29 protein-coding genes are annotated in these 46,803 nt (G+C 33.3%); 13 read left to right on the forward strand and 16 right to left on the reverse strand.

The window, feature by feature from the left end:
• Positions 1-3,014: Ig-like domain-containing protein (locus QZN45_RS07080; RefSeq protein WP_296812105.1), on the forward strand; the 3,014-nt coding region annotated here is incomplete at its 5' end.
• A gap of 543 nt (positions 3,015-3,557) precedes the next feature.
• Here QZN45_RS07080 and QZN45_RS07085 read toward each other — a convergent pair.
• The 5 genes from QZN45_RS07085 to hmdC all read right to left on the reverse strand — a co-directional run bounded on the left by QZN45_RS07085 (position 3,558) and on the right by hmdC (position 9,342).
• A complete protein-coding gene (locus QZN45_RS07085) occupies positions 3,558-3,959 on the reverse strand; it encodes a hydrogenase iron-sulfur subunit (protein WP_296802054.1) in 402 nt (133 codons plus the stop codon).
• Positions 3,960-3,970: 11 nt separating this feature from the next.
• Entirely contained in the window at positions 3,971-5,116 is a 1,146-nt protein-coding gene (locus tag QZN45_RS07090; RefSeq protein ID WP_296812174.1) for a Coenzyme F420 hydrogenase/dehydrogenase, beta subunit C-terminal domain, read from the reverse strand.
• Positions 5,117-5,118: 2 nt separating this feature from the next.
• Positions 5,119-6,153: a molybdopterin-dependent oxidoreductase gene (locus QZN45_RS07095; protein ID WP_296812107.1), complete on the reverse strand. Its 1,035-nt coding sequence runs from the start codon at positions 6,151-6,153 to the stop codon at positions 5,119-5,121.
• Positions 6,154-6,168: 15 nt separating this feature from the next.
• Entirely contained in the window at positions 6,169-6,531 is a 363-nt protein-coding gene (locus tag QZN45_RS07100) for a hypothetical protein (RefSeq protein WP_296812109.1), read from the reverse strand.
• 1,314 nt (positions 6,532-7,845) lie between these two features.
• Positions 7,846-9,342 carry a 5,10-methenyltetrahydromethanopterin hydrogenase cofactor biosynthesis protein HmdC gene (gene hmdC / locus QZN45_RS07105; RefSeq protein ID WP_296812112.1) on the reverse strand — a complete coding sequence of 499 codons (1,497 nt, stop codon included), beginning with the start codon at positions 9,340-9,342 and terminating at the stop codon, positions 7,846-7,848.
• A gap of 436 nt (positions 9,343-9,778) precedes the next feature.
• On the opposite strand from hmdC, the gene hmd reads away from it, so the two are divergent.
• The 7 genes from hmd to QZN45_RS07140 all read left to right on the forward strand — a co-directional run bounded on the left by hmd (position 9,779) and on the right by QZN45_RS07140 (position 15,126).
• The gene (gene hmd, locus QZN45_RS07110; protein WP_292607778.1) at positions 9,779-10,792 is read left to right on the forward strand and encodes a 5,10-methenyltetrahydromethanopterin hydrogenase; all 1,014 of its coding nucleotides are present in this window, start codon (positions 9,779-9,781) and stop codon (positions 10,790-10,792) included.
• A 133-nt stretch (positions 10,793-10,925) separates the two neighbouring features.
• On the forward strand, positions 10,926-11,924 hold the full coding sequence (hmdB, locus tag QZN45_RS07115; RefSeq protein WP_296812115.1) for a 5,10-methenyltetrahydromethanopterin hydrogenase cofactor biosynthesis protein HmdB: 999 nt from the start codon (positions 10,926-10,928) through the stop codon (positions 11,922-11,924).
• Positions 11,925-11,948: 24 nt separating this feature from the next.
• Positions 11,949-12,431 (forward strand): DUF3236 domain-containing protein, encoded by a 483-nt coding sequence (locus QZN45_RS07120; protein ID WP_296812118.1) that lies wholly within the window; start codon positions 11,949-11,951, stop codon positions 12,429-12,431.
• A gap of 3 nt (positions 12,432-12,434) precedes the next feature.
• Positions 12,435-13,220 carry an SAM-dependent methyltransferase HcgC family protein gene (locus QZN45_RS07125; RefSeq protein WP_296812121.1) on the forward strand — a complete coding sequence of 262 codons (786 nt, stop codon included), beginning with the start codon at positions 12,435-12,437 and terminating at the stop codon, positions 13,218-13,220.
• On the forward strand, positions 13,221-13,919 hold the full coding sequence (locus QZN45_RS07130) for a Nif3-like dinuclear metal center hexameric protein (RefSeq protein ID WP_296812123.1): 699 nt from the start codon (positions 13,221-13,223) through the stop codon (positions 13,917-13,919).
• Positions 13,916-14,566: a hypothetical protein gene (locus QZN45_RS07135; protein ID WP_296812126.1), complete on the forward strand. Its 651-nt coding sequence runs from the start codon at positions 13,916-13,918 to the stop codon at positions 14,564-14,566. Before QZN45_RS07130 ends, QZN45_RS07135 begins: the two co-directional genes overlap by 4 nt.
• On the forward strand, positions 14,563-15,126 hold the full coding sequence (locus tag QZN45_RS07140) for a FeGP cofactor biosynthesis protein HcgF family protein (protein WP_296812129.1): 564 nt from the start codon (positions 14,563-14,565) through the stop codon (positions 15,124-15,126). The genes QZN45_RS07135 and QZN45_RS07140 overlap by 4 nt, the downstream gene beginning before the upstream one ends.
• A gap of 30 nt (positions 15,127-15,156) precedes the next feature.
• On the opposite strand, the gene QZN45_RS07145 is transcribed toward QZN45_RS07140, so the two are convergent.
• The 4 genes from QZN45_RS07145 to QZN45_RS07160 all read right to left on the reverse strand — a co-directional run bounded on the left by QZN45_RS07145 (position 15,157) and on the right by QZN45_RS07160 (position 17,971).
• Positions 15,157-16,542, reverse strand: coding sequence for an MFS transporter (locus tag QZN45_RS07145; protein WP_296812132.1), 1,386 nt, complete (start codon positions 16,540-16,542; stop codon positions 15,157-15,159).
• Positions 16,539-17,000, reverse strand: a complete 462-nt coding sequence (locus QZN45_RS07150; protein WP_296812136.1) for a MarR family winged helix-turn-helix transcriptional regulator — start codon at positions 16,998-17,000, stop codon at positions 16,539-16,541. Before QZN45_RS07150 ends, QZN45_RS07145 begins: the two co-directional genes overlap by 4 nt.
• Before the next feature lie 167 nt (positions 17,001-17,167).
• Entirely contained in the window at positions 17,168-17,617 is a 450-nt protein-coding gene (locus QZN45_RS07155) for a hypothetical protein (protein WP_296812138.1), read from the reverse strand.
• Between the two features lie 99 nt (positions 17,618-17,716).
• Positions 17,717-17,971: a hypothetical protein gene (locus tag QZN45_RS07160; protein ID WP_296812140.1), complete on the reverse strand. Its 255-nt coding sequence runs from the start codon at positions 17,969-17,971 to the stop codon at positions 17,717-17,719.
• A 1,056-nt stretch (positions 17,972-19,027) separates the two neighbouring features.
• Between QZN45_RS07160 and QZN45_RS07165 the strand changes: the two genes are divergently transcribed.
• Entirely contained in the window at positions 19,028-19,195 is a 168-nt protein-coding gene (locus QZN45_RS07165) for a hypothetical protein (RefSeq protein ID WP_296812143.1), read from the forward strand.
• A gap of 222 nt (positions 19,196-19,417) precedes the next feature.
• Here QZN45_RS07165 and QZN45_RS07170 read toward each other — a convergent pair whose 3' ends face one another.
• Complete coding sequence (locus QZN45_RS07170) at positions 19,418-19,615, reverse strand: hypothetical protein (RefSeq protein ID WP_296812146.1); 198 nt, start codon at positions 19,613-19,615, stop codon at positions 19,418-19,420.
• Positions 19,616-19,662: 47 nt separating this feature from the next.
• On the opposite strand from QZN45_RS07170, the gene QZN45_RS07175 reads away from it, so the two are divergent.
• The gene (locus QZN45_RS07175; protein ID WP_296812148.1) at positions 19,663-23,226 is read left to right on the forward strand and encodes a C1 family peptidase; all 3,564 of its coding nucleotides are present in this window, start codon (positions 19,663-19,665) and stop codon (positions 23,224-23,226) included.
• A gap of 98 nt (positions 23,227-23,324) precedes the next feature.
• On the opposite strand, the gene QZN45_RS07180 is transcribed toward QZN45_RS07175, so the two are convergent.
• The 6 genes from QZN45_RS07180 to QZN45_RS07205 all read right to left on the reverse strand — a co-directional run bounded on the left by QZN45_RS07180 (position 23,325) and on the right by QZN45_RS07205 (position 43,006).
• Positions 23,325-24,050 (reverse strand): type II CAAX prenyl endopeptidase Rce1 family protein, encoded by a 726-nt coding sequence (locus QZN45_RS07180; RefSeq protein WP_292607716.1) that lies wholly within the window; start codon positions 24,048-24,050, stop codon positions 23,325-23,327.
• A gap of 43 nt (positions 24,051-24,093) precedes the next feature.
• Positions 24,094-27,294, reverse strand: a complete 3,201-nt coding sequence (locus QZN45_RS07185; protein ID WP_296812152.1) for a C1 family peptidase — start codon at positions 27,292-27,294, stop codon at positions 24,094-24,096.
• A gap of 396 nt (positions 27,295-27,690) precedes the next feature.
• A complete protein-coding gene (locus QZN45_RS07190) occupies positions 27,691-28,176 on the reverse strand; it encodes a hypothetical protein (protein ID WP_296812156.1) in 486 nt (161 codons plus the stop codon).
• Positions 28,101-28,322 carry a hypothetical protein gene (locus tag QZN45_RS07195; RefSeq protein WP_296812159.1) on the reverse strand — a complete coding sequence of 74 codons (222 nt, stop codon included), beginning with the start codon at positions 28,320-28,322 and terminating at the stop codon, positions 28,101-28,103. The genes QZN45_RS07190 and QZN45_RS07195 overlap by 76 nt, the downstream gene beginning before the upstream one ends.
• Positions 28,323-28,451: 129 nt before the next feature.
• Positions 28,452-30,182 (reverse strand): MATE family efflux transporter, encoded by a 1,731-nt coding sequence (locus QZN45_RS07200; protein ID WP_292882770.1) that lies wholly within the window; start codon positions 30,180-30,182, stop codon positions 28,452-28,454.
• 2 nt (positions 30,183-30,184) lie between these two features.
• Positions 30,185-43,006 (reverse strand): non-ribosomal peptide synthetase, encoded by a 12,822-nt coding sequence (locus tag QZN45_RS07205; RefSeq protein ID WP_296812165.1) that lies wholly within the window; start codon positions 43,004-43,006, stop codon positions 30,185-30,187.
• 923 nt (positions 43,007-43,929) lie between these two features.
• Here QZN45_RS07205 and QZN45_RS07210 point away from each other — a divergent pair.
• The 3 genes from QZN45_RS07210 (at position 43,930) to QZN45_RS07220 (ending at position 46,375) form a co-directional block, all read left to right on the forward strand.
• Positions 43,930-44,331: a hypothetical protein gene (locus tag QZN45_RS07210; RefSeq protein WP_292883071.1), complete on the forward strand. Its 402-nt coding sequence runs from the start codon at positions 43,930-43,932 to the stop codon at positions 44,329-44,331.
• Positions 44,332-44,679: 348 nt separating this feature from the next.
• A complete protein-coding gene (locus QZN45_RS07215) occupies positions 44,680-44,946 on the forward strand; it encodes a hypothetical protein (protein WP_292882476.1) in 267 nt (88 codons plus the stop codon).
• A gap of 241 nt (positions 44,947-45,187) precedes the next feature.
• Positions 45,188-46,375, forward strand: a complete 1,188-nt coding sequence (locus QZN45_RS07220) for an ATP-binding protein (RefSeq protein ID WP_296812170.1) — start codon at positions 45,188-45,190, stop codon at positions 46,373-46,375.
• Positions 46,376-46,803: the final 428 nt, after the last annotated feature.

Genomic DNA, 46,803 nt, shown 5'->3' on the forward strand with positions numbered 1-46,803 from the left:
ACCTCGGAGATGACAAATACAACAAAAATACAACCACAAAAACATTCACAATTGACCCAATACCACTCAAAAACACAACAATCGACGCAAACATAACAATCAACGGAGAGGACTTTACAATAACAGTTAATGTTGATCCGAATGCTACAGGATTCGTACAATACAACCTCATCGGCGAAGAAAACTACATATTGTATATGGATATAGTTGACGGACAATCAATTATAGAAGACGCATTAACTCCGGGCAACTATACAATCGAAATAACATACCTTGGAGATGCCAACTACAACACAAACGCAACCTCATTAAACTTCACTATCGAAGAAATCCCGCTCAAGAACACAACAATCGACGCAAACATAGCAATCAACGAAGAAGACATAACAATAACTGTCAACATAGACAAAAACGCAACAGGATACGTTCAATTTAATGTGACTGGCGCTGAAAACTATGTTGTATACATGGATGTAGTTGACGGACAATCAATTTTTGAAGATGATTTAACTCCAGGCAACTACACAGTCGAAATAACATACCTTGGAGACGACAGCTACAACACAAACGCAACCACCGAAACATTCACCATAGTTGGACACGTTAAAAATGACACAGAAATCTCATCAACAGCAGAAGTTGAAAACAGCACAGTAACAATCACAACAAACGTCGATTCCAATGCTACCGGATACATTACACTCGAAATTTTAGGCCAAACATTCCTTGTACCTGTAGATAACGGAAGAGCTATTTTCACATATGATTTCAACATAGGAACATACAGTGCAAACATAGCTTACTTGGGTGATTACAACTTCAACAACGCAACAACAACCACCACATTCACAGTCACCAACCAATCCGTTGAATTGGAAAACACTACCGTTGATGTAGATGTTGAAGCAGTTGAAAATAACGTGACAATAACCGCTACTGTCAACAGTTCCGCAAGCGGCCTTGTCGAATTCAACATTGGTGGCAAAGCAGTATACATCGCAGTGAATAACGGTGAAGCCATATACAATGTTGTCTTACCTGCTGGCGACTATAACGTTGAAGTAACATACATGGGCGATTCCAGATACAATGCAAACAGAACTTCAAGAGCTTTCACAGTAACCGATCACATTAAAAAGAACACTACATTGACTCTTGACATAAGATTTGATGAATATAATGTTACTGTTATAGCTGAAGTTGATTCCAACGCTACAGGATTTGTCGAATTCAAATTAAACGGCAATGCCATCATATCAAAAGTAGATGAAGGAAAAGCAATCATGGACACCCTATTGTTCCCAGGCGAATACACAGTCTATGCAACCTACCTTGGAGACCATGACTTCAACGCAAACACAAGCGAAAGCACATTCACAGTTGAAGAAATCCCACTCAAAAACACAACAATCGACACAAACATAACAATCAACGAAGAGGACATAACAATTACCGTGAACGTGAATCCGAATGCTACAGGATTCGTACAATACAACATAACCGGCGAAGAAAACCACATATTATTTATGAATGTGACTGACGGACAATCAATAATCACAGACGTATTAACCCCTGGTGACTACACAGTCGAAATAACATACCTAGGAGATGTCAACTACAACAAAAACGCAACCACCGAAACATTCACTATAGTAGGACACATCAAAAAGGATACTGCAATCTCATCAACAGCAACAGTCAAAAACGGTACAGTAACAATCACAACAAATGTCGATTCCAATGCTACCGGATACGTTACACTTGAAATTTTAGGCCAAACATTCATCGTGCCTGTAGATAACGGAAGAGCTGTTTTCACATATGACTTCAACATAGGAACATACAGTGCAAACATAGCTTACCTGGGTGATTACAACTTCAACAACGCAACAACAACCACCACATTCACAGTCACCAATCAATCCAGTGAATTGAAAAACACTACTGTTAATGTAGAAGTTGAAACATTCGGAACTGACGTGATAATAACCGCTACTGTTGACAGCCTTGCAAGCGGCCTTGTCGAATTCAACATTGACGGCAAAGCAGTATACCTAGCTGTAAATAACGGAAAAGCAGCATACAATGTTATTTTGCCTACTGGAAACTATAATGTTACTGTAACTTATCTTGGCGATTCCAGATTCAATTCCAACTCAACTTCAAAAGAGTTCACAGTCACAGGTCCTACCAAGAAAAACACAACAATGTCTGCTGAAGTGAGTGTAAAAGATTTAAATGTTGTTGTCAGCGTAACTCTTGACAATGATGCTGCTGGATTTGTAGAGTTTATAATGAATGAAGAAATAGTCTATTTACCTGTCCAAGACGGAAAAGTGGTTTTAAATACCACTTTCAAACCGGGAGAATATATTATTCTTGCCAATTATCTTGGAGATGATGACTTTAACCAAAACAGCACCATAGTTGAATTAACTGTCAATAAAGTTGAAACACAAATCATAGCTTCAAAAGTCAGTACCGTCTATGGAACCAGCAAAAACATAGTCATTACCTTAACTGACGTTAACGGTAATCTGTTGATTGGTAAAAATGTAACTGTTAAGTTCAACAATAAGGAATATACCAAAATAGTTGATTCCAACGGAAAAGTATCTGTTGCAATTGGAAAAACATTAGTTCCTAAAACATACACAGCATCAATTACATTTGCAGGCGATGACGTATATCTTACATCAAATAAGACCGCAAAAGTGGTTGTATCCAAGGCAACTCCAACAATAACCGCTAAAGCAAAAACCTACAAGGTAAGTGTCAAAATCAAAAAATATTCAGTAACTTTGAAAGGCATCAATAGCAAAGCATTGGCAAATGTCAAACTAAGCATAAAAGTTAACGGTAAAACATTTTCTGCAAAAACCAACAGTAAAGGTACAGCAACCTTTAAGATTACCGGATTAACTAAAAAAGCTAAGTATATTGGACTAGTTACCTACGCAGGCAACAAATACTACAAGAATTTAAGTAAAAAAGTTCAAATAACTGTTAAATAAGTGAATTTAATTTCACTTATTTTTTCTATTTTTTCAAACCCCAAAATTTTCATGTCTATTAACCGGAATATCACCATCACATGCTGAAAAAATATGGATATAAAAAAAGCATTTCAGAAAATTAAAAGAACAATTAATTAAAACAATAATTACACATGCAAGTATTAGTTTAATTATTAAAAAAAGTAATATAAATTGAAATAGCTATCAAAGATATGGAGAAAATAACTTCAATAGCTATGTAGACAGTGAAAGAAACCTATATTATTCATATAAATTTCGTTTTTTTGTTAATTAATTCTATATCGATGGAGAAATATAATAACTAAAAATTGTTATGCCTTCAATTAATAGTTATCGGCTAATGATGAATTTTATCAACATAGAAATAATTAATTCGAAAAATAATCAAATATTCTCTATTCGACTATCTTTCTAACATTAGTAACGCATTACCAATCTTAGAAAGGCAATTAGAAGAGAAGAATAGTTATTATAAAAATAACTATTCTCTAATGGCTAGATATTAGCTATACTCGATGATTATAATTCTAATGGACCAAGTTTGCTTAAAGTATCATGAAACTCTTCCATTGTTTTTTGGAATTTTTCACCTTCAGATGCTGAAATCCATTCATGGCGGAATCTTTCTTTTTCAATTCCGAATTCCTCCAAAATGTCTTCAACTATTTTTGATCTTCTGGACCATTTGTAGTTACCAGCATCATAGTGGCAATCCCCAATATGACATCCTCCTACAAATACTCCGTCTGCACCTTCCTGGAATGCTTTGAAAATCATTGAAGGGTTAATTCTTCCAGAGCACATTACACGAATAATTCTGATGTTTGGTGAGTATTGCATACGTGCAGTTCCTGCTGTATCAGCACCACCATAACAACACCAGTTACATAATAAACCTACGATTTTTAAATCATCTGCCATCAAACCACCTCTCATAATTCTGTTTTTTCTGGACTGTATAACGGAGGTTTAATATCATCAGAAACTCCAGCTACATAACCAGTTCTATTAAAGTATTTTTTCTGCAATTTGTCAAAGATTAATGAAACAGGAATGTCCATCGGACATACGTCGTCACATTGTCCGCAATCCACACAACTGAAACTCATGTGTGACAATCTTACTCCCTGGAATGCAATTGGAGTTGGCGGAATGTTCTCTTCATCCTTGAAGTATGGTTTGTTCAATTCGCAGTTTTCATAACACCAGCAGATTGGACAAACATCACGACATGCATAACAGCTGATACAGCGGCTCCATTCATCCATTTCGCTCACTGTAGGATAAGTTGCATCCTGAACCTTATTGGCCATCTTAATCATGATGCCTTCAACTTTTTCCCTTCCGTCAATAGCTGGCTGAGCAGGATTTTTAGTTTCAAGAATTCCTGCTTTTTTAGCACCGTCAATCATTTCTTGTCCTTTTTCATCATTGATTTCAATGAATGTCCATCCGTCTTCTGCTCCCCAGTTTCCACAAGCGATGTTTGCTTTTCTTGGGATTTTAACATCACATCTTTGACAGTTGGTACGACGTCCATATCCTTCATTTTCAAGGTCGTGGATTTTTACAGCTTCTTCGGAACCGTCTGCAAGTTCGATTATGAATTGTCCTTTATCGATTTCTTCGCTTACAACGTCGTCAGGGTCTGCTTCATAAAACAAGTCAATCATTTTTCTACCTGCGACAGGAGGAACAGTTCCACCGCAGTTTAAACCGATGACATAAATATTGTCTTTATTGATTTTATGCCTTGTAATGAGCTCTTCGATAGCTCTCATATCACAAGGTTTTGCTGTTACTGCAACTTTTTTATCAAACAGGTACTTTTGAACAAGGTCACCAATCATTGTAGGAGCGCAGTGATAAGAACCAGCGGTCTTCATTAAATCTTCTGAATTAGTTACAAAGGTTGGTATTCCGTCATAGACGTCATCACAAGGACTTATCGCTAAAACTCCATCAACTATTTCTTCATCAAGCAAATATTTTAGAATGCTTGTTACAGCTCCCCCACATTCACCAGCCTTGTGAATATCATCATTTTGGGATTTTGCTAAAACATAACTCATATAAATCACTATCCATTTAATTTTTCGATTATCTCAATTTCACTTAAAGCGTCTGATTCGACTGCAGCAGTGAAAATTTGGGTTTCTCCCATAGCATTTACAAATGATCCGTCTTTTTCAAGCCATGTTTTAGTTGGAATGACAATGTCTGAAATTTCAGTTGTCTTGTTTGAACATGGAGCGAAGCTGATAATCTTTGATATTTTTGAAAAATCATATTCCAACTCATCAGCAATGTCGTCGTTGAATACCAATAGGACTTTAGTATTGTCCAATAATTCCAACATTTCATCTAATGATTTAGGTTCAATGATGCCTAAAGTACCTTTAGAATTTGATTTGCTGAATACTGGCAAGCATTTACAGTTTAATGCTTCAATTTTATCCAAATCATCCTGTGAATCGACATAATTAAATACGATTACTGAATCGTCATCAATATTTCCTTTGTTTTTTTCCAAAAATTCTTCAACAGTGGAATTTGATGTCTCATCGGCAATATTGAATGTGACTGACTCTTCAGCTTTTCCCAATGCGTAGATTTCTGCACCGTTTTGTTTTGCATGGACGATTCTTCTTCCAATCAACGGATTTTCATATAACAAATCACCGATTACAAAGACTTTGCTTGCACCTGCAACTTCATCATATGAAGCAACATCAACGAAATCCTTCAAATTATCGGCATAAAAAGCAAGATTAAAATTTTTGGATTCACCAAATTCCTTTATAGCCTCAATTTCTCCCATATCATTATTACCAGAACAGATTATGGTTACATTGGAACTGTCAGCAGAGCCCAATTCCTTAGATACTTCTTCGATTGCTTTTTCAATATCTGTTTCTGATTTTGATACGATTGCCTTATCAAATTTGTTTTGATAGCATTCAATTGAGTTTCTTCCATTCAAACAATTTTTTCCAGCGTTTACCGGATGCCTTTTATAGGGGAAGGTTCCCACAATTTCTCCATTGTTTATAATAACATTAAGTCCACATCCAACACTACATGAAGGACATAATGTGTGCTTAATCTCCAACATATATACATCTCCAAATTAGTTATAGAGAGCATTGAAATGGTTTTCACTGCCTAAATCCGGATATTCTTTCTTCGATATAATATGAATAGATTCACGTGTTATAGAAATCATATCCATTAGAACATTACATGCATGATAAAAGATTACCTGAGAACATTCATCCTGAATGAATTCCTCAAATAAATCCAATTTTAAAATCCCCTCAACTTTAAAATTCAAGTTGAAATTTTCACATGACTTTAGGACTATGTTGAAATTTATCCTGTCCTGATCAGCATTGGTATATTCGACATACCAATCGATATCCAAATTTAAATCTGAATTTCTGGGATTTATGTCATCTCTAATCAATCCAATTTTCTGCATATAAATTTCCATAATACTCTCCAACCTAGTTAATAACAATTATAAAATTAGAAATCTAATAATATAATCTAAATTTTCATAGTAGTAATAAACATATAAATGTTATTAAAGTATTAACTTTAATATTTGAAGTTTAATTTAAAAAATAAGCATTTAAAATGGTTTAATTTACTGCAAACAAAATCAGATAATTGCAAATTAAATTCTTTAAGATCATATTAATTTTTTATAGATAAGTATTACATTTTTAAAAAAATATAAAACCCAATAAATAATGTTTAAATTAAAAATAGAGAAATTTAATCTCATAGAAATACAAAAACCAACTAATTATCTACTTTCAAGATAAAATATCACATTAAAACATGAATTTAGAAATATAAAAATTTTAAAAATCAAATCATATAGTAATACTTTTTTAAAAATTATTACTACTTCAAAACATAAAAAATTACTAAAAAGTAATAAAGATATCCTCAGATGCCATCACATCAATTCACTTTAAAAAGACTCCAGCGCCTGAATAATTGTTTATGATTATTTCTTATATATACTTAAGGATTGCGATCAAAAAATATTCATACATATCGATTAAATACATCTCAAAGCATTACAAAAAAAGTTAAAGATAGAGTAGTAAATAGCCTCCTACAGCTATTTACCGAGGTGTATGATAAGTTTCAAAATTGAGCTTTATCACATAATTATCATGACCATGATAATCTAATCTATAATCACTAGTAATACCATATATAAAGTTTACTAAAGTAATACTTTAGGATTTACCTTAAATAGATTAAATTTTAAATAAATATAAAAAACAATGAATTTAAATAATAATTATAACTAATAAAAACAAATAATCAGATAAAAATAAAATTAAACTATTTTAAATGGCTACTTATAATTTAAACGAATATAGCATAAACAACTAAAATCCAAATAATTAAAAAAAATAAATTAAATAAAATCCAATAAATTTAAAATTAAACAATTAAAAGCCCAAAATCAATAAAAATAAACTTATATAACCACATAATTTAAAAATAAAATGATTAATAACAGATTTCGGATATAAATAATAACAGTATGTCAAATATATTCAATGTTAATCTGCTTTAAAAAGTAAAATAAACCAAATAAATTGGCCATTAAGATTGAACTTGAAATAACACTCCAGTTTATTAAAAATAAGCTCAATAGATATAACATGAATAAAACAAACAAAAAGTTAAGTTAGTAATACTTTTTTTAGAAATAATACTATTGAAATTAATAAAAAATAAAAAATAATTATTACAAAATAGAAGAAAATGCCAAAATGAGCTAAACAATAGTTAAAGCGTTTGGCACTTTTTTGAGAACGTTTTCCTTAACTGGAATCATTGTTGATGATGCTATTGAAAAGTCTGCATCTTTAGCTGCAACCTTATCGTCTTTTTCGGGAATGACAGTTGCATTCAATGCGTCCTGCAGATTATCAACTGTGTTTTTCAATACCCATTCGTCAACATCGGAAATTATAATTTCATCAACATGCCTATCCAGTTCACTGGCAATCACCCAGGATATGAATCTTCCGCCGTGAAGCGCAATAGTATTTCCTTCAGCCAGATTAACAATATCTTCCAGAGTATGCTTTAGTTCAATATTCTGATACATCCTTGAATTGACCAATGTTGCCCAATGTGCATCGCCAACATGGTATGAACCTATTTTTCTTGGATATACATAATCAGGACCTGCGATTTTAACGGCTGTGGCTAATGACAGCAAATCATGCTTTTGGACCGGAAGACCTCTGTTTGGAAATTCCTCATTGATTATTTGGATAATCCTTGGAAGTCCGAATTTGCCTCTTCTGGCAGTTCCTGGTTCATATCCGCACATGTATCCGTGATGATTTTTTGGAAAACCGGTAATTACCATATTTAAACCGGAACGCAATCCTGCACGAACCTCATGTTCATAAGCTCCATTGGTGGCCACAACCTTTCCTGGAGACAATATCCTTGCAGCTGCAATTGTTTTTGCAAAGCTTTCTGTAGTGTTTTCACACCTGTTGAACGGACCTCCTTCAACCACAATGACATCCGCACCGATTTCAATGGATTTTTCAAATCCTGTTATGACCTCATCATAACCATCACCAACAAACATTATGGATTCCAAACCTCTGCCATATTTTTTGGCCAGCTGTGCAATGTCTTCAGCTTCCCTTAAAGGGGCTGCATGACCATCTCCAGTCTGTTCTGAAGTAACGTTTACTGCAACAGATGATGATAACTTAATCCATTCCTCCTTATCATCCTTCTGTTCCATTTCCTTATCAATCAAACGTTCGTGAATCCTTTCTCTAGGACATTCGGTGAATGCGGGACCCTTATTATAACATTCACCGCCACAGCCACTGATATTTTTCGGAAGCCTCATTGCACCATTTTCTCCAAAATGATCCAAATCAAGAGGAACGTCAACGATTTCATGGACCTTTTGCATCACTTCCAGACCAGTCATTCCGAATTTTTCTCCGATATCAGAAAATGCATATGCACAGATATGAATTGGAGCACCTATCATATCTGATAAGCGACAGTTGCCAAGCAAATCCATTATCTCCAAATCGGATGCACATGTTCCGGCAACAACTTCAGTCAGGTCACAGCCTAATGGAAATCTTTTGAATTGCATCCCCAATTTCATTGCCTCATCCAGGGAAAGTTCAGAAATTGCATCAACAACTGATGTCACATCCTTGTCCATTTTTGAAATTTGAATTGCAGCTTCATCATCAAAAACCGCTTTTCTTATTAAGTCATACATGAAATTTTACTCCAAAATTGCTTTATCTAATAATATTTTCAGTGAAATCCTTAATAAATATCTTTCGATTTAGGCATGCCTAAAATAGATTTAAAATTGTTCATATAATAAAATAAAAAGTATTACAAAAGTATATAATAATAAAGAAATAGTAATACCAGTATTACTAGAAATAAATATATATTAAAAAAATAATACTAAAAAAAGAGTAATAACAAGTTTTAAATAGTACTATTATTTAAATATAACTTATTACTGCATGGAATAAAACTACCATAATTTATATTACTTAATGAGTCTCACTCATTGAATCCATGCAGTAAAACTTTTAGAATAGTTCAAGCTATTATAAAAGTTCAATAAATAAGGAGACAAAAAAATGATTCTTTCTAAATTAAAAGAAAGATTCGAAAACGATAAAAAAGGAGACAAAAAAATGAAAGTAGCAATTTTAGGTGCAGGATGTTACAGAACACACGCTGCAAGTGGAATTACCAACTTCTCAAGAGCTTGTGAAGTTGCAGAAGCAACCGGAAAAGAAAACATTTCAATGACTCACTCAACCATCGAAATGGGTGCAGAATTATTAGAATTAGCAGGTGTAGACGAAGTAGTCGTATCCGACCCTGTATTTGATGGAGATTTCGTTGTAGTAGATGATTTTGATTACGCAGAAGTAATTGCAGCACACAAAGCAGGAAACCCAGAAGATGTAATGCCTGCAATCAGAGCAAAAGTTAACGAATTAGCAGAAACTGTACCAAAACCAGCAAAAGGAGCTATTCACTTTACTCACCCAGAAGATTTAGGAATGAAATGTATTAACGATGACTCTGAAGCTGTAGCTGACGCTGACTGGGTAATGACCTGGTTACCAGAAGGCGGTATGCAACCTGACATCATCAAAAACTTCGCAGATGACATCAAAGAAGGTGCAATTGTAACTCACGCATGTACCATCCCAACCACTGGATTAAACAAAATCTTCGAAGACTTAGGAACCAACGTAAACGTAGCTTCCTACCACCCAGGTGCTGTACCTGAAATGAAAGGACAAGTATACATTGCTGAAGGTTTCGCTGACCAAGCTTCCATTGATACCTTAATGGAATTAGGTCAAAAAGCAAGAGGATCTGCATTCACATTACCAGCAAACATGGTTGGTCCTGTATGTGACATGTGTTCCGCAGTAACTGCTATTACTTACGCAGGTATTTTAGCTTACAGAGACACTGTTACTCAAATTTTAGGTGCTCCTGCCGGATTTGCACAAATGATGGCTAACGAAGCTTTAACCCAAGTAACCGCATTAATGCAAGATGAAGGTATCGACAAAATGGACGATGCTTTAAACCCAGCTGCATTATTAGGTACTGCTGACTCAATGAACTTCGGTTCCTTAGCAGAAATCGTACCTACCGTGCTCGATTACTTAGGTAAAGACAAATAAACACAAATAAGTTATAATTGTTGATTTTTATCAACAATTCCTTAACTTATTTTTTAATTGCTGTGAAAAATAGCCATTAAAAAATAAGTTAATGATTATTAAAGATAAAAAAAAATTAAAATTGGGTGTTAAATTGATTGATGAAATCTTAAATAAAGCAAAACAAGGACAAGAATTAAGCGATGAGGAATTTTTAGAATTGTTGAATATCGAGAATGATAAGGATTTGGAAAAGTTGTTCAAGATAGCTTGCGATATAAGAGACAATCAATCAAAAGTAATCAAATTAACATCCACCGTCCATCTTACCAACAAATGCCAAATCCAACCTAGATGCGAATATTGTGGATTTGCAGAAGAGACTTCCGAAAAAGGATACTACAATGCATTTTATAAATCCAATGATGAAATACTGAAAGCTGTAAAATCCATTCAACAGGCACACATTCCCCGCGTAAGCTGTTCTGGAGGATACGGATACAAAGGAAAGCAGGCAGTTAATGCATGCAGAATCGTAAAAGGACAATCAGATTTGGAGATTCTTGTAAATGTCGGTGGGGATTTGACCGAAAAGTCCGTACAGGAATTGGCTGAACTTGGTGCAGATACAATCTGCTGCAACCTGGAAACAATTAACGAAGATGTATTCTATCAAAGAAAACCTGGAGATTCACTGGATCAAAGAATACTAACCTGCAAAAGAGTAAGCGAAGCAGGTGTGGGATTGTCTTCAGGACTGCTTTTGGGTCTTGGCGAAAGTAAAGAAGATAGGATAAAACACCTACGTTACTTATCCAACTTCAAAACCTTGGAAGAAATTCCAATAATGGGATTCAATCCATATGAAGGCACACCAATGGAAAATCATCCTGCATTCCCATTGAAAGAGCAGCTGAAAATGGTTGCGATTACCAGAATAATGTATCCTGAAATCACAATTACAATGCCGACACCGACCGTCGGTCCTGAAAATGTGGAATTTTCACTCAAGGCAGGTGCAAATAACCTGGCAACCGTAATAGCCGACAATTACCCTCACGAAGTTAAAGGGGTAGGCTCTCCGGAATATGGAAATTATAATGAAGTCGTCAATGTCATTGAAAAACTGGATTTAATACCTCAAACTATTTAATCACTTTTTTTAAAATATGATAATATGGCATTTGAAAAGATGATAAGAAATGCATTTGAAGAGTCAAGAGATGACCGCAGATTTGGAGACACTCTTGAAGAAATCGCAGAAATTCAGGATTACATAAAAAATGCAGAAAGAATATTCATTCCCAATAAAAACGGAATAAAGGTTGAAGTTTTAAACAGAGTTTTAAGCGAGTACGGGCTGCCTCAAGCTGAAATGCTTCAGATTGACACAAATACTGCAGACACCAGCAGAATCCCTGCCCTGGCAAAGGCATATATGGCACTAGACCAAAGCGATGCCGATTTGATAATAGCCAGAGGCCGCCTGGGAATTCCAGGTTCAGGGTCACTGCTTATTTTTATAGACAACAAGGGAAGGATATTGACTGCCGGAACCTCCCCATCACACGTGATTCATAAAAAAACAATTGAAGAAGCAGTTTATGAAGAGGCATCTGAAGCTCTTGAAAAAATCGGATTTAAAAAAATTGAAGGTTAAAATATGGATATCGATACTGGAATCACATCTGAAGTGCTTACAATCAAATCTGAAACCAAATTAATTGATATCTTTAATGAAATCATTTCAAAAAAGTCAGAAGCTGTTTTCAGCTATATTGAAAGTTTGAATCTTTCCGTAGATACAAAAATAATTGTTATAGGGACATATTTTACAGGCGTAGGAATTGTTAAAAAATTAAGTGAAAAATATGAAAACATATTATTGATTGATATCTATCCCCATTTGGAAGGCTTGCTTTATACAGATGTGGGAGGAAAGCTCAAAAACAATGTTGATTTTTCTTCAAATCTTGATTTGATCTATTCAGGAGATGTTGTAATTGACACAACAGGTTTTGGCGGCATCAATGTTGAGCAGTCATCAAAATTTGATGTTGACGTATTCATAATAGAAGATCCAATAGCTGAAGACAATGATCCACTCTTGAAAGATAAGAACAACATCGATGAAAGGCTGAATGCAGTTAAATCCCCAAATAAGGCAATAATAAAAACCGAAGGCATCAATACGAAAACATCCGGAACAATGACACTGACAATCGGCCTTTTAACCAGGGTTTTGAAAATATGCCTTGAAAAGGAAGGCACACTCTACAGCGCATGTGAAATGGGCTTTTTTGAAGAGGTCATCTTTAAAGAAAAAAATATAGACAAGTTCATTGAACTCGTTAATGTAAATGCCCTTAAAGTATCCACAATAAGTCCATTCAATTGTGACGATGTCATCAGCGAAGAGATGGATAAAATTACCTCAAGAGTGATTTAAATGAAGCTCAGTGAAATAATTGACTTTCTGGATGAAAGGATACCCAGGTCATTGGCCTTGAAAGGTGATGAAATAGGATTCAAAAAAGATTACGATTTATCACAGGATATTGAATCAGTAAGGATTTACATGGATTTGCTGCCAGAAGATGACGTTAACAGTGAAAATACTCTGATAATAACCCATCATCCTCCGCTGTTCATTCCAGAAACACCGACCTATACAATACATTCAAATTGGGACATAATGGACGGTGGAGCAAATGAAGCATTGGCAAAAGCACTGGATTTAGAGGTTATTGATTATTTCGATGACAATACAAAAATCGGAAGAGTCTGCAAGGCAAATGAAAAATTTACAGAACTGAAAAGCAATATTCTAATGAAATTCAAAAACGCAAGAATCGTAAACGACACGGATGATGAAAGGACAATAAGAAATGTTGGAATCATATCCGGTTTTGGCTTAAAAAACCCCGATTATATAAAATTAGCCAAAGCAAAAAATTTAGATGTTTTGATTTCCGGAGACATGACTCAGGAAACTGCAATTCTTGCCAAAAATTTAAAAATTACATTGATTGACTTAACCCATCATGAAAGTGAAGTTCCAGGACTCTATGCCCTTGAAAACATCATGAAAGAACTTGACATCAATACAGAAGTTATCGACAAAAACCCTATAGAAGTGATAAAATGACAAATGACGAAATTAAAAAGATGGAAGACAGACAAGTCCCACACGGCAGAATCGATTTGATTGGATGCGGAAGATTAGGTTTAAGAATTGGAATAAACCTAATGCAGGTTCACAGAGGAGGACCAAAGACAATAGGTGCATTCGACGGTCAAAAAATAGATGGTGGAGATGTGATTTTCACACTCCTTGGAGCCAAAACAGGTCAAAACAAGCCGGATTTCATTAAACAGTTATGTACCCATAAAAAGGAATTCAGAGAAGTTTTAAGCCATCCCGAATATATTACAGACAAAAATCTCGATTTGATTGAAGGGGATGTTGTAATCATCGTCATTGCCGGAGGAAATACAATACCTACTGCAGCCAAAATAATAAAGCATGCCCACGAAAGGGGCGCAAAAACAATTGGAACTGCAGGAATATTCGGATATGGAAATGAAAATATCGAAATCAAGGACATTTCAGAATATGACGGCAACAATCCTGCAATTGAAGAGTTAAGAAAAGAGGGAATAACAAAAAATCATTTGGTTTTAACAACAAACAAGTTAATCAGAGACAGGGAACCTGTAACTCCATATACTTTAGATGAAGTTGCAAAAATCATTACAATGAACGCATTAAAGCTATTGGATGACAGAATATGATTAAGATAGCAACAACGGAATGCTTTACACAAGGCAAAATCGGAAGGGAACTGCATGCATTGGCTCAAAGTTATGAAGGAAACTTTGGAGTAGAGTACATTGAAAACCCAAAAAAATATGGTGATTTCGATTATAATGACATTAGCGTAACCTGCAGCCTATTTATTCCAACAATTGAAGCGGTAAAAAAGGTATTGAATGTTGAAAATCCTCCAAAACCCAAAAAATTAATCAAAGGCATTAAAGTCTATGATGAAGCCGGAGATAAAGCCATGAGTAAAATCATGGCAAATGCTGTAAAAGAATTAAGCGATTGTGACATAGCAATTGGAACAACAGCAGGCATCGGGCGTGGTGGAATATCAGTAATAACAGACACCTACGAAATTACAACAACCACTGATGTTTATGCAGATTTATGTGAAAAGGACAGCGAAAAATTATTCCAACGCAGCGAAAACGGAATTGAAAAAGCATTGGAGATAGTGCTATTGCTTCTAAATGATGATTTAGATAATATTGAATCTTTTGAAAACATAGAAATAACCGCAATTGGATGAATTAATGTATGAAAGATTAAATCTTTCACACTACCTGTCCAAATTAAAGGAATCCTTTGAGCGTATTCCAACCAGGGAAGCAAAAATTGCAACAATGCATACAACCGTACAAATCATGCAGACAATCTGAGAGCACTGAACTATCAAATCGGCATGTTCACTGGAAAGCTTTAAGCTACCCATTATCCAGGCAAATACCAATGTCAAAAGGCCCAGGCTCATAGTTTGTCCTATGGTCCTCATTGCAGATTGAGCTGCAGAGGCGTTAGGTGTTTCCTTTGGCGGAACAGAACTCATAATCGCATTAGTATTGGGAGTAGTGAAGAGTCCCATTCCCACACCCTGCAGAATCATTGCCACAACTATCAGATAGATTGGAGTGTTTGCATCCAAAAACAGCAATATCAAAAGTGTCACTGTTGCAATTGACATTCCAAATGCAGCTAATTTTTGCGGATGAATTTTATCAGACAGTTTTCCCGCATTAGGGGCGATTAAAGCCATTATTATTGGTGTGATTATCAGCATAATCCCTGTCAGCTGGGCATCCCAGTTTCTGACATACTGAAAATGATAATTCAGAATTGTGGTTATTGCCGCAATTGCAAGATAACTGCATAATGCCGCAATATTTGATGATGTGAACTTCATGTTTTTGAATAATCTCATATTGAATGCCGGACTTTCCACGTTAAGCTCATAATATGCAAATATTATCAAAAGACACAGTCCGATGATGACGCAGACCCATCCGACCGTATTCATCAGATTTGTAAAGCCATAGATGAACAATAGAATGCCGATACCATATATCAAATATCCGATAGAGTCTATTTTATCTTTTTCGTATGTTTTCCATTCCCCCGGAATTTTCAAAAGCATTAAAATCAGACAGAGTACTAAAAATGGTATTACAAAATAAAACATTGCTCTCCAGCCGAGATTATATACTAAAAATCCGCACAATACAGGTGAAAGAGATCCCGCCAAATATATTCCGGTGACGGTAAAGCCCAATGCCTTTCCTCTGTTTTGGGGATTAATAGCCTGGACAACCATGGCCATGGCAGATACATTCAAAAAGGCCATTCCAATGCCCTGAACAACTCTAAATAATAGAAAAATTTCTGTTGTAAATGAAAGGCATGCCCCAAGGGATGCGAAAATGAAAATCAAAACCCCTATAATCAGTGATTTTTTCACGCCGTATTTTCCTGAAATCTGTCCTGCAGGAAGCGTAAATACCGCAACCACCAGCAAAGCTATTGTGGGAATCCAGTTTTGAACGACATTGTTCATTGCGAACTCATCGGCGATTGAAGGAACACCCAAAACTATTCCCGCAGATAGGAAAACTGCAAAAAATGAAGTGATAAACGAAACGAATACCACATATGATTCGCTGGTTATTTTCATGGCAAATCATCCTTATTTTCGTTGATTAATCTTTGGCCATTAACTGCAATCTGAATTAATTTCTCCCTAAACTCAACATCGTTTTCGTTCAAACCCACTTCAGCTTCCCATTCCTTTGATATTTGTCTTATCATTGGCACAAGCTCAGATCCCTTTTCTGTTGTATTCAACATGTATTTGCGCCTGTTTTTCGGGTTGACTTCGCGTTTGACATATCTTTCATCTTCAAATTTCTTCAGAATATAAGCAATGTTTGCCTTGCTTTGACCGGACATTTTCACCAGGTCATCCTGTGAGCAATTGGGATTGTCGTATATGAACATGATATACCTTACATCATGGTTTAAATTCATTCCTTTCAGTTTGAGACTCATGTACTTTTGTTGATTTAGTGAAATATTATGTATCCATCCGATGATTGGAGCGCTGTCTTTCATTTCATGAAAAAATTCTTCCATTTTCTCACCTGATAATAATTATGAATTTTCAAATATATAATTGTTTAATATTGAACAGTTAAATTTTTAACAAAAAGTGATGAAAACATGAATACGACATATTTCATTAAAAAAGTTCCAAAACTAGAAAAAAAGAATTTTAAAAAAAATAAAAAAATGGTAAAACTCTATGCTATTACCTGACTGATAATATCTTCACTAACAGCAGAAATTTTAACTATTTTACCATCTTGCAAGTATTCAAACTTATATTTGTCCTTTCCATCATCCTTTTCTTTAATAATGAATCCATCTTTACCGGAGATAGTTTTCTTTTCACCACCAGGATTTATTGAATCAATTTTTTGATTGTTTTTTACGCCTACATGGACATTTAATTTATCGCCAGCAGAATTCTTATATTCAGAAGTAACTTCCTTATCAACAGCAGTACCGTCCATATGTTCTGTATCAGCACCTTCAGTTGCATCGGTTTCCTGTTCAATAAGAGAGTAACCGTCCGGAATGTTAAATTTGATACCTTCTAAAGTTAAATCTTCAGATGCACTAATAGCAGCCACTGTAGAAACAACTACCACCAAGAATAACGCAAGAACCAATATTTTCTTCATATCCAAAATTTTCACCCCCTCCCAAAATAATATATTAATAAAATAAGCTTTGAAATGATTTTAAACTCCCCTAATAATGGGAAGTCAAAATAATTTCTTAATAGTTTAAATTTTGAAGTCGTATTTACCTCTTTGAACTCTTTCAAAGTAAGTCAAAGCGATTGTAACAGGAATGACAATGTATTTAAGGGCAATGAACCAAGGCATTCCGTTCATCATATTGAATATCAATACAATAACACCTGAAATAAGAGCTATTAAGATTGCAAAGTTAGCAACCTTATAGTTTACCCTAACTTTGAAAAAGTAGACCGTAAGCCAATCTTGAAGAAATTCCAAAACGGGCAAACATTTTATCATTATTCATAATATACTGAACTCCTTCCATTGATATTAATATATATCATTTACCTTTTATATTAATTTTATGAAAATTTTACCCATTTTGAATATGCTAATTGCAAATATTATGAACAAAATTTTAACTAATGAAAAGAGAAGCAGATGCTGTTGCACCTACCGAATATATTAATGAACTCCAGCTTGAATCGCCGATACTAAAACTGGAAAAATCTATCATCAAGAATAACATATGATACAAATACGTTTTTTGTTTTCATATAAGCATACTTTTTAAATTGTTATTTTTCGCAATCAAATCTTAGAACATGTTTTAAAAAGGATTAATATGGTGAAATTTTTCCTAAAATTGTCATTATTGTAAAAATAGGTTAAAGTGGAAATTCAATGTCTACAACATGTTTTCACATGTTGGAACAATTAGACATCGAATAATTTCATTTATCAAAATTTTAGAATTTAAGTACCCAGAAATGTGGATTTTAAACTCTAATGAATAATATGAATCAAATTATATATAAACTTTATTGTTTTTTGATTTATAAACCATAGGAAGTGTCAATTAGACCTAACAAACCCAAACATAACTCAATAGAGCTATCGCTAAACAATGATTCTAATAGTGATGATTCCTACAGTTTAAAGGAGAAATCCATTATGGCATGGGATTAATTATATATGATCCATATGATGAAGAATGCTAAATGCCATGTGACGATGGCATATATGAGCATCCATATCCAAAATTTCTTTTGAATACTCATAAGGATTCCTCCATTTTGATAAATGAAATTTGCCAATAAGGGAGTTCATTAAAACAGAAGTTTTAAATCCATTCACTGGCAATATTATTTTGTTCTGAATAATATCACCTCCTTTGGATCAAGGGTTTGATTAATTATAATATTTAATTTAATAGTATTTAATATTTTTATTCATTTAATTAAGACCTAAAAATTGTTTTAAACATGAAATATAGCTTTAGATTCGTAAAAGTTATTTTTAACTTATAACTAACAATAGTCGTATGGCCATAAGATGAAAAAAATTAGAACAATGCCAAAGCTTATTCAAGATGATGGAATAATAAAAATAGAAGCTGAAAGCGGTGAAAACACAAAGGTCATCGCAATAGATGTCGATGATGGCATGAGTGTCGTGACACGCTTTGAAAAAAAGAGAAAAAAGACTGTTGCTTGGGAAGCACTATTTCTTTATCATTAGTCTAGCGTAAATATAAGTCCTAATATCAGCAATATTATTGCCGAGTTTATCACTATTAGCATTTCATCCGACAGGACTTTGTCAACTATTTGTTCTTCTATACTTATATCATCCAGCAATCCGGATATATTCATTTTTTGTTCAAGAGACTCCAGATATGCCTTACTATTTGATTAAAGTCCATATGGTTTGGATTGATGATATATGCAGCATCATGTAAACTCAAGTCCCACCTACAATTAAAATACAACCTATAACAGTAGTACCTAATGATGAACCAAAACTATAGTCCTTATTTAACTCCTGAAGCAGAATTTTGATTTTCACCTTTATACCCATTAAAGAAAAATCTGTATTTAAAGATAATACCAATCCGATTCCAACATAGCGGATTAAAACCCAAACTATTAATTCATTCAATAACAAAACATTTAAATAAATAAAATTTAACGATTGGAGGAATAAATTTGAAACTATATAAAATAACTATTATTATATTGTTCGTGTTTATTTTTTCAATAGGTGCCGTTTCAAGCCAGGATGCAAATCAAACTGCAGATTTGGATATTGGAACAGATGTAGAACTGGAATCCGGGAATCCCGATTTAGTTTCAGCTCCAACAGGCACATTTATTGATTTGAACACAAGCATATCACAAAGCAGCGAGAAGATAGATATCTCTCAGGATTATGCTTATGACAGCGAAAAAGACAAAAATCTCTCAAGTATTGAAATAACTAATAAAAATTTATCAATTAATGGTAACAACCATATCATAGACAGTAATGGCCTAACAAGAATCTTCACAATCGATTCTTCAAATGTTGTAATGAACAATCTGATTATTAAAAATGCAAATCTGTCAGCCATTTTCATTCAAAATTCAACATTAAGAACATACAATGTTACCTTTGAAAACAATATTGCTAAAGGTGGCGGTGCAATTTGCGGAGTATCATCCATTTACAACAGCAGTGGCGATAGGTTTATCAATAACTACGCCAAGGTCGGCTCTTCAATTTACCTGGAAGATAGGAGTGAATTATATCTTAACGATGGAACTTTTAAAAATGATGATTACTTCGAATGGAGTTTAATATATTTGAATTCATGTACAGTTGATATACAGAACACTTCTTTTTATAATTTAACATCAAATTATTGTCCTGCAGTGTATATTGAAGAGTGTGAAGGTAGAATTAAAAATTCCAAATTTGTTAATTTGCACGCGAATAAGACCGCAGGTGCTGTAGCTTTAAAAAAGATTTTCAAAGAATTTTCCATTGAGGATTGTGAATTTATAAATGCCACCAGCGAAAAGAATGGGGGTGCAATTTATTCCGACGTAAATGGAGATGGAGACTTGCCACGGGGAAACCTGAATATTGTCAATTCCCGTTTTGAAGATTGCTCTTCTGAATTTGGTGGTGCCGTTCTTCATTTAGGAGGACTTTTAAATATAAACAATACAAATTTCACTTCAAATATTGCTGATTATGATGGAGGAGCTGTTTATACTTCAAACTCTTATGTTAGTATCTATAATTCCAGTTTTATTTCAAATAAAGCTTTAACAGATGGATTTTCCAATGGTGGAGCAATATTTAATGATAAAGGATCATTAGAATTAATTGGCTGTACTCTTGAAAATAATGTGGCAAGCAATGCATCTTCAATTTACAGCTATGAATCAGAATTAACCCTGAATGAATGCTACTTTAACAACCCTACTGTAAACAGTACCAGCATCTGCATGGTATTTGGCAGAGGATATTCACAAAATGGAACCGAGTTAAACAATGATGCCCTATCCTTAAACAACACCTATTTTGAAACAAATGTAAAGAGCTCTCAAAAACCGTTTGTTATTATCAACAATACAATCCATTATGATGAACTGCCGGAAAGGTTTGATTTAAGGGATTACAATTGGGTATCCCCAGTTAAAAAACAAGGGAATATGGGTGCATGTTGGGCATTCGGTAATGTTGCCGCATTAGAATCATCATTGATGAGATACCTGAATATCACCTATGACTTTTCCGAGAACAATATGCAAAATTCAATGTTGAAATATTCAAAATATGGCGTTTCCACCATTACGGAAGGAGGAGACTTATATACTGCAGTGGGATATCTGATTAGTTGGCTTGGAATATCACCTACAGAATACGATAGCTATGATGAACTGGGTAAAATTTCACCAATTATATCTTCATCCAATGATGTTCACATATTCGATGCGGTTTTTGTCCCTGCAAGAAATAATGTAACAGACAATTATTTAATCAAAAAGGCAATTATTGACTATGGCGCTTTAGCCGTTTCATGCTTTGCAGTTGAGGATGGAATTTATTTCAATACAAACACTTCTGCACAGTACATAAATGAATCCTCAACCGAAAATCATAAAGTCTGTGTGGTCGGTTGGGATGACAATTACTCCAAGGACAATTTTGCAATCACACCACCAGGTGACGGCGCATGGATTATCAAAAACAGTTGGGGCAGCGAATGGGGAGACAAAGGCTACTTCTACATATCCTATTTTGATGGAAGTTTTGCATCCAAAAAAGAACTTACAGGATATGTTATTAAGAATGACGTCAATTATGACATGGTTTATCAGCACGATATCGGTGGGGATTTAGTGTTGCTAGATGCAAAATATTATATGAACAAGTATATTGCAGAAGAAGATGCCCTAATTGCTGCTGTTGGAACTTATTTCGACAGCACTAACTTAAACTATGAATTCTCAGTTTTCGTCAATGATGTTGAAGTATATAATCATAAGGGTGCAAGTGAATTCAGGGGATATTCCACAATACCATTAAACAAATACATAAAAATCAAAAAAGGAGATGCCTTTAAAGTCATATTCAAAAATAAGGCTCCTGCATTAACTGACGGCAGGACACCTATTGACAAGAACATGACATTCCAAAGTGATGATGGAAAAACATGGGAGGATTTATCCGACACCCATCGCGTAGCAGTTTTAAAAGTTTACACAATTCCTGATTTGAATATCGCTGATGATCTGGTCAAATATTATGGTGATGATACCCCATATACTGCTAATGTCCAGCCTGGCGATAAGGTGACCTTTGAGATTAACGGCATTACTGCAACAGTAATAGCGGATGAAAACGGAACTGCAAAGCTTGGCATTGATTTGAAACCGGACACATACTATATAAAAGTGAATTACAATGGAACCAAGTATCCGTTCAATGTTATAATCAAGAGCACAATCGCATCCCAGGATGTAACCAGAGGATATAACAGCAACTATGACCATCAAATCCAATTGTTTGATAAAAAAGGCAATGCTTTAAACAATACTGCAGTCAGTGTGACTGTCAATGATAAGACTAGCAAATATACAACTGACAACAACGGTTTTATCACCATTGAATTTACTAAATTAACTACCAATCAGAAAATTAGCATCGTTAATCCGTCCACTAGTGAAACAGGTGCCAATACCATAAAAGTAGTTTCAAGATTCAGCGGAAATTCAAACATCAACATGTACTACTTCGACGGTTCAAGTTATAAGTTCAAGGTTTATGGTGACGATGGCAAATTGGTTGGAGCAAACAAAGTTGTTAGCGTTAAACTTAACAAGAAGACATATAAAGTTAAAACAAATAACAAAGGTGTTGCATCATTAAAAATACCAAATACCGTTAAACCAGGTACTTACACAATAACTGCGACTTATGCTGGCCAAACTGTTAAAAATACTGTAAAAGTAAAACAGGTACTTACAACAACTAAAAAGACTGTTAAAAATTCAGCCAAAAAATTAGTGCTTAAAGCAATGCTGAAAAACAAGCTTAAAGGCAAAGTTATTAAATTCAAATTCAATGGAAAAACCTATAAAGCAAAAACAAACAAAAAGGGAATCGCCCAGATAACCATTAAGAAGAATGTCATTAACAAACTCAAAAAAGGAAAAACATATGCCTTTAAGGTAACTTATGTTAAAAACACCATAAAATCAACAGTAAAAATCAAATAATAAGGAAATAATCATTTTCCTTATTTTAATTTTTTTATATCGCCATTTACCAGATTCATATAAAAGAATAGTAGATGCTGTTGCACCTACCGAATATATTAATGAACTCCAGCCTGAATTGCGGATACTATAAAACCGGAAAAATCTATCATTAAATGAACAATATATGATACAAATACATTTTTTGTTTTCATATAAGCGTATAAATTAAATATTGAACCTAGTCCTTGAATTAATAGTATTTGAAAAATTCTTCCAGAATATGCAGTGTAATGAGCCATTCCAAAAACAAACAATGAACCAACAATACCGATAAATAGACTAATGTCACGATTTCCAGTTGATTTATAGATTGCATACATTATAAGCAATAGCAGGAATATTTTTAAGAACTCCTCACCCATAAGCTGTAGAAAAATTGTTACAATAAATGTAGGGCTTAGTTGTTCGGCTATTGGAAGAATTCCATTACCAGCAAGAGGATAATGCATTAATGCTAAAATTGGAGTAGCTATTAGCATAACATATAAAATATAGCCAAGAAAAGACAATATGATTGTTTTAATGTCTTTTAACCTTATCCTTTTAAAGAACAATCCATAATTTCTTTTACAGATGTACAATGCAGGAATTATTGTTACCAAAAATATCATTACAGATTTGAGTGCTTGATGCGAACTAAACAAAGAAATTGTAATTATGACCAAAATAACTGATATTAATACAATAGACCAATCAGCTGTGGATAGCTTCGGCACGTCATTGTAGAAAGGAAAATCAATCCCATCATCTAAAAATTTAAATTTGTCTTTTAAAGAGAACATGATAATTCACCCCCATAAATAAAAAAATAGATGAATAATTCATCTATCGAACTTTAACTGTTGTTTTAATATTGTCTTTAAAGTAACTCACCTTAACTATGTATGTTTTACCCTTTTTAAGCTTTTTAATAACATTTTTATTCAATGCTTTTTGTGCAATGCCTTTTGCATTGGTTTTTACTTTATATGTCTTGCCGTTGAATTTGAATGTTATTATTTTGCCTTTGACCAATTTGCCATTTATTTTAAGTGTTGCTTTTAATGTGAATTTTTTAGCAGTCTTTTTAACAGTGACTTTGCTTGCCTTAATCACATGTTTTACAGTGATTGTGTTCTTGTAGGTTTTGCCATTGTATGTAGTTGTCATGGAATAAGTTTTTGGAAGCTTTTTTATCTTTATTTTAGCAATTCCATTTTTGTCAGTCCTGACTGCAGTTGATTGACCGTTAATTTTGAATTTAACACTGGCACCCACGACAATATGGCCGTCAGCTGTTGTAACTTTGACTGAAAAGTATTTGCCACCACCATAGTCGACTGTAATGTTTTTGTTGCCGACGATAGCTGTGTCATCTTTTAAGGTATATGCTTTAATACAGGCAATCTCTCCATATTCCTGATACAAATCTTTCCAGGATCCATCATCAATATTAGTTAATGAAACGCCCACCCCATAGTGCATCCTTACTGGAATAGATACACCCAATGCCAAGGATGTTACATAAATACTAAATTTATCACCTTTTTTAATTGGAATGTACTTGTTCAATTTAATGGTGTGGTATCCCCGATAAGGTGAAACACCATTTTGAGTATAAACCACAGCACCATTCACTGCAATTTTAACTGTATAATCCATGCCACTCTGATTAAAGTAGGTTCCAACAGCAGCTATCAAATCATCTTCGGCACTGACAAAATTATTCACATTGGTTATAGGAGTGCCATATAATTCACTGGTTTCATCATACATCATAAATTCATCAATACCTGTAAAATCATATTGATAATTCTTATTGTATGGCAAAGTATTTTCAAACACATATGCGACCGCCTGATCTGTTAGTTTGTCATCGGCGCATAATGTTCCATCATAATATGAAATATACATGTATCCTCCATCACCATATTGGGCTCCCCAACTGTTTTTGATAATCCATGCCCCATCACCTTCAGGTGTGGTGGCGAAGTTTTCTTTTGAATAATTATCATCCCATCCAACAATAGCAACTGCATGATTTGGAGTACCATTCAAATTATAAAAAGCACCTGTAGTATCGTTATAACCTTCTGGACTTTGATCAGCACCAAAAAGTACAGCCAATGCACCATATTTAAGAATAGCTTTTTTAAGAGCAGGATTTCCTGGAATTGATACGTTTCCACAATCAATTAAAACAAAATCCTGAAGGTGTATTGTTTGATTTGTGTGGATTGAAGGAGATAATTTTCCAACTTCATCATATATGTCATAAACCTGCGGAAATGCTCCAATCCAAGATAAAAGATAACCTGCCGCAATCATTTCATTCGCACTTTCGACATTACCGGATCCGTATCTGCTGAAAATAAGCATGGAATCCTGCATATTATTTTCTGAAATATCATATGATATCCCAGTATTTTTCAATAAAGCAGATTCAAATGCTGCTATTCCACCAAATGCCCAACAAGAACCCATACTTCCTTGATCCCTAACTGGTGTAAGCCATCCGATTTCCCTCAAATCAAATCTGGTAGGAAGAATACTAAGGTCGATGCTGTTTGTGGTTAAATTTAATTTCATTCCCTCACCAAGAATCACACTTGGATAATATGTGTTATTCAAATCATCTTTAGAAATTGTATCGTTCCCATATATTCGACCTATTGTTGAACCAACATCATCAAAATAAGTATAAACAGGATTATTGTTGTTGTTAAAGGTTATATTGTCCAGATGATATTCGGCATCATAAATTAATATTGCGCTGGCCATTGAAGCGCTATTATTATTGAATTCTGAATCCGTAAGATTTAAAAGGCCGAAATCAAAATATAGTGCGCCTCCGGATGTTTGATAATTAGGCTGTGACACCACTTTATTTGAATTGAATTTACAATTGGTTATTTCTGCAATTACATCTGAAAGATATGCTGCCCCTCCGGCATAAACTGCAAAACAGTTGGTGAAGCTTGAATCTTTAAGGGTTGAATTACCGGTTAGCTGAACAAAAGCCCCGCCAAAACCTGAGGAAATATTATTGAAAGTTGAATTTCGAATAGTTATTTCAATTGGTTCTGTAATTGGTTCGGTACCCTCTCCTTTGACATCGACAAATACTGCCCCCGCATTTTTAGTTGAAGTAGTATTTGCAAATAAACAATTTTCAATAATTGCCTGTTTAGGTGCCCGAATTCCTACAGCACCAACAGATTCATTTGCTTTTAAATTATAAAATTTAGTATTATTGATGGTCACATAGCATACCTGAGCAAATACTGCCGGAGAATATTTTGAAAAAACATTATCGAAAATACAATTATCAATAGATAATACAGTGATATCCATCTCGTTAGTAGAAATTGAGCCCCAATGACTGAAATATTTTGATGTAAAATTACTGTATTCAACATTTAAAGTACCGGTTTCCAAATAAAGTGCACTGCCCCTATCTGAATAACCATCAATAAAGTTACAATTAGAAATATTAACAATGGCATTTTCCACAATAGTCATTGCTCCTCCAAAGAGTTTTGCAGTATTGTTAATGAATGTAACATTATTTAAAGTTAATGACCCTTTTTCAGCAATTATTGCACCACCATACCCATCAGAATAACCATTAACAAACTTAAGATTGTTTATTGTGATATTTTTTCCTAAAACGACGAACATTGACACCTGACCATTTCCATCAAGTATGTGGTTATTTCCATTTATTACAAAATTATCTTTAACAATACCAATTGGCTTTCTAATATCAGCATTATTGAATTTATAGTCTTTTTCTATTTCCAATACTTCCCCAGATGCAGAAATATCCTTAGCTAAATCTGTAAACGTATTGTTAGTTTCACTTTCACCATATTTGTTATATTCTGTACTTTGCAAGACTGCTGACCTATCATTAAGAGCAGCATCCCCCATTTCTATTGTATTATCTGTACTTATTGTTTCATTGCTAATTTCTTCTGTTGCTGAGACCGCACCTATTGAAACTATCAAAAAAAGCAATAAAAACCCTATTGCCGTGAATTTCATAGATTACCCCCAATTAATCAAAATTTAACCCATAAATAAAAAAAAATATGAATATTATTTTTACATGTTAACGAATATTGAATATTTTTTAAACAACAGGTTAAAAAAAAGTTTATTCCCATACATATATAAAAATATCGATTTAATCCCAAAGAAGAGATTTTGTTCTATTACATACGAATATATCTTTAATCTGATTTTAAATCATTTTTAACAGAATAACTGAAATTTTAGATAATTTTATCCAAAAAATAATTAGAGATCTCACAAAAAAGCAATTGTCACAAAATTCTTAAATTAAAAAAAAGAGTTTAAGGAAGTTGAACTGCCTCAATGTAGAGGTGGTTCAAATCTTTAAATGCAAAATCATTGTATTTTTTCTATTATCGGCAATTCTCATGGCAGCTCTTGAATATAACCCCACTTTTTATCCAGCATTCTTAATGTATCCTTATAGAATCCCCTGCATTCAATCAGTTGACAATTGACCTTTTGTGCAAATTCATCCTCAATATAAAAATACATCCTGGCAGATTTGTTGCCTGTTCTTTTGACATAGAAACTGCAGTATATGTTTCCAAATCTGTTTGCAGCCTCAAATATCATCTCAGCATTTTCAAATATGTCCTTAACATTTTCAATGAATTCGGCCACATCCTTTTCATGGAAGTATTGGAAGACACCTGCAACTATCAATAATGTTGAAAGAGTGGTGTCTAATTCATTGTACCAATCAAGTTTGAATAAATCTCCTTTAATGAACTTTTCAATTAATCCAGGCTCGAAATATTTTTCTCTAAGTTCAATCACTTCATGTAGGTCAACTTCAAAAAATAGTGCATTTTTTCCATCAATTCTATAATATGATGTTTCAAGCCCCACGCCCAAATTGACAATATTGCATTTGTCATGCAGTTTATGAATTCCTTTGTCATTCTGTCCAGATTATAACTTCGGGCAACATTTGCAATAATCGGGTATTGCGTTGAGTTTTCATCAATTTTCTTATCTTTAATCAAATCCTCCATTTCCAATGCTTTTGATCAAAAAAAATACTCAGGAAAATTTTTTTTAAGACACTTATTCTTGCCGTTAGTGGAATGAATAATGTGTCCTCTACACCCTCAAACTCAGACATTATTTCGCCTAAAACAAATTTAGTCTCGGCTGTTGATTATAATTACAGTGCTGTTTAACCCCAATACCCTCGAATAATCAATTTTATCAGCAATCTTATTCAACACACTGATATTGTCAAATTCAAGATTATCATTTTCAACTATCGGATTAAAATCAATGCCTGTATCCTTAATGGAAATTAAAATATTTTCATCATTATTTTTAACGATGACATCAATTGCATCAACAGATTCATTGATATTGATGATATTGACAAGCATTTCCTCAATAGCCATACTGACCAATACTGCGGATTTGTTTTCAGCCAAATAATCCTTAACTTGCCTAGATAACTCTACAGCCTGTTTGATATCGCCTTCGATTGTATATGCAAATACCTTTTTATCATCATTGTGTTTGTTTATGAAAAATCCTGAGTATTCGCCATCAGTCTTTTTGTTGAGATATCTTGAATATATGAAAATGTATAATATTGTAAGGATTTCGGCAATAGTGAATGAAATCCAAATTCCATTTGCGCCCATTAAAAATGACAATAAAAATGCGAATATCACCGGAAAGACACAGCCTTCAAGTATGGATATGGTATTTGACAATTTATCTTTTTGAATGGCCTGAGCGTAAAAGGTATACAGGAACGTGATTGCAATTCCCACATAACTCAATGAGAAAATCCTGATTGCATTCAATACAATAGGAATATCTGAAGGATTGTTGACCTGATATAACATCAATAAAGATTGAGGACAGATAATGAAGAACACAGACAGTATTAAACTTGAAGCCAAAACAATCTTTAAGGATTTTTTCGTAATATATTCAACACTTTTATAGTCCTCCTCCTGATAATAGACAGATACGATTGGAGACATTGTCTGTGCAGTACCAATCAGGAATATGTAAAGAATAAACAGGCTATTGCAGCAGATATTGAATGCAACCAAACCATACTGGCCGATGTATAAGGTAATCAGAGTGTTGATTATAAAAATCTTTATTGTGAAATATAATTGTGTTGATGCACCGGAAAATCCGGATTTACAGATTTCAGCAGTAGTGCTCAAAAATGTCTTGACTTTAACGAAAACGAAATTTAATGTCCTTTTTGGATTGAAGAAGTAAGTTAACATGTAGATAGAGCCTAAAATATAACCTACAATTGTTGCACCGGCCGCACCGGAAAGTCCCCAGCCAAACACACCGATAAATATAATATCGAATATGATATTGGCCACATTAGCTACAATCAATGACCTCAAAGGCAAATCTGCAATCCCATCTGCACGAACAAAGTATGATAAGCACATTATAAAGCATAAGAATGGAATTTCAAGTATATAAATACTATAATATTGGAAAACAATCGGTTGTATTTGAGCAGAAGGACATAAAATTCCTATAATCGGACCTGAAAAGAGCGTTCCCAAAAGCGAGAACAATACTCCAATCAACACTAAGGACATTATCGAAACGGAAAATATCCTATTGCTTTTTTCATTATCAAATTCTGCCTTTGCAACTGAGCACATTACACTGCCCCCCAATCCAATCATCCAATAAATTAAATTAACGAACGTACTTAACGGCTCTACCGGTTGGATAGCGGATAATGCAACAGCACCAATCAAATTACTTACAATGATTGAATCAACAAGCAAACAAATATTGCCCGTCATTGAAGTTAATAAGGTAGGAATGAAGAATTCCTTGAATTTACCACTTAATAATTTATAATTGCGTTCATACATTGTTACTCACCTAAAAAGAAATTCATATCATCCAAATATTTAACAAAATTATAAATGTACTCCCTAGAAATCATTGGCCAATTAATGCCCAGACGATACAGCACCTGAGTGGTATAATGGTTTTCAACTGGAATCCATTCTTTTTTAACTTTACCTGATCCAATTGAAGTAATTAAACCAGAAACTCCATCCTGTTTGGATTTGTCCGCCAATGCATCTTTCAAGACCTGTTCATATTCTTCATCTTCACAAGGTTCAATATTCAATCCCAAAGGCTTTATGATATCAACTACATCCGCAAAAGTAATCTCATGAGAATTATACGGATGGAAAACAACACAGTTTCTTGGTGTCTTGGCCAGTGCAACAATTGATTTGGCAGTAATATCAATCTGACTGAATTCTATGCTGTCGGACAACATTTCATAAGGCACTTTTCCCATAGTTACGAAAGCCTTTAAACGATTGATGAATCCGTTTGATTCAAAGTTAATCTGGAATTCGCTGTCCGAACTTCTAGCCATCAAGTTGCCAACCCTCATTATTTTAACGTCAAGGTCATCTTCTACAGCCGCCTCAAGAACTGCCCTTTCAGCTAAAAACTTGCTGCCGATATACTGATTGTCCACTCCCTGACCTATGTACAAATTCCTTTCATTATAATCAACGTCCAATGGTGGGAAATTATCAATACTTTCTCCTGCAACGCTGCATGTTGAAACCTGAACATATTTTGCATCTTTCATTTTGGCAAATCTCAATCCGTTGATTACTCCTCCCAGATTGATATCTTCTATGTCAGTTCCAGATGAGAAGTGCTTTACATTAGCTGCACAGTTGATAACTGTGTCAATATTTAAATTCAGAATATTTTCAAAATACTTGAAGTCGGTGATATCACCTTCAATCACCTGCAATCTCTCATCAATGATAGAATCGTCAATATTGTCTTCAAAGTAATAGAACAATAAAGATTTGAGCCTGTTCATAGCTGATAAACTACCTTTGGACCTTACAAAACAGTAAATCATGCCTGATTCTGTTTTTAACAGTTCATTTAAAACATGAATTCCTAAAAATCCGGTAGCTCCAGTCAATAGAATATTACCCAAACTATCCTCCAATTTTCCGCTTATCATTGATTCCAAATTATTTTTACTCAACAATCTGTTGATTTTAGAATAATCATACTTGCTTTCATCTTCGGATTGTGAAGAGTCCCTTTGAGAAATGAATTCAGAAATCTTTCTTGGGGTTGGATTTTTAAATACATCTCCATAATTTAATTCATAATCCCTATTTAAAGCAGCCAATGTAATTTTAGTGACCAGTAGAGAAGTTCCTCCAATTTCAAAGAAATTATCTTCAACGCTTACTGTGTCAAGTCCTAAAATTTCGGCAAATGTGTTTGCAAAGAATGCTTCAACTTCATTTTCGGGAGCCACATATTCTGAAATCAGTTCAGGTTCAGGCAAACTTTTCAAGTCTGTTTTACCATTCAATGTTTGAGGCATTTCATCCAATTCCATATAAACGGTAGGAACCATATAATATGTCAATTTTTCAGAAAGATTTTCCTTTAATTCCTCAATGTCAAATGAAAATTCATTGGATGTGCGATTTTCAACTTTATATTCATCATCAACAGTGAAATAAGCACATAAATGGTCATTGCCCTTAATTTTTCTAACGACTACCGCAACGGAATGAATAGGTTCGAAATTGGAAATAAGTGATTCAATTTCTCCAATTTCAATTCTAAGGCCTCTTAGTTTTATCTGATTGTCCAAACGTCCGTGAATATATATGTTTCCTTCATCATCTGATTTGGCAAAATCTCCTGATTTATAGAACCTTATTCCATTAATCTCACAGAATGCCTTCTCATTATTTTCCGGCCTATTTAGATAAGCTCTTGAAACTCCGCCACCTGCAATATACAATTCTCCCATAACGTTTGGAGGCAGAGGATTGCCATCCAAATCCATAATGCTTTCATAAACATTGAAATAAGGTTTTCCTATATTCAGTTTTCCATCATCAATCAGATGTGCGTTACACACAACCGTTGTTTCAGTAGGCCCATACATGTTATAGACCTTTGCATCAAGGCCATTGAGAATATCAAGCAATTGTGGAGGGAATCCTTCACCACCAATGGATAAAACCTTAAATTTAGAAAATTCTTCACCCAAATCATCCAATTCGAAATACTGCAGTAGACGTGATGGAGTTCCACTATAAACATTTGCACCTGTTCTTTTAATGAACTCACATAAGGCCAAAGGATCCTTATATTCAGCATCATTGGCAAATGCAATCGGAATTCCATTCATCAGTGCAGTCATTGTTTCCTGATGAAGCATATCGAATGCAACTGTAGAAATGGATAAGGCCTTATATCCTTCTTTTTTACCGTTTATTGCCACTTCATAATTATAAACGCTTCTGGAATCAGGATAGACAAAGTTTGCAAGGTTCCTGTGTTCTATCATCACTCCTTTTGGAAGACCTGTTGAACCTGAAGTGTAAATAATATATGCAAGGTTTTCCCCTTTTAATTCCGGATCCGGGTTTGAGGTATCTGTCTCTTCAAGCAGCTCTGAAATTTGTATAATATGGTTTGAATAATCACTTAAATCAATATTTTTAATCTCTACAATATCGTCAACAATGATGAATTTGGAATCACTGTCAGTTAAAACGTGCTCGATTCTATCCTTAGGATAATCGGAATCGACCGGAATGAATGCTGCTCCTGATTTTAGGATACCGAATATGGAAGCAAATACGTTGCTGTCACGTTTCAATATGAACATCACCTTGTCTTCAGCAACAACTCCCCGTTTGATAAGTGCATTAGCTATCTTATTTGCCCTGTTGTTCAACTCTTCATAGGTAAAATCTCCATCTTCAGCAGATATTGCCAAATCATGAGGATGCAATTCCACTTGCTTTTCAAATATTTTATTTAACCTATATTCATCCAATTCTACGAGATTCAAATCGTCAACGGACAGTTCATTAGCTTCAACAATGGAAATATCTTTTAATTGCTTATCTTTATCAAGGCTTATAAATTTATTTACAACAACTTTAAAACTATCTAAAAATGTTTGAATCAATTCTTCAGAATATAACTGGTCATTGAAGCTCATTGAGACATCGTATTTATCTTCAACCTCTGAAATGTTAAGATTCAATTTAAATTTAAGGTCATCTTCATCCAATGCTTCCCTTTTTACATAATCCCCATTAATCTTTATGTCTTCAACAATGTTTCCATGGAATGCATAAAGGAACTCCGGCACAAATCCGTATTTATTGGAAATTTCTGTTAAAGGATATGAAGAATGGGCCAATACATCAAACCATTCCTTATTGGCATACTCAAAGAATTCATTTATAGTCAAATCAGAATTTACATTCAAAGCTATAGGCAATGTTTTAACCATCATGGCCAATGTCTTTTGTTGATTTGGATTGAACCTGCCGTTGGTAATTGTTGCAATCAATAAGTCTTTAGTATAGGCAAATTTTGATAAAACAAAAGAGGATACTGCCAGGAAGAAATTGTTTTGACTGATTGACAATTCGCTGCAGAAATCATCTATTTTATCTTTTTCAAGGAAAATAGTTTTCTCCAAACCAGTACTTTCATGTTCATCACCGCTTAAATCCGGAGTCATTAGTGTGGCCTCATCGAATTCTTTAATTTTATTAAAGAAAAACATTTCTGATTCCTTATATAAAGAGGATTCTTGAGTTTTAACTTCATTTAATGAATATTCAAAACCGTTGATTTCTTCTGATTCATATTCAATGCCGTCATAACTTTTTGCAATTTCATCAAATAGTATATTCAATGAAGTTCCATCCAGAATTATATGGTGGAAATCACAAAGAATTGAGGTATTGCCTTGAGTTCTAATAATTCTAAACCGGAATAACGGTCCTTCGCTTAAGTCAAATGGCTTGATAAATTCTCTTTTGAAGTTTTCATCAATGATGTCCACTTCAACTATTTCAATTAAATCATCTACAACCAGATTATCCCTACTTTCCTGATATGCAACACCATCCTGCATTACGATTCTTGTTTTTAAGTACGGATGAGAATTGATTACTTTTATAATAGCTGATTTGAGCCTGTTTTCATCAATATCACTTCCCAATTCAATATATTTAGGAAGATTATAATTCAATTTCTCATAATCCTTTACGCAATCGAAGTAAACACCCAACTGGTTAGGAGTTAACCTATAATATTTATGTTCACTTTCATCAGTTTCGCTTTCAGCAAACCCATCACTGATTTCAATGTTTTTGGCAATATTGCGAATTGTCGGTTGCTGAAGAATGATGGTAACGTTGATTTCCTTATCAAGTCTATTATAGATTTCTGTGCTTAGCCTCATTATTGTTAATGAAGTAAAGCCTAGCTCATAAAGGTCATCTGTAACTCCGAAATCATCAAAACCCATAATTTCGCTGCAAATTTCAAAAATGCTTTTTTCAAGTCCACTATTAGCATTGACATGCTTTGAACTTAATTTTGGAACAGGCAAACTCTTAGCATCGATTTTTCCGTTTGGTGTTTTAGGCATCTCATCCAATTGCATAAATGAAGTAGGAATCATATATCTTATCAATTTTAAAGAAAGATAATCTTTTAAATCACCGGCATCGATATCTTCAGCCGCAGTGAAATATGCACATAGGATGTCCTGATTGTTTATCTGCTTTACAGCCACTACAACATTTTCAATACCAGGATATTTGGAAATTGCTGATTCAATCTCTCCAGGTTCAATTCTTTGACCTCTAAGCTTGATTTGTTTATCTTTCCTTCCTACAATAACCAATTCATTATTTGAATTCTTATAAGCCAAATCACCGGTTTTATAGAATTTCAAATCATTTACAAATAAAAATTCAGATTTGTTTAAATCATCCCTATTCAAATAGCCAGGAGTGGTTTGAACCCCTGCAGTACAGATTTCACCTGTGATATTGTTAGGCAATGGATTACCGTCAATATCAATGATTAAATCAATATTGTTTGGAATAGGTACTCCCTCAGTTATCTCATCGCTGTCAATTAATTTCTGATGTGTTGCAATTGTGTTTTCAGAAGATCCGTATGAGTTAAATATTTTTGCATCGCTGTTGGCACGTATATCGCCATAGACTGATGGGATGAACTTCTCTCCACCAATAATAATAATCTTAAATTGTCTAAGCAGGTCTTTAAACTCAGTGACTTTCATATATTCCTGAATTCTTGAAGGAGTTAAGGATAAACCGTCGACTTTTGACTCCTTAATCAAACGAATTAGTTTAGAGAGGTTTTTGCTTTCCTCATCACTAGCCAGAGTCACTTTTGTTCCGTTGATTATTGTCGCTAAAACTTCTCTTAAAAATGCAATGAACGTGGTTGTGGTTAAAGACAGCATATTGGAAACGTCATTTTGTATGGCATGAATTGCAATATTGTCCTTTCTGGAATCAATATAATTTATTAAACCTTTATGGGTAATTTTTACCCCTTTTGGTTTTCCAGTAGACCCGGATGTATAGACTATGCAGGCCAAATCATCAGATTTTATGTCAACGTCCAAATTGCCGTCATTTTCATTATCCAATAATTCATCAATGTTTGATTGGATGACCAATTTGGCCCCGGTGTCTTGCCTAATAAAATCTGTCTGCTCTTCAGGCTGTTCAGTTGACACTATTGTAAAGGAAGCACCTGTTTTCATCACCCCATAAATGGCGGATATTAATTTGGCAGACCTTTCAAGTTTTAGGATAACGTGATCGCCAGAAGACACACCCAAATCAATCAGGCTATGTGCAATCCTATTTGATAGGCTATTCAATTTATTGTAAGACAATGTTTGGCCATGGTCAATAAGAGCAATCTCTTCAGAGAGATTTGAAACTGAATCTTCGAACAATTCCTTAAGATTTGCATCAATCTCAATCGCTTCAAAATCATTGTGAATTTCTCTTAATTCCACTTCCTTTTCACCTGACAATAATGAAATCTCATCAACAGGTTTAGTGAAATTTTCCTGCAGCTTATTAATCATCAATCCAATATTATCAGTTAAATCCTCAATGAACTCCTGGGAATAAAGTGCATCATTATACCTTAAAAATACCAGATAATTGTCCATGTCCTCTTCAATGTAAACGCTTAAATTGAATTTTGGCAAATCAAGTGAAAGGTCTTCAACCTTTAAGGAATTGACTTTGCCGCCATCATTAACCATCTGGTATTCAATATCCACACCCACCTGATAGGCGTAGTAGATATTCGGATTGATATTATACTTTTCAAATAATTTAGTATATGGATAGTTTTCATGATTGATTGTTTCAGTTAATGTATTTTGAACCGAATCGAAATATTCACCAACACTTTGACTTGTATCGATTTTATGAATGAATGGTAGTGTTTTTACAACCATTGCAATAGTATTTTCATAATTTGGATTCAATCTACCACTGGAAATAGTTGCAATTAGCATGTCTTTTGTATATGTATATTTACTCAATGTCAAAAGAGTTGCAGATAAAAATAAATTATTTGGAGTGATATCATATTCCTTACAGAATTCATCAATCGAATCCTTGCTTATTGAATTATAACATTCACCCAATCTTGCAGTTTCAATAGGTTTAGTGATATTCGGTGTGATATCAGTACTAATGTCAATCTCAGAAATTTTGGAATTGAAGAATTCTTCGGATTTAATGTAGGAATCTGACCCCTCCTGTCCATAATCTTCAAGAATATATTCAAATCCGGTATAGCCCTCCGTTAACAGATCCTTATCATGATATGCATTAATCAGGTTTTCAATTAATACATTCAATGACAATCCATCAAAAATAATATGATGAATATCCAAAAGTAATGTAGTTTGATTGTTATAATAAAATATTTTCGCCCTGTAAAGTGGAGAATCAAATAAATCAAATGGTTTTGCAAAATTTTCTCGAACTTTAACACTGCATTCCTTATTTAATATTTCCACATTGACTTTTGCATCATCCTGACGTTTAATGCATACTTTTCCATCTTTTTGTGTGATGATGCTTTTTAGATAGCTGTGATAATCAAATACTTTTATCAAGGATTCCTTTAATCTTTCAGGATCGATATTTTTACCCAATTCTATAACGAAAGGCATGTTATAAATTAACTTATCCGGATTTTTGACTGATTCTATGTATACGTTTAACTGATTATGGCTTAACGGATAATAATCCTGTTTTTCATAATTGACCTTTACAACTTCACTGGTATTGATGAGAAGATTTTCCAAATCACAAATATTTTCTGCATCCATCAATGTTTTAAAAGATAGTGAAGTGTTAAAACTGGAATATATCTCATGTGAAAGTTTCATTAGGGACAATGATGAAAAGCCTAAACTAAACAGATTATCAGTAACACCAAAATCTTTGAAATTCAAAATTTCACTGCATATCTCATACAGCTTTCTTTGAACATTATTTTTAGGCAACACATATTCAGTTATTAACATAGGCTCAGGCAAATTCTTAACATCAACTTTGCCGTTCGGTGTCTGCGGCATCTCATCCAATTGCATAAACACAGTTGGAATCATATAGCGAGTAAGGCGATCCTTTAAAAATTCCTTCAAATCATCATTATCAATTGTCTCATCAGCAGTATAATAAGCACATAAATGGTCATTGTTATTAATCTCTTTAATCACTACCACAACTTGTTTGATATTTGGATATTTGCTTATGCTAGTTTCGATTTCACCTATTTCGATTCTTAATCCTCTTAATTTAATTTGATTATCTATCCTTCCCTTAATGTCAATTTCACCATTTGGAAGTTTGATAGCATAATCTCCGCTTCTATAATAAGGAATGCCGTTTATGGTTAAAAATACTTCTTCGGTTTTTTCAGGCATGTTGTAGTATCCTTTTCCAACACCAATACCTCCAATGTACAATTCACCCATTACACCCAAAGGCAATAGCTTGCCGTCGATATCACGAACATCAGTTATATAATTGTCATGCGGAAGGCCTACAGTTATGTCATTGACATCTGTGACATCCTTGTTGTTTGATGTGATAGTCGTTTCGGTCGGACCGTAACTGTTGTAAACAACAGCATCACTGTATTGCCTTAAATCCTCGTAGACTTTAGTTGAAAATTTCTCCCCACCTAAGAAAACGCATTTCAAGCATTTAATAGCTTCACAGAACTCTTTAGCTTCCAGGTATGAAGCCAATCTTGATGGAGTAAAGTCAGCAACTTCAGGTTTGTTTTCATTGATTAATTGAGTCAATTCAGGAATATTCTTAATTTCAACATCATCTGCAAATATCAATTTCAAACCATTGGATAGTGAAGTAAGAATATCATCCGTAGACACGTCAAAAGAAATTGTTGTAATACAAAGCAAGCTATCATAAGTGGATTTAGGATTTGAAACCTGATTGCAAATGTTTTCATGGCTAATCATTACTCCCTTAGGATTGCCTGTTGATCCTGAAGTGTAAATCATATATGCCAAATCATCACCAATAACGCGAATATTCGGATTATCACAATCCCCTTCTTCAAGAAGTTCATCAACATCCAATGAAAGCTGGGAAGTTTCATTGCATATAATATAATCCGCCTGACTGTTTTCATAAATATATTTAATCCTTTCTTGAGGGTATTCAGGGTCAATAGGAACAAAAGCACATCCCGCTTTTAAAACACCTAAGATAGAAGCAATAAGGCGACTATCCCTTCCAAGCATTATAAGAATATTGCTTTTTGGCTTAACACCCTTTTTGATTAACGCATTGGCAATCTTATTACTTTTCTCATTTAACTCAGCGTAAGTTAAGGTAGTGTCACTTGCAACCAATGCCACGTCATTTGCCTTTTCGACCGCCTGTTTTTCAAAGCGTTTATGTAAAACCGGATTTTCAACTGGAGTGAAATCAGGCAATTCATCAAATTTGTTCAATTCTATTTCATTAATCTTCAATTGTTCGATATCACTATCGACAAATTGGTTTAAAATGGATAAAACACTATTCAGGAATGTTTTAATATATTTTTCACTGTACAAAGCATTATTGTATAAAACAACCAGTTCCATACTGTCTTCAGTTTCATTAACATCAAAAGTTAGTTTATAATCGGTTTCAAGAGAATTCAAATTTTTTATACTGTACACATCATTGCCGAATTTGACTTTTTCCTTTTCGAGATTGTTGTATGTATACATGAATTCAGGCTTCAAATCAAACTCATCAGCAATATTGATATAAGGATAATTGCTGTGCTTGATTCCATCCTTCCAGATGTCATCAATTTGTGTGAATAATTGCCTGACTGAAATGTTCCTGTCTTCATTGATGGAAACTATCGGGAATGTTTTAACTAGAAATGCCTGAGTATTATAATAATTAGAATTCAATCTGCCGTTGAATATGGTTGTCAATAACGTTTTGTCACTGAATGTGTATTTATTTAATGCCAATATTGTGCTTGCCATGAACAATATGTTTGGCGAAATTCTTTTTTCGGCGCAGAACTCTTTTATAAATTGTGAATCTATATTTTCAGAAATGGACTCCAATCTGCCAATATCCTCATCATCGTTCAAGTCCGGAGTCAGAACAGTTGATTCCACTTCTTTTGACAGTTGCTCATGGAAATATTTCTCACTGACAACATATTCTTCACTGTCCTTGCCTTCTTTTTCAATCAGAGAACAGACATATCCATCATAGACTTCCGCTTCTATTTCCTCACCATTGTATGCATTGGCGAAGTTGTTGAATAATGCATCCAATGATTCACCATCAGATATTATATGATGGATATCAAAGAATAGTACTGTTTCATCAGCCGTCTTATAGATTTTGGCTCTAAATAGCTGATTATTTAATAATTCAAACCTCTTGACATTTTCTTTTTCTATTTCCTCATCAGAAATATCTTTCACTTCCACAATAGGAATTTCATCAATAGGCATTGAATCATCACGTTTGTGCATCAGTTGGCCTTCATGATTGACAATTCTAGTTTTGAGATAAGGATAGGCATCAATAGTTTTGATAATGGATTCTCTTAATTTCAATGCATCAATTGACTTATCAAACCTTACGATTGCCGGAAGATTGTATTGCGCTTCATCAGGATTCTGAGCGCATTCATAGTAGACACCCAATTGATTAACCATCAATGGATAAAATGTAATATCGCTAGAAGATTCAATCAATTCATTTAAATTATCATCGGATTCGGCATTATCAATTTCACCGGCAATATTACGTATTGTAGGATTATCCAGCAATTCAAGAATATCCAGATTAATATTGAATGATTCAAAAATATCTACATTGAACTTCATCAATGACAATGAGGTAAATCCAAGAGAATATAAATCATCAGTAACACCAAAACCATCAGCATTAACATATTCCGATACCATTTCTAACAATTTCTCTTCGGTATCATTGACCGGCAAAACATTTTCAAACACCAATTTAGGTTCAGGCAAATTCTTAACATCAGTTTTACCATTTGCAGTTTGTGGAATCTCATCCAGCTCCATATAAACTGTAGGAACCATATAATAAGTTAATTTTTCGTTCAGATATTCTTTCAATGCATTAATATCAATGGAATAATCCTGTTCGTCATTTTTAAACTCATCATAAACAGTAAAGTATGCGCATAAATGATCATTACCGTCAATATTCTTAAGAACAACTGCAAGAGATTTGATGCCTTCAAATTCCTTTATAACAGATTCAACTTCACCTATTTCTATTCTTAATCCACGGAGCTTGATTTGGTTATCCATTCTTCCAAATACATAGTATTCCCCATCTTCCGTTACCTTTGCAAAGTCTCCAGACTTGTAGAACCTGATTCCATTTTTTTCTACAAAAGCGTCAGCATTCTTGTCTGGACGGTTATAGTATTCCCTGCAAACACCTTTTCCGGCAATATACAATTCCCCAATTACATTTGGAGGCAGAGGATTGGAATCCTCATCCATGACCTCTTCATAAACATTAAGCATTGTTTTTCCAATGGTGATTTTATTGCTTTTAAGCAAACTGGAATTACAATAAACAGTGGCTTCGGTCGGACCATACAGATTATATATTTTTCCATTGGAATTTTTAGAAAGCAGATCATATAATCTAGGAGGGAATGATTCACCACCAATCAGATATGCTTTAAAACCATACATAGTCTCCTGCATGGATTCAATTTCGAGATATTGAAGTAAACGTGAAGGTGTGACCACATAAACATTTGCTCCAGTCCTTTGAATTAAATTCTTCATTTCAATAGGGTCTTTGTATTCGCTGTCGTCAGCAAATACTACTGGAATGCCATTTAAAAGTGATCCCATTATTTCCTGCTGAAAAACGTCAAAGGCAACGGTAGTTGTGGATAAAACTTTATACTTCTCTTTTTCCAGATTATGGACCAGTTCATAAGTATAAATGTTTTTTGGGTCGGGATATACATAATTTGCAAGATTCCTGTGTTCAATCATAACCCCCTTTGGAAGTCCTGTGGAGCCTGAAGTATAAATCAGATAGACCAGATTCTCAGGAGAAACGTCGACATCCGGATTGGAAACATCTTCCTCTTCGAGCAATTCATCAATATGTAACAGCTTATCTGAATGGGCGGATAAGTCAATATTTTTAATATCCACAATATCGTCAACAATTATGAATTTTGAGCCACTGTCTGTTAAAACATGCTCTATGCGGTCATCCGGATAGTCGGAATCAATTGGAATAAAGCATGCGCCTGTTTTTAAAATACCAAAAATTGAGGAAAAGACACTGCTGTCACGTTTTAGAATTATCATGATTTTATCTTCAATTCCGACACCTTTTCTAATTAGGGCATTCGCAATACGATTGGCCCGTTCATTTAATTCATTGTAAGTAAAATTACCATCAGAGGCAGTTAAAATAACATTATCTCCATTCAATTCCACCTGTTTTTCAAAAATCTTATGAATCAGCAACTCGTCAATTTCAACAAATTCCCAATCATCAACATCAGGAACATCACGATTAAGTATGGAAACATCTTTTAGAAAAGTATTCTCCAATTCATCATCGGAGAATTTGATTATTTTATTTAAAACTATTAAAATACCATTTAAAAAGGTATTGATTAATTCTGGTGAATATAAAGCATCATTAAACTTGCAGATTAATTCAAAATCATTTTCATTTTCTGCAACATTTAATATTAGGGCATATTTATCCTCTTTGGAGAGATTATCGCAGTTGAACTGATACAAAAATTTAGGATTGAAGCCAAAGTCATCAACAATTTGCAACAATGACTCATGATACACAATCGAATTTAGCCATACCCCATTAATCTGTGATAAAAAAGATATGACGTTTAAATCCGTGTCCAGATTTAATATTAATGGATATTCTTCAAATGATTGATTATCAATAATTCCACTATTTGCAAAAAGTAAATTCTTATTATAAACAAATTTGGACAGTACAAAACTTGAAATGGCCAAAAATAAATTTTCTGGTTCAATATTTAACTCATTGCAGAATTTATTTACATGATTAGAATCAATGAATGAACCTATCCTATGAACTGAACCTTGCAATTCATCTCCATTTAAATCAGGAGTGATGAATGTTTCATCATCTATTTTCAAAATTTGGTTTTTGAAATAATCTTCAACCTCATTTTCACAAACCAACATATCTTTTTCTTCAATGCCCTTCGCTAATGACAAATTAATACCCATAAAACCTCTCCAAATAATCTTATACAATAAATTATTTTTTTATCAATATTTATTATTTATTGAAAGATTTAAAAATCCTAAGGAACGAAAAAATCATAATATTCAAAATTTAATGAATAATTTTAAAATTATAAAAAGGGATTGAGAAAATAGTGCATTAGCTTCTTAATTGATGAATTGGTGGAATAAGATTATATTAGAGTGAAATGTTATGATTATGATAAACCAATAAGAACACGAATAATTCGTATAAAACTTATAAAAAAGTTCCGATACTTACTCTTTTTCAGCACTGAAACTCTAATGAAAAATTTGTTTTGTAGTTATTATTAAATCTTTTGAAACCGTTGAAAACATTAAAATCATTGTCTGATATTGTAATATTTCTTTCACTCCGTAAAATTGCTTTAATTTTAAACAAAAACTATATATCATTTCTAATTTAATATGATAATATTAATTACAGTTTAATTAAGTAAAATAAAGCTATTGAGGAATGAAAATAGCCAATGAAAGATTCATCATTGAAACATATGGCATATAGGACAATGGCAAACAATTGACTTGGGAAGAATTATGTGATCTCATAAATAAATTGTATGAAGAAAATAAATTGCTGAAATCAGTTAAAACCATAGATTCTATCATATCTAAGTTAAAAATAGAAAATGATTGTTTGAAATTCAAATTGGAAAGCACAAAAAAATTGCTACAAAAAATAAAAGATTATTGTGATGACATATGGAGGATAATAGATGGCTATAAATCAGATGCAGAAAGATATTGGAGTTGCTTTATCTTGGTTTTCATTTATTCCGAGTTATGAAGCATATGAAGAAGATTTAGAGGTTTTTAAAGGTTAAAATCATATTCATAAAAAGATTTAGGTGATTTGATACCTATACTGGAAAAGGAGCTATTGAATGAATGATAAACGAAAAACAGTCCCTCTTGATGACATTATTGGAATACTTGACATTCCTCCAGTTGAAGGAAGGTTTCATGAAATTCTTTCTACTCAAGAAATATTAGATACTGAAACAGACATCAAATATTATGGATTAGTAGATAGAGAATTTCTAGAGCTTGTCAATAAAATAGTTGAAGAAAAAGAAAAGTACTTTGAAATGGGAAAAAACGAATATGAATCAAATAAAAGATGCCATTTACACAGATTAAGTGTTTTTCAAGAATATGCTCAAAAATATGAGAGAGACAGTAAAGAGCATGATCTTATCTGTGAAATAGGTAGTAAAATAGGATTGCCAACTGGTATTTTTGGTGATATCAATCATAGAGCTGGTAAAAGTAATGGAGGATTTTAATGACTAATAAAAGATTTATCATAGATTGCAAGGGCATTATCAACAATTGGAAAACAACAAATTCATAGACTAACCAGGTGAAAAAAATGACTGATTTCTTATATGGTCTGTTTTTAGGTTCAAGTTTTGTACTGAATCTTGTTCTTATATTATATTGTATCCTACTTATAAAAGCATATAATAAAGTGAGTGATGATAATTGATAGTTATGAATTGCATAATGGTGTTGAACCAAGATTAAGAACTGGAAATGTTAATAAGAGAACTGCTTACAAAAAAGTAGAAGAATAGAATAATAGAGAGAAAAAAAGTGCATAGTTATTATATTAAAGAATTTGAGGTGATTGAGTGACTGAAAAACAATTTACAGTAGAAGACATTGAAGACATGATTTATCAATTAGGAGTATTAATAACAGATGCCTCACAAGGGCTCCTCATTACCACTTTGAAAAAAAATTTTTTTGAAGAATATAAAAAATTTGACACAATTACTGCATGGGAGTGTTTTGTTGATGAAGTGAACCGTATAGAATCCGTTGTAGAATTACATGACTTTCTTGCAGAATGTAATAAGGAAGATTGGAAATTATTATTAGAAAGATTTGAAGGATGATTTTGAATGTCTAAAAATATTTAATTAATTATTTAATTAGTCATGTTCCATTAAATAATTTTCATTTAATCTAATTATTCTATTGAATATATTCGATTTAATAGAACTTGTCCAATTTAATAAAACAATCATATTTGTTCTATAAAATAATATTTGTTCGATTTAATGGAATATGTCCAATAACAAAAAACATATTAATTAGATAAAATAAAATAATAATAAAATAAGAGGGAAGTTTAACATGAAAATAATGCCCATTTCAATGCCAAAAGATATTGACAAATACTTTTTTAATAGGATAAAAGATATTAACATGATTAACACACAATTATCCACAGTAAAATTTGATATACCCCCACAACTCTTAATAACTGGATATCGTGGAGTCGGTAAAACATTTTTGCTTAGAAAAGTATTAAATGATCAAAGCAATGATATTTTAACCGCATTCATTGACCTATCAGAAATTATGGGAAGACAAAAAGGAAATCTAACTGAAGAAAAAGTTTTAAAAGCACTCCTAAATGCAATTGATGAAACAATTTCACAAAATAAAAAATCCTACAAAAAATGGATAGGAAAAATTACATCAACTATTAAAAAGTTAGAGCTGAAAAATTATGACTTTTCAGACAATGTAAATGTATTTGATATTCCAATTCCAGTAATTTCAGATAATTATGATAAATTGTCAAAATTCGTAATGGAATTGCCTCAAAAGATTGTTGACTCTTCAAATGATATAACTGGATTCATAATTGTAATTGACGAATTCCAATTGCTTAAAAATGTTGAAGACCCTGAGGCATTCTTTTGGTTAATGAGAAGTTTCACACAAAAACAATTCAATGTTGGATATGTTTTCACAGGTTCAGTTTCAAAAACCGCAGATATAATAAACACGATAAATGGTCAGGAAGGGGCATTCGGTGGAAGACTGATACAAATAAACATAGAACCATTTACCTTTGATGAAACAAAAAGATATATTGATGAAAAATCAAATAATTTAAAATTCTCAAATGAAGGATTTGAGAGATTTTATAATTGTACACGAGGAATACCATTATATATCAATAGCTTATCATCAATTTTACCAAATAATACAGTTTGTGATGAAGATATTATAAAAGAAACACTTCTATTAAATATAGACCAGGTAGCTATAATGTGGATTTATATCTGGGGAAGATTATCCCAAGGGGAAAAAGACTTTATCATTTATCTATTGGAACATGATGGGGCGACAAGGGCAACTTTAGATAAGCAATTAGGATATTCCAAATCAAGTGTTACTAGATTCATAGATTCCCTATCAAATCAAGGGATAATTGAATTTTCACAGAATAAAAAATTTGTTTTGGCCGATAAAATGCTACAATTTTGGTTGAAAATCAAATTTGAAACAGCTGGGTGTTATCCACTATGATTAATTTAATTGAAAACATGGAAAACAATTAAATTATTTTAAAAAAATCGAATAATTCGTATAAAACTTATTAAAAAGTTCCGATACTTATCGATTTTGAGTACTAAAACTCTGATACAAAATTTGTTTTGTAGTTATATTTAATCTTTTGACACCGCTAAAAATTTAAAAATAAATACTATTTGTTTGATGTGTAATATTGCTTCCACTTCGTAAAATTGCTTTAACTTACTAAAATTGCTTTTATTTCCAACAAAAACTATATTTACTACCTAATTTAATATATTACTAAGTAATTTATCTGTAATCAATTGAAAGGAGGTAAAGTCATGGATGAAAAATACGCTATCAAATTATTTGATGAATATAAAATCAGAACTAAATGGGATCCTGAAATCGAAGATTACTACTATTCAGTAATAGATGTT

The organism is uncultured Methanobrevibacter sp., assembly GCF_900314695.1.
Taxonomy (GTDB): domain Archaea; phylum Methanobacteriota; class Methanobacteria; order Methanobacteriales; family Methanobacteriaceae; genus Methanocatella.

Bases quoted from the DNA above. Each gene is read 5' to 3' on its own strand.
- QZN45_RS07085 (WP_296802054.1), bottom strand. From the start codon at position 3,959: ATGGCAGATGATTTAAAAATCGTAGGTTTATTATGTAACTGGTGTTGT.
- QZN45_RS07095 (WP_296812107.1), bottom strand. From the start codon at position 6,153: ATGTTGGAGATTAAGCACACATTATGTCCTTCATGTAGTGTTGGATGT.
- QZN45_RS07100 (WP_296812109.1), bottom strand. From the start codon at position 6,531: ATGGAAATTTATATGCAGAAAATTGGATTGATTAGAGATGACATAAAT.
- hmdC (WP_296812112.1), bottom strand. From the start codon at position 9,342: ATGTATGACTTAATAAGAAAAGCGGTTTTTGATGATGAAGCTGCAATT.
- hmd (WP_292607778.1), top strand. From the start codon at position 9,779: ATGAAAGTAGCAATTTTAGGTGCAGGATGTTACAGAACACACGCTGCA.
- QZN45_RS07120 (WP_296812118.1), top strand. From the start codon at position 11,949: ATGGCATTTGAAAAGATGATAAGAAATGCATTTGAAGAGTCAAGAGAT.
- QZN45_RS07125 (WP_296812121.1), top strand. From the start codon at position 12,435: ATGGATATCGATACTGGAATCACATCTGAAGTGCTTACAATCAAATCT.
- QZN45_RS07130 (WP_296812123.1), top strand. From the start codon at position 13,221: ATGAAGCTCAGTGAAATAATTGACTTTCTGGATGAAAGGATACCCAGG.
- QZN45_RS07135 (WP_296812126.1), top strand. From the start codon at position 13,916: ATGACAAATGACGAAATTAAAAAGATGGAAGACAGACAAGTCCCACAC.
- QZN45_RS07140 (WP_296812129.1), top strand. From the start codon at position 14,563: ATGATTAAGATAGCAACAACGGAATGCTTTACACAAGGCAAAATCGGA.
- QZN45_RS07145 (WP_296812132.1), bottom strand. From the start codon at position 16,542: ATGAAAATAACCAGCGAATCATATGTGGTATTCGTTTCGTTTATCACT.
- QZN45_RS07150 (WP_296812136.1), bottom strand. From the start codon at position 17,000: ATGGAAGAATTTTTTCATGAAATGAAAGACAGCGCTCCAATCATCGGA.
- QZN45_RS07160 (WP_296812140.1), bottom strand. From the start codon at position 17,971: ATGATAAAATGTTTGCCCGTTTTGGAATTTCTTCAAGATTGGCTTACG.
- QZN45_RS07165 (WP_296812143.1), top strand. From the start codon at position 19,028: ATGCCAAAGCTTATTCAAGATGATGGAATAATAAAAATAGAAGCTGAA.
- QZN45_RS07180 (WP_292607716.1), bottom strand. From the start codon at position 24,050: ATGTTCTCTTTAAAAGACAAATTTAAATTTTTAGATGATGGGATTGAT.
- QZN45_RS07185 (WP_296812152.1), bottom strand. From the start codon at position 27,294: ATGAAATTCACGGCAATAGGGTTTTTATTGCTTTTTTTGATAGTTTCA.
- QZN45_RS07195 (WP_296812159.1), bottom strand. From the start codon at position 28,322: ATGGAGGATTTGATTAAAGATAAGAAAATTGATGAAAACTCAACGCAA.
- QZN45_RS07200 (WP_292882770.1), bottom strand. From the start codon at position 30,182: ATGTATGAACGCAATTATAAATTATTAAGTGGTAAATTCAAGGAATTC.
- QZN45_RS07205 (WP_296812165.1), bottom strand. From the start codon at position 43,006: ATGGGTATTAATTTGTCATTAGCGAAGGGCATTGAAGAAAAAGATATG.
- QZN45_RS07210 (WP_292883071.1), top strand. From the start codon at position 43,930: ATGAATGATAAACGAAAAACAGTCCCTCTTGATGACATTATTGGAATA.
- QZN45_RS07220 (WP_296812170.1), top strand. From the start codon at position 45,188: ATGAAAATAATGCCCATTTCAATGCCAAAAGATATTGACAAATACTTT.